This window comes from Yersinia sp. Marseille-Q3913 (genome assembly GCF_963892745.1).
GTDB lineage: Bacteria > Pseudomonadota > Gammaproteobacteria > Enterobacterales > Enterobacteriaceae > Yersinia > Yersinia bercovieri.
On sequence record NZ_CAWQAF010000021.1, the window covers coordinates 1 to 52,961 of the forward strand.

Sequence of the window (52,961 nt, forward strand, 5' to 3'; positions counted from 1 at the left end):
TTATAGGGAGTTCCTGACAGGCTGCAACCCCTAATGTGAAAAAACTTTTCAACCGCTGTTTCTTTGGTCAAAACGCCGTTAAATTGGTAGTTTTTGCAGCGTTTGGAAGCCATAACCCTGCAACACGGGCAATAAAGCGTCAGTGTCCGTGTTCAGCGCCATGCAATACGCCATGTTCTCATCTTGAGAAGAAACCACATTTTCCTGAGAAGAGATAAGCCAGGCGGTTCGGCGAGCAATAGCAGCACCGGAATCGACCATGCGCGTACCTTCCGGCAATACTTGCGCTAACTCTTCAGCTAATAGAGGGAAATGCGTGCAACCTAATACAATGGTGTCTGGTGGTTCGCGCATTGCCAGCCATGGATGAAGGATTTTCTTTAATGCTTCGACAGGAACGACGCCACCGTGCAGTTTGCTTTCTGCCAGCTCCACCAGCTCAGATGAACCCAATAGCTCAATTTTGCAATCAGTGGCAAAGCGCGCAATGAGATCCAGTGTATAGGAGGCATGAACTGTGCCACGGGTCGCCAGTAAGCCAACAACACCATTGCGGGTGAGCCGCACTGCAGGTTTGATAGCGGGAACCACACCCACGACGGGGAATGCGAAGCGCTCGCGTAGAGCAGGCAGGGAGACAGTGCTGGCGGTGTTGCACGCAATAACTACAATCGCCAGTGGGTGGCGCTGCTGTACGGCGGTGACAATTTCCAAGACGCGTTCAACAATGAATTCGCCGGATTTCTCCCCATAAGGGAAGGCAACATTGTCGAATGCATATATATAGTGGAGATCCGGCAACAGCTGCCGAATCTCTTGATAGACAGATAGCCCGCCAACACCTGAGTCAAAAATCAGCGCTGTCGGGCGAGGAGCAGTATCAGCCTTAGAAGTTATAGCTTCCTGTGAGGTAATACTCTCGTCCAGCGGTTTTATAGCCATAAGCCGTTTCGTAATCTTTATCAAACAGGTTAGCAATTCTACCACGAACTGTTAGATGAGAAGTAACGGGATAAGCAATCGAAGCGTCTACAGTGCTGTAACTCGGTAATTCGCGCTGAGTCGCACTATAAAGAGAGGTGTTATTGTCATAGCGCTTGCCGTAATACTGGTAAGACACATCCATATCAAAATTGAACATTGCCCAATCCAATTGATACTTGGCCTGATGTTTAGAGCGGCGGGCTAGGACTTCGTTATTGAGATCATTACGCGGGTCAATATATTGCAATGTCACCTGGTGGGTGAAGATGCCAGTATCAAAGTTTCCGGTCCACTCCACACCTTTTATCGTCGCGGAGTTAACGTTGTAATATTGCCCAATATAGGTCACTGGATCTGAGTCGTAGTCGATCAGGTTTTCAATTTTGTTGTGATAAGCAGACAAACGCCAGTCAAGCGGCCCGGTCACCCCTTCTAGCCCGGCCTCCAATTGGTGGGACTCCTCCGGCTTAAGGTTAGGGTTTGACTCAATCCGAGGACTGAAGCGCTGTGCGCCGTACTGTTGGCCCAACGACGGAGCCAGGAAGCCCGTACCGTAAGATAAAGTCACGCGGTAGTCAGGAACGAATTCCCAGCCCGCGGCAGTTTGCCATGTCTCATGCCAGCCAAATTGCTCATCTTTATCGGCACGGCCCGAAGCTTCTAATGTCACGCTGTCGAATTTCTGCTGCCCACTCAGATATAAACCGGTGTTATCCCGCTTATAACTATCAGAAATCGTGGTATTGGATGAGGTCAAACGCTGCTGCTGCCAGTCAAGCCCTGCGCTTAGCGTCGCACTTTCGAAGCTATAAGTGTTGCCCCATTGCAGATTTCGCTGTTCCATATCGTCCAGCGTGGTCGCCACCCCATAGCGGCCATATTGGCTGCTGTAGTTATAATCTTTATATTTCTGGTAGCTGGCAATTAATTGGGAAGAGTAAGCGCCCGCAGCATAACGCAGACCGGTATCATAAGTGTGGTTATATAGCCGCTCTTTATCGCCACTGTATTCAGGGAGGTAAGGTGGGCTACCGACATCGTAATCCGTGCTATTGGTATACCCATAACCTCGGACAAAACCGGAAAACGCCTGGTTGAACTGATGATCTAGCCCTGCCCAGAAGTTTTTATTGCGAAAGCCGTCTCGATCGCTATCTACCGAGTAACTTGAGCCAGGTTTGATATTGAAGCCGTTAGTGGTTTGATACCCTCCCGCTACCGTCGCCAAGGTGTCACCAAAGCGCTGACGGACACTGCCATCATATTGCTGGTAGCCTTTAGAACCGACGCCAGCATTAATCTGTGCGCCTTCTTTATCTGATTGCGTAATCACGTTAATGACACCGCCAATCGCACCTGAGCCATACACCGCCGAGCGCGGTCCACGGATATATTCAACTCGCTGCACTAAGGAGATCGGTATTTGATTGAAGTCGACACTGTTGACGATACCGGTGCGCGCAAGGGGAATACCATCAACCAGTATCAGTACATGCCGGGCTTCGGTGCCACGGATATACATAGAAGAGCCTTGCCCTAAACCACCAAATTGCGAGATATCCACACCCGGCAACCGGCGCATCACTTCATTGAGGCTTTTGGCCTGCCAACGATCGATATCATCCCGAGTCACGACATCAGTGGGGGCCAATACGGTGGAAACTGGCTGTTTAAAACGGCTGGCAGTCACCACCATTTCGTCATTATTACCGGTGGTGTTGCCCTGCGCCCAGCCAGAAAATGCCGTCACAGAGAGTGCTGTGAGCAGCGTATATTTTTTAATTGTCATAAAGCATCCAAACTCAATTGGCGGATGCCGCAGTGCCATGGCCGGTAGTACGCGACGACCACGAATATTGCGACGTAATACCGGCAGGTCTTCGGGCTTGGGATCTCTGAGAACAGAGCTGGCGATGACTTCCCATCCTTGCGGACAGTGTCTGGTTGAAACCTATCGCCGTAACTTCCCCTTACCGCTGCGCGTCAGCTCCGGATTTACACCGGATTCCCTTTTAACTCGTAGGTGTTTAAGTACCGCATGAGGCCGGACCGCAATGTTACGATTAAGTAAAATAGATGTCTAGACTTCCATTCTTGTAACGAGGAATAAACACGACAAAACTGGACATCAGGGCCACTTTCCCTACAATCCGCAGGAATAACCCTCTTTTTATGTCCAAACGAGAAGAAACATGACTCCCAACATCCTGCCGACTGACGGCTATGATCACCAATTGGCGGAAAAATCTGCCCGTCTTCAGGAAATGATGTTGCCGTTTCAGGCCCCCGCTCCAGAGATATTCCGTTCTCCCGCCGAGCATTACCGTATGCGGGCGGAGTTCCGCGTTTGGCACGATGATGACGACCTCTACCACATCATGTTTGACCAACAGACCAAGCAGCGCATTCGGGTCGAGCAGTTCCCGGTCGCCAGTCTGTTAATCAATCGTCTGATGAGCGCCCTGATGACCGCCATTCGGGCCGAGCCCATCTTGCGCCGTAAGCTATTTCAGATTGATTACTTATCGACTCTGAGCGGTAAGCTGATCGCCTCTTTACTGTATCACCGCCAATTAGATGAAGAGTGGCAGCAAAAGGCGCTGGAGTTGCGGGATCAACTGCGCGAGCAGGGTTTTGATCTGCAACTAATTGGGCGGGCTGCAAAAACCAAAATCATGTTGGATCACGACTATATTGATGAAGTGTTGCCAGTCGCCGGCCGTGAGATGATTTATCGCCAGGTTGAGAATAGCTTCACCCAGCCGAATGCTGCGGTGAATATTCATATGTTGGAGTGGGCAATCGATGTCACTCAACATGCGGGTGGGGATTTACTGGAGTTGTACTGCGGTAATGGCAACTTCTCGTTGGCGTTGGCACGTAATTTTGACCGGGTGCTGGCGACTGAAATCGCCAAACCCTCAGTGGCGGCGGCGCAATATAATATTGCAGCGAATAATATCGATAATGTGCAGATCATTCGTATGTCAGCGGAAGAGTTCACTCAGGCCATGCAAGGTGCCCGTGAGTTTAATCGCCTGAAAGGTATTGATTTGAAGAGCTATAATTGCGAGACAATTTTTGTCGATCCACCACGTAGCGGGCTGGATGATGAAACCGTCAAATTGGTGCAAGCTTATCCGCGCATCCTCTATATCTCCTGTAACCCAGAGACGCTGTGCGCCAATCTGGAACAGTTGCAGCACACCCATAAAATCAGCCGGTTAGCACTCTTTGATCAATTCCCTTATACCCATCATATGGAGTGTGGGGTCTGGTTGGAAAAGCGGGAGTAACGAGTCACTTGGAGGCTCGAGCCGCGCCGTCCTGGCGCGGACGCTTTACTCTTCCGTCTGTCCTCACCGCTCCAGATCGAGTCATCGCCGCTAGAAAGCTACTGCGGCTGCTGGCTATCGCTATTATCCGACTCAAGTTCCGTGTTCGCCTGCGCCGATTTACGCGCTTTTAGCTTAAACAAGATCCAGAACACCAGCGCCACACTGAGAATAGAGGGGACGAAGTTGGAGCCAATCGCCGGATGCTCGACCCGCACAATGGCGCTGTACACTAAAATGCCCAGCAAGAAGCAGGCCGCAGCCAGCACTGGCAACCCCTGTGGCATGGCAAAATTGAGGTAGCGCTGATGCAAGCAATAAACCGCCAATATTAACGTCAGCAGCGGAAAGATTGAAAACGGGACAAGCGCGCTAAATAGCGTATTAAATGAACCATTTATAGCCAAACCAGTGATCAACGCCAGCAGCAGAGTGCCAGTTTCACGGCGAGGCTGTTTCTCATGGTGAGATTGCTTTTCAAGGTAAGATTGTTTCTCTGAGTTAGATTGTTCCATCATTTTCCTTTCCTTATTAAGTGCGGGATACGGCGAGCTTCTCCTGCTCGCGGCGATACCAATAATAAGCGCCTTTGGAGATCATCCGCAGTTGTAGCACCAAGCGTTCTTCTAACTGTCGCCGTTGTTCACTGTCCACGTCCAGCGCTTCTGCACCCGCACTGAAGACAATTGTGACCATGGCCTCAGCTTGAGCTTCGGTGAAGCTGCGCGGCATGTGATTTTCCAGTTCGAGATAATCGGCCAACTCGGCAATAAAATGCTGAATTTCACGGGCAACGGCGGCACGGAAAGCAGCAGATGTGCCGGAACGCTCCCGCAGCAATAAGCGGAAAGCATTGGGGTTATTGCCGATAAATTCCATAAATGTAGAAACTGACGTGCGGATAACACTGCCACCCTTGGCAATCCGCTGACGTGCCTGACGCATCAGTTGGCGTAACATCAGGCCGCTTTCATCGACCATTGTCAGGCCAAGCTCGTCGACATCACGGAAATGCCGGTAAAAAGAAGTCGGTGCGATGCCAGCTTCGCGGGAGACTTCCCGCAAACTCAGGCTAGCAAAACTCCGCTCAGCACTCAGTTGGCTGAACGCCGCTTCGATAAGGGAACGACGAGTCCGCTCTTTTTGTTGTGCTCTGACGCCCATAATCGTGCCCAAGGGATATCCAAATTCTCAATCTAAGACATATAGTCAGCAATATACCAAACTTTATAGTAACAACCGTTATACAAACGTATCATCCCAATACGGAATTGCCGCTTTACAGCAGCCTATCACGGTGATTTACCCATTGCTGATTGGGTTATGCATGGGATGATGTTAATATATCGTTGTAATTTTGTATAATAATAGGTCTCTCCTACATGCAACAGCACTTCCATTTTGATGCCATTGTTATTGGCTCGGGTCCTGGCGGTGAAGGTGCCGCTATGGGGTTGGTCAAGCAAGGCGCACGCGTTGCCGTGATTGAACGGTACAATAATGTGGGCGGCGGATGTACCCATTGGGGCACTATCCCATCCAAAGCTTTACGCCACGCCGTTAGCCGTATTATTGAATTCAACCAAAACCCACTCTACAGCGACAATGCCCGAACCATCAGCTCCTCTTTCGCTGATATTTTAAGCCATGCGGATCGCGTGATTAACCAGCAAACCCGCATGCGTCAAGGCTTTTACGATCGCAACCACTGCCAGATGTTCTCCGGCGATGCTAGCTTCATCGATGGCAATACCATCAATGTACGTTATGCCGACGGCACCAACGATACACTGCGCGCCGATAACATCGTCATTGCGACCGGTTCACGCCCTTATCGCCCAGCAAACGTTGATTTTACCCACGAACGCATTTACGACAGTGATACCATTTTGCAGCTCAGCCATGAGCCACAACACGTCATTATCTATGGCGCGGGGGTGATTGGCTGCGAATATGCGTCGATCTTCCGTGGTTTGAGTGTCAAAGTGGATTTGATTAATACCCGCGACCGCCTGCTGGCCTTCCTTGATCAGGAGATGTCAGATGCCCTCTCCTACCACTTCTGGAATAACGGCGTGGTTATCCGCCACAACGAAGAGTTTGAACAGATTGAAGGGACGGTTGATGGGGTTATCGTTCATTTGAAATCAGGCAAAAAAGTGAAGGCGGACTGCTTGTTGTACGCCAATGGCCGCACCGGGAATACCAGTGGGTTAGGGCTGGAAAAGATTGGTTTGGAAGCAGACAGCCGTGGCCTGCTGAAGGTCAACAGCATGTATCAGACCGCGCTATCCCATGTGTACGCCGTCGGTGATGTGATTGGTTATCCGAGTCTGGCCTCTGCGGCTTATGATCAAGGGCGGATTGCGGCACAAGCGATGATCAAAGGTGAAGCCAATGTTCACTTGATCGAAGATATCCCAACCGGCATTTACACCATTCCAGAGATCAGTTCTGTGGGTAAAACCGAGCAAGATTTGACCGCGATGAAAGTACCTTACGAGGTCGGTCGCGCGCAGTTTAAGCACCTGGCGCGCGCCCAGATTGTCGGGATGAATACCGGCAGCTTGAAAATCCTGTTCCATCGGGAAACCAAGCAGATCCTCGGCATTCATTGCTTTGGTGAACGCGCGGCTGAGATTATCCACATCGGGCAGGCGATCATGGAGCAAAAAGGCGAAGGTAATACTATCGAATATTTCGTTAATACTACCTTCAACTACCCAACGATGGCCGAAGCTTATCGTGTGGCAGCGCTCAATGGGTTAAACCGCCTGTTCTAACTTTTCGCTTATCACTTCTGGGCTCATGCGCGGTTGCATGTGCTCACGAATCGCCTCGGCAAGTTGCTCATAGCGGCCACGCAATGGGGAGCCGGGGCGGTAGACCAAAGCAATGGTGCGCTTAGGTACTGGCTTGTAGCACTCCAGATAGCATACACCGTCGCGCTCTCTTTCATTCGGCACCGCCAGTGAAGGCAATAGCGTGATGCCGCTGCCTGCGGCGACCATATTGCGCAAGGTTTCTAAACTGGTGGCACGGAAATGGGTGTCCTCTTCAGCTCCCGCCTGGAAGCAAAAACCCATCGCCTGATCACGTAAGCAGTGACCATCTTCCAGCATTAGCAACTTCTCACCAGCCAGTTCATGCATCTGCACCCGATCACGCCCTGCCCACGGATGATCGGCGTAAATCGCCAGTTGCATCGGTTCGTCAAACAGCGGAACCTCAATAAACGCCTCGGTCTCTTTGACCAGCGCCAAGATAGCACAATCGAGCTTGCCACTGTCTAACTGAGCCAGCAGGTTTTGGGTCTGCGCTTCATGCAGATACATTTCCAGTTTTGGGAATGTTTGATGCAGCGTAGGAATGATTTGCGGCAGCAGATAAGGCCCGACTGTAGGGATCAGCCCAATATGCAGCGGGCCAGACATACTCTCCCCCTGCAAACTGGCCATCTCTTTCAGGACTTTTACTTCCCGTAGCACCGTTCGGGCCTGCTCCACCAGCAACAATCCGGCCTGCGTAAACAGGACTTTACGGCTGGTGCGCTCTAACAGCATAACGCCTAGCTCATCTTCCAGTTTACGGATCTGGCCGCTTAACGTGGGTTGGCTGACATGACAAGAGTCGGCAGCACGCCGAAAATGCCTGAATTCAGCCAGCGCCACCAGGTATTCTAGATCTCGAATATTCATCGATGCTCCTCTTTATGATAGTCATTGACGATAGATAAGATAGCAATCAGTGATTAGAACTATCAAGTGATAAAATGAATAATGTGTTCCAACGAAAAAAGAGCTAGAAAAATTCAAATCTTTTATTTTCCAATTAAGGAGTTACCGATGTTCGCTAGCCAAGAAGGTAAAAAAATCCCACAGGTGACTTTCCATACCCGTCAGGGCGACCAGTGGATTGATGTCACCACCGACGAGTTATTCAACAACAAAACCGTTATCGTATTTTCACTGCCGGGCGCGTTTACCCCGACCTGCTCTTCCAGCCATCTGCCACGTTATAACGAGCTGGCCGGTGTGTTTAAACAGCATGGTGTTGATAGCATTCTCTGTGTGTCTGTCAATGACACTTTCGTGATGAATGCCTGGAAAGCGGATCAGAGCGCTGAAAACATTACCTTTATTCCAGATGGCAACGGTGAATTCACCAAAGGCATGAATATGCTGGTTGAGAAAGCCGATCTGGGCTTCGGACCACGTTCATGGCGCTACTCCATGCTGGTACGTAACGGCGTAGTTGAGAAAATGTTTGTTGAGCCAAACAAGCCGGGCGACCCGTTTGAAGTCTCTGATGCCGACACCATGCTGAAATATCTGGCCCCTGATTTTAAAGTGCAGGAGTCTGTTTCTGTCTTTACCAAACCGGGCTGCCCGTTTTGCGCCAAAGCAAAACAGATGCTGCAAGAGCGTGGCATTCAATACGAAGAGATCGTGCTGGGCAAAGACGCCACCACTGTTAGTCTGCGAGCCGTCACGGGCCGTGGGACTGTGCCGCAAGTCTTTATTGGCGGGCGTCACATCGGTGGCAGTGATGATTTAGAGAATTATCTGTCTGCCTAATGACATCAATAAAAATGAAGATAAAGTGAAGTAATTTGGTAGGCTCCGGCCTACCCTTTTTTTCTGTTCTTGCTGTTCTTCCTGCTAGGAGTAGACATGAAAACCTTAAACGTTGATGTCGCCGTGATCGGCGGCGGCACTGCCGGGCTTGGCGCTTATCGCGCTGCCAAACTATCGACCCCAAGTGTGGTGATGATTGAAGGTGGCGAGTATGGCACCACCTGTGCACGCGTCGGTTGCATGCCATCCAAACTACTGATTGCGGCGGCTGACGCCGTGCATCACATTGAACAAGCCCCCGGATTCGGGATTCATCCGCAAGGCGAAACCCTGATTAATGGTCGTGAAGTGATGGATCGCGTTAAACGTGAGCGCGACCGTTTTGTTGGCTTCGTTCTGGAAGGTGTCGATAACATTCCGGCGGCGGATAAAATTCAGGGCTATGCTCGCTTTATTGATGATAATACTCTGCAAGTTGATGATCACACACGTATTGTCGCGCAACGTATCGTGATTGCCACTGGCTCACGCCCTACCTGGCCTGCGGCCTGGAATGCATTAGGTGATCGGCTGATCGTCAATGATGACGTGTTTAACTGGGATGATTTACCAAAATCAGTTGCCGTTTTCGGCCCCGGCGTTATCGGGCTGGAGTTGGGTCAGGCGCTGCACCGATTGGGTGTTCAGGTAAAAGTGTTCGGCGTTGGCGGTGGTGTTGGCCCGCTGACTGACAGCATTGTGCGCAATTACGCCGCGAAAACGCTGGGTGAAGAGTTCTATCTCGATCCGGATGTGAAAGTTGAAGTGATGCAGCGAGAAGGGGATAAAGTCTTTATCCGCTATTTGGATAAAACCGATAAGCCCCAAGAGATGATGGTGGATTATGTGTTAGCCGCTACGGGTCGCCGTCCTAATGTCGATAAGCTGGGTCTGGAAAACACCTCGCTACTGTTTGATGATCGCGGCGTGCCACTTGCGGACAAGCTGACGATGCAGACCAGTGTGCCACATATCTTTATCGCCGGTGATGCCAGTAACCAATTGCCACTGCTGCATGAAGCGAGCGATCAGGCTCGTATTGCTGGCGTGAATGCCGGTGGCTTCCCAGAAGTGGTGCCCGGTTTACGTCGTAGCCCAATTTCGGTGGTGTTCTCTGATCCACAAATTGCGATGGTAGGCTCGACCTTCCGCGAACTGACGCAAAAATTCAGCGCATGTGGTTGTTTTGAAATCGGTGAAGTCTCTTTTGAAAATCAGGGTCGTTCGCGGGTGATGCTGAAAAACAAAGGTATTTTGCGGGTTTATGGCGAACAAGGCACTGGTCGTTTCTTGGGTGCCGAGATGATGGGGCCAAGCGCCGAGCATATTGCTCACTTGTTGGCCTGGGCGCACCAACAGCAAATGACCATTGATCAAATGCTGGATATGCCGTTTTATCATCCAGTGATTGAGGAGGGTTTGCGTACTGCGCTGCGTGATTTGCAGTCCAAGCTCAGACTGGGTGCCGATGAGGCCGAACGCTGTCTGCGCTGCCCTGGCGAATAATATTGCCAGAGTGCTTTCACGGGAGATGGGGTGATATTGATCACCCCATGAATTTACTTTCTCCGCGACAATTACCACCGTTTTTTGTTTTTTAGATCAAAACCAATAGGTAGCTCCAATGTTATCTGCCCATGTGATAGCACCCCGGCAGGGGGTTTGGGTAAGGGTTGGGCACGTTTGATCAGTGCCAGAGCTTCGCTATCTAAAATGGCGACCCCACTACTGTTGATCAACTGAGACGAGAGAACATACCCCTCTCTATTAACCACAAAACGGATAGTCGCGATGCCTTGCTGACGCTGCTTTTTGGCGATCGGGGGATAACGTTTAAACCCCATCAGATGCCCTTGCAAGCGGCTTCTCCAATCCATTTTAATCTGCTGCACATGCAAAGAATCACTGTTCGTCGCGGCCGCAATTTGCTTGCTATCACCAGACAACGTGGTGCTGGTTGTCGGGGCGGAGGGCGATGGTTTGCTGCGGTTTACCGCTATCTCTTCAATAGCCGGTTTACGTGGTTTGATCGCGTCTGGTTGTGGCCGCTTTGCTTTAATCGGCTCTTTTTTAACCATTTCTCGCTCTTTTTCGATGATCAAAGCTGCATTGGGCTGTTCGGGGGCGGTTAGCAACTCGCTCACTTGTTCTGGCTGACTTTCCGAGGGTTCAGATATTGGTTCGCTAAAATTCTGAGTCATACCCACTACTGGATCCTGCTCAACATTGGGGGTGAACTCTGGCTCGGCTGACAACCCAAGCATCACCGCCACCGGATACTGGTATGGAGGCGTTACCGCTACAGCTGGCGTATTCAGCCACCAAAGCAGATATAGATGAACACAACTCACAAATAAGGCACTTCCCAACCAAAGTAGAATACGGTTGTTATTCTGTTGTATTTTCATCAATTAAATCACTATATTCCTTTATTTTTAATGAGTTATATAAAATAACTTATCGCGACTATTACTCTTCGGCAAACGCGACATGCAAGCGATCAGTTAGCGGCTTAAACAGATAATTGAGCAACGACCGCTCTCCGGTACGGATAAAAACATCAACCGACATACCCGGCCGGATTTTCAGCGGGATTTGGTTGATATCAATCGCTATAGTTAAGGGGTAATAAGGCTCTAAAGTCTGTGGGTGCTGCATACGATCAGCCCCAATGCGTAATACCGAACCGTATAATCGTGGCGTTGTGCTTTGATTAAATGCAGAAAAATTAAGGTCGACCGGTAAACCCACCATGACTTTATCAATCAACGCCACTGGTAGTTGGGCTTCAACGAGTAAGGGTTGCCCGCTGGGAACCAACTCCATCAATGTTTGCCCGGTACTGACAACCCCACCCACGGTGTGTTGTGCGAGCGCGATAATCGAACCGCTAACAGGCGCGGTAACACGGGTATTTTCCAACTCAAACTCTGCAACATTCAAACGCTGCGCCAGCTCCTGGGTACTTTGTTGCGCTTTGGCTAATTGTTCGCGATTCTCACTTTGATACTGCTCACGCCGCTGTGAAATATGCTGCTCAGTTTCATCAATAAGCTTATAAGCCTCCGCGATGTCGCTGGAGTCTTGCTCGACTCGCGTGCGCAGTGAAATGGCCTGACGCTCCATTTCTAGCAATTGATTTTTGGCAACGTGGCCACTCTTTGCCAGCGACTGCACGCCATGTAATTGTTGTTGGAATAGATCGAGCTGGTGCTGGTTATTATTCCGCAGCGCTCGTAATCCGCTCAGCCGACTCTGATGGCGCGTAAGTTGTGCCGATAAACGTGCGATTTCACTCCGTTGGGCCTGGCGCCGATGCTGAAAAAGCTGCTGCTGCAAAGCAACGATGCGCTCAACCAAATGTTGCGCGGAGTCCTGAAGCAGCACCTCAGGGAAATCAATCTCAGGCCAATCATGCTGCTCAGCAATTAAGCGGGACTCCTGAGCCAGCGCACTAAGATACTGATGCTGTAGATTATCCCGATGGCTACGTATCGCAGTATCATCCAGCGTGATGAGTAATTGCCCTTGCTCGACTTCATCTCCTTCAACGACATGTAATTGCTGAATACGTCCACCTTGTAACGGCTGGATCACTTTACGGTTTTCGGCGACGACAATCTGCCCCATAACAGCAATCCCTTTATCCAATGGTGCCAACCCGGCCCAAAGCAAAAAAACAATGAAGCCGCCTAAAACCAATCCTCCTCCCAGACTAAGATACTTCCCGCTATTGATTTGCAGTGGTGGCAGATTTTGCTGACAGCTGCCCACTGCCATCGACAGGTCACGACCTGTTTTAGGTAACATCAGTTATCTCCCATCCGTGGTCTATCTCATTAACGTCATGATTTTTGTGATGCCGTGTGGGCGGGTGCGACACCATATGACATGCCGCTGCCCCAACTCTTTTTGCTGTTGAATGCTTTTACATCAGCATTAGCCGCAGGCTTATCCTTCGCACTCTGTAAAACCGCCTGAGTACGATCAAACAGCTCCATCCGACCACTATTAAGGAACAGCAAATAGTCACTACCGGTCAATAACTCTGGCTTATGGGTGATCATCACGATGGTGCTACCCTGCTGTTTTAACTGGGTAATGCTATTTAGTAAGGCTTTTTCGCCCTCTTTATCCAGGCTAGCGTTGGGTTCATCCAGCACAATAAGCCGTGGCATACCGTACATGGCGCGCGCCAAAGCAATACGTTGGCGCTGGCCGCCGGATAGCCCTTCGCCATCATCTCCAAGTTGAGTGTCATAGCCTTGCGGCAGATGCAGGATGAGATCGTGTACATCGGCGAGCTGGGCAGCCGCGATCACTTTTTCGGTATCAACTTGACCAAAACGCGAGATATTTTCAGCAATCGATCCACGAAACAGCTGAATATCTTGCGGCAAGTAACCAATGAATGCCCCTAAGTGGGTTTTATCCCATTGAGCAAGATTGACGCTGCCTAAACGAACCGAGCCGCTAAAGGCGGGCTTACATGCTACCAACAACTTTGCCAGGGTGGACTTGCCACTGCCTGATGGCCCTAAAACGCCAAGTACATCACCGGGTTGTAACTCAAAATTGATGGCCTGTAACACAGGTGTATGGGTGCCGGGTTTACAAACAGTCAGTTGCGTCACACTGAGCTTTCCGGTTGGGGGAGGGAGCAGCATGCCTGTTTGTGCGGGGGGATATTGAGCTAACAGATCTGTGAGGCGCAGGTAGGAGAGCCGCGCCTGGCTCCACTGTTTCCAGACGGCAATAAGTTGATCGATGGGGCTTAATACGCGCCCGATTAAAATTGATCCCGCAATCATGACGCCTGCGGTAATTGCACTATCAATAACCAGCAATGCGCCTAGCCCTAGCATCATTGATTGCAGCGCCTGACGGCTAGATTTGGATAGGGCGGTGACCCAACTACTCTTATCACTGGCAATATTTTGCTGATAAAGGAAATGTGAATGCTGCTTTAGCCAGCGCCCACGCAAGGCCTCTAACATCCCCATGGCTTCGATAGAGTCTGCATTACGCAAATTCGCATTTGCTTGCTGGGTAGCTTGTGACGTGATGGTGGATGCTGCTTTCAGTGCCTTTTTACACACTTTCTGGTTTAACCAGGCGAGAAATATCAGTACACAAGCTCCCGCAGTGGCTAATACGCCGAGCCAGGGGTGGAGCAGAAATATCACCAGTAAGTAAAGTGGAAACCAAGGGGCATCAAAAAAAGCAAAGAGTGCATTGCCGGTAGCAAATTGGCGTAAAGCAGTCAGATCATTTAATGCCTGGGCCGCCGGTATTTTATGGCCTGTAAGTTGCGAAGCAAAGGCGGCATTAAACACCCGTTGATTCAGTTGCATATCAATACGTGTTCCCAGACGGATAACAACTGCACTGCGGATCCATTCTAATAAGCCAATAAACACAAATATGCCGAGCACCAAAATAGTGAGCATTAATAATGTCATGGTATTGCTTGAGGCAAGAACGCGATCATAAACTTGCAGCATATAAATTGCCGGTGCCAACATCAGTAAATTTATTACTGCAGTAAATAGTCCGATACCCCAAAGGCTTTTTTTGTGAGCTGCTAGAATAGAGAGAATAACTGGGGAAGCCGACGAAAGGTCGGAGGTCTTGCAAGATTCCATGACGTCCATTTCCATAATGAAAGCAGTGTTGTCATCAAAAAAGCACCAATGACAGATTTGCATTTATCTATCTTATCCAACCACAATACAAGCCACCGCTAATATCTGTATGGAAAATATGGCGGCGAAATTACTTGTCTTACCCTAGGATTATTTTCTAACCACCATCTCAAGCGGCTAGTAATACGTCGCTATCTTCAGCCACACCCACAGTATCAACAATGAGTGTATTGACGGTGATTTCACTGATAGTTTCAAACTGGCTGGCGATAGCCATATCTTTCAGTGGTATATTTATATCAATACCTTTTGCTTGAAGTATTTCCAGTAAAGGATCGGGATTGCCTTGTACCAAGCTGTCAATAATTTTATGAACCTCCCCCTGCTGATTCTCAGCTATTGTTTTGGAAGCATCAAATTCACTGGTAATACTTAATCCACTCAATTTTAATTGTAGCTCATTAAGCTGTTGGCCTATGCCATCAGGGTGGGGGATCAAACCTTCCCCCAGAGCCAAACTATCTAGTTTGCCGTAAAAAATATGTTGCGGCGTATTGGAGTACATTAACTCTCCGCTGAAAATCATCTCAGGGTAATTTTCATCGCTACGGCCTGTATCAACACCAATAAATTCGTAGTCAACCGTATCATTAATATAACAACCACACATTTTGGCTAATTCCTGTGCTTGTTTTGTCTCTGCGGTATCTGCATTTTCAATTATGGTTGTCTCACTTACATCGCCAACTTTCAGTGTTTGGCTATAAGTTGCGAGGGTAGCACTGCCTAATGGAGCATTAAATTGAATAGATATTGTCATAATAATGTCCTTCTTAAGTTGAAAAAACTCATTATTAATGATGAACTATAAGCAGTCAAAATAACTTAATTATGCATTGAGATAAAACATTAACCACCGCCGTAGTTAATATAGTAGAGTACGACGGTGGTATTATTTTACTTAAGCATAGCGTTATTTTATGATTGCGGACTCATTAGGCAGCCATTAACACTTCAGCGCTATCATATGCACCTACAGTTTCAATGATTGGGGCATCAGCCGCCACTTCAGTGTCAGCATACTGGGTGGCAATAGCCATATCCTTAAAGGCGGTATCCACATCAATACCTTTGGCTTTGAGGATTTCCAGCATTGGTTCGGCATCGCCTCTCATTAAGCCATATACCGATTTATGCATTTCACCATCACGATTCTCAGTGGCTGTCTTGGTATTATCAAATTCACCGGAAATATCCACATCGTTAAAGGCCACTTGCAGATCTTCAAGGTGTTTACCTACAGCACCATCAGTGTTAGAGATTAAATTCTTACCAAATTGCATGTTGGTTATCTGACCATGGAAAGTATGTGCCATAAAAGCATAGTTTAAATTACCTTCAACAATCATCCCAATATCAGTGTCGTGCGAACTTCCAATTGAGTATTGAGTACCACTAAAGACAGTGTCACCACCTGCAAACTGACCTCGATCTTTTGTCTCCGCCTGATTCATATCACCAAAAGTCTCGGCCCAGTTGCTAAGATAAGAAGATACGGTATAGTCGGCAAACTCACTGTTATATTGAATTGTTACACTCATAATAATATCCTTTTAATTAATGATTGTTACTCCGAAATAATGGCTTATTAAGCCATTCACTCAATAGGTAAACAATATTATTCACCTAAAGAATTCAAAATCTATATTCAAAGCCACCCTGAATAGTCCGCCCCCGATTCGGGGCAAAAGAGAGTGTGTCTCCATAACTAATCAAATAAGCTCGGTTGGTTATATTTTCTATTGAAGTGCGCAACACTAAATTATTAGTTGCCTGATAGCTGGCATACAAATCAAATATAGTATACTTAGGCCAGTCTGCCACAAAAGCAACATTTGGATACCCATGACTACCAAGCACTGATTTATCTTGATGACCTTTGTTATAACGGATAATAGTGCCAAAATCCAGCTTTTGATCAAATATTCTTCCACCTAAAGTTAAACTCCCTCGGTCACCTGGCAAATAAGCCGAGGAACCAAATAATCCACTTGCCTTATAGCATTCAATAATATTATTAGCTCTATTGTCATCAACAAAATAACGGTGTTTCTGCTTGGTTCTTTGTGATTTCTCTACCCCGCCTAACCAAGCTGTTTTTGAACAAACACTATTTTTACCAATCATTCTGGTATAATTTAAATTAGTATAAAAAAAACCAGCGTCATAGCTTAATTGATATTCCAGCCCGCGAAATTGCGTTTTCAATAAATTATTAATATAGGTTGCATGAGAGAAATCACCACCACCAAATTTTGGCTTCATCTTGGATAATTCCATGCTGGAATAATTGCTTACTTTAGTATTAAAATATGCCACCTTGGCAGCAAAGCGATCTTCATTAATAAACAGGCCTGTTTGTTGAATATTAACCCCCAGCTCCCAGGCTTTAGAGTGCTCTGACGCCAACAACGGATTGGGTAATATCCGGCCATGACCATGCGCGCTGCCCGTGGCCAACATTTCAGTCATTGCTGGTGGCCGCCAGGATTTACCATAAGTACCAAAAAACTCCAACCATGGCGCGCCGGGCTTGATACCGATAGCTGCCGTAGGTGACAGTTGCTGTTCACGGCGATCCACATCCCAACTCATTATTGTCGCTACAGTTGATGAGCATCTTGTAAGCGGTCTTTCAGATTGCTCATCCCGTTTTGGGTCACAAGGTTTCTCAAGGGTATAGTGGTGACGAAAACCTCGGGTATACATCCAGGTATTGCCCTGTAAACGGAATTGATCGTAACGCAGCCCCCCTTCCAGCCGAAACCAATCATCATAATCGTAATTAATTTGGGCAAAGGTACTGGTAATCGCGCGCTTGCCGGGTGGGGTAATCCGATTCACGAGGACCTGATCCGTTCGATTACGCTCTCGTTGGTAGTCATTGGTTGTGTTACCTCTGGAGCGATCACTAAACCACTCCAGGCCATATTTGATGCGCAATTGATGTTGATCGGCGAGGGTAAATAGGCTGGTATTTTGCAGTTGTAAACCCTGGGTGGTTAAACGGGTTTGCGTCCAATAGGCTTTGCGGAAAATAGCATCTGCATTGTGGGTATCGGTTTTATCATCAGTATCGACATAATAGATTTTTGCCGTTGCATCCAGCCAGCCGATATGTTCCGGCTTTAAGCTATAATCTAGCCCAATATTCTTGTTCATCACATCCGATACGCTGCCGCTTAACCAGCCATATTTAAAAGCAGGAGCTGATGTTAGTGACTGGCTCAAATCGATCTGGGTAAGCATACCTGCATTGGGGCTTTCTACTTGTGTTTGCAGGTAGCTGAATACCAGGCGCTGATCAGCGGATAAATTCCACCCTATTTTGGCCAACCGTGAATACATTTTATAGTGAGTAAAATCGACCTTATTACTTTTAATGTCATTGCCTAATTTGCCTTCTTTCTTTCCTCCCATGTGAAGTTCACCGATTACCCCTTTATTCCCCGGCCAGTAATCTTTTAAGTTGCGTTCACTGGCGGCAATTAACAGGTCGCCATATTCATTACCCACCGCCAGCACCGCACTGCCAATAAATTGGGTACCATTATCACCGGTTATCGCGCGAATTTTACCGCCAATCTCTTTTCCCGGTTCGATAAAGTCACTGGCATTAATTGTATTAAAAGTGGCAATTCCCCCAATGGCCCCCGCACCGCCAATACCAGTGCTGGCTCCTTTTTCTATTGTTACATTATTAAGAATTTCTGGATCAATATACATGACACCATTGCGCTGCCCATGGCTGCTTTTCATAAAGTTCTGGCGCATACCATCAATATTCATATTGACGCGACCATAATCTTGCATACCACGGATATTCACTGACAGCCCTGGGTCTTGCTGGCTAAGACTGGAGTAGACCCCCGGTGTTTGCTCTAAGATATCTGCTGTGTGACGTGCTGGGCGGTTATCCATTTGTTCGCGGGATATTTCGCTGACCGAGCGGGTTTCATCATAGACCCAGTCGCCCTCATGAGCATTACTCACTTCTTCTACTTTGAGCTTATCCAGCACCATCTCACTCTGACCAGACGATACCCCTGCGGCTGCCGCCTGGGTGGTTTCAGCCTTAATAGTTTCAGATTTAGCGCTATCTGAATAACCTTGCGCCGTTAGTGCTAAAAATGTACCTAGTGATATTTTACTCATTGAGCTTATTTTTGTTTTTCTCTGTAAAACTATATTATCCATTTATGAGTTTTCATCCTTATTAATACAAATAAAATACACATGCTAATTATTAGCTTAATGACACACACGATAATATTGACAATAGATATTCGCGCCGAATAATAGAAATTATCGGATAATTAGTATGTTGTGGTTTTCTATAAAACCAATAAGTTATTTAATCCACCACAAATGCAGATTAAATTAACTAAAGTAAATAGACTTATTTTATTAGTGGATAAGGTAATATATCTGAGTTATCTCTTCAGTTATTAAAACTGATCTGAACCCTCTAATTCCTTAATGCTAGTATAGGTTTTCCTATAGCGCCACCATTTGATAATGATTATCATAATCATTTGAGGGTATAAACTCAATGGTATTCAAAAATAAAAAAATATGTGCCTGAGAATATTGGTTTTATAGAAAGTTTAAGTAATCTATAAATAAGCGTTGCTGTAACCTTTATTAATTTTTTTCTGAATATAGAGGGTCAAGGAGGGAAAAGAGATAATTAAGGAGCTACAATAAAAAATGGGCCACTGTAAAAGTGACCCATTTTCGATATTAATACCCGGCGAACTAAAACAGCCGTGTTTTGGCCTCAGTAATAGCAGAAGCCACTTGCTGTGGTGAAACCCCACCTTTGGCGACGCGCTTATCCAGGCACGATTGCAGGGCCAGAATCGGATAGACGTCATCGCCAATCACCGCACTGAATTTCTGCAAGTCACTCAGCGGCAAGGCTTCTAATGCTTTGCCCTGACGAATTGCCTCAACCACAGCTTCACCAACAATATGGTGCGCTTCACGGAAAGGTACACCCTTGGCGACCAAATAATCTGCTAATTCAGTGGCATTGGCATAGCCCTGTTCAGCGGCTTCTTTGCAACGCGGGCGTTTTACCTGAATGCCATCCAAGACCAGCGCGGCCATATGCAGGCAGTCGAGCCAGGTATCCAGCGCATCAAACAGCCCTTCTTTGTCTTCCTGCATATCTTTGTTATAAGCCAGAGGCAAACCTTTGAGCGTCATCATCATCCCGGTCAATGCGCCTTGGACTCGGCCACACTTACCACGGATTAATTCTAATGCATCCGGATTTTTCTTTTGCGGCATCAGGGAGGAGCCGGAGGTCACGCGATCAGATAAGTCGACAAACGCCGCTTCGCCACTGTTGAAGAAGATGAGATCTTCTGCAAAACGCGACAGATGCACCATGCCAATGCTGGCATCGGAGAGTAGTTCCAGCACATGGTCACGGTCAGACACACTATCGAGACTGTTGCGGGTCGCAGAGGCAAAACCTAACCAGCCCGCCAGTTGTTCGCGGTCGATGGCATACGCCGTACCTGCCAATGCGCCACTGCCTAATGGGCTGACATCCAGGCGATTTAGGGTATCTTGCAGGCGACTTTCATCACGAGCCAGCATTTCAACGTAGGCCAGACACCAGTGTGCGAAGGTCACCGGTTGGGCGCGTTGCAAGTGGGTATAACCCGGCATCACCGCATCCTGGTTGGCTTCAGCGGTGATAACCAGTGCTTGCTGTAGCTGCTGAACCGCAGTTTTTAATTCAGTTATCTGGAATTTGCACCACAATTTTAGATCAGTCGCGACCTGATCGTTACGGCTACGTCCAGTGTGCAATTTTTTGCCTAAATCGCCCACTTTATCAATCAGTTTGGTTTCTACCCAGCTGTGGATATCTTCCGCATCACTGGTTAAAATGGCCTGTGGATCGGCCTGCACCTCTTCCAGTAAAACAGAGAGCGCCTGCTCAAGTTGCTGCTGCTCGGCCGCTGTTAATATCCCAACCGTGACCAGTGCTTTCGACCAGGCAACAGAACCTATAATATCCTGCTCTGCCAGTCGGTAATCAAACCGCAGGGAATCATTGAACTGCTTAAAACGCTGATCTGCTGCCTGACTAAACCGTCCGCCCCACAATGCCATAATCTTGCTTCCCTAAGTTCTGAATAAAATCGTTTTGATATAGAAATTTATAATAGCCTGTTACGCCAGAATACGTGTACCAATTGGTACGCCGTTAAACAGTGCTGGCAGTTGATCAGCATGACGCCAGCTGGCGATATCCACCGGGCGGCCCAATGAACGTGCCGCATCCAGCGCAGCATTTACTTTGACAATCATGCCATCAGTAATAATGCCTTGAGCAATTAATTGCTCAGCTTTCTGTGCCGTCATTTCAGCAATTCGCTGGCCTTTGCCATCCAGAATGCCGCTCACATCAGACAGCAAAATCAGATCCGCCCCCAGTGTTGCCGCCAGTGCGGTTGCAGCCTGATCGGCATTCACATTCATCAGTTTGCCGTCTACGGTAATACCAATTGAGCTGATGATTGGCATGTAATCTGCTGCCAACAAGGTTTGCACCAAAGCCGGTGAGCCAGGTTGCGCTTTACCCACATGCCCCAATTCGGCATCCAGCGGTGTGACCGAAACCGTATTGCCATCACCCAGACACAGGCCAACAGCATTTATCTGGTGTTTTACCGCCCAGGAGAGCAGCGTTTTGTTGGCGGTGCCTGCCAATGCGCCAGTGATAATATCAATCTGGTCAGCCGGAGTAACACGCAGGCCGTTTTTCTTCACCACCGGCAGTGCGAGTTTTTTCATCAGGTCATCAACCAAACAGCCACCACCGTGCATAATCACAAGCGGGCGCTCATGCTTCTCACGATAGGTCACTAATGCAGTAAACAGGCGTTCCAGCGCTTCTTCGCTGTCCAGCAACACGCCACCTAATTTAATGACCAACGGGTTCATCATGTTTCGCCTCAATATAATTGGATAAAGTATCTGTTTCTGCCCATTTTGGCTCGGTTACCACCCCTTGGTGACTCACAATAGGGACTGGGTTTCCGTAAAGCCAAAACGGATATTCATGCATTGAACCGCCTGCGCCGCCGCGCCTTTCAGCAGGTTATCTTCTGTCGCGACAATGATTAAATGCTCGCCCTGTACAGAGAAACCAATATCACAGAAAGGCAGGCCGACCACGGCTTTTAGTGCCGGCACGCCTTGCTGATATAACCGCACCAGCGGCTTATCTTGATACGCGTTGTGGTACGCCTCGGCGATATCTTCTGCCGTGATACCAACTTTCAGGCGGCAAGTGATGGTCGCCAAAATGCCGCGCGCGAAATTCCCCAAGTGCGGGGTGAAAATCACCGGTGTACCGAGGTGGGCGACAATCTCAGGCTGATGACGATGGTTAAACAAGCCGTACGGCTGCAAACTCACTTCGCAAAAACTGTTGCCCATGCTGGCTTTACGCCCTGCACCGCTGACGCCACTGACGGCGTTAATCACCGGCCACTGTGCTTCATTCAACAAACCGCCATCGACCAACGGCTTCAGCGCCAGTTGTGAGGCGGTTGGATAGCAGCCTGGGACGGCAATCAATTGCGCCTGTTTGATCTCTTCGGCCTGCCATTCAGCCAGCCCATATACCGCTTTGTCCAGCCAATCAGCGTGCTGATGTTCAAAACCGTAATATTGAGTGTAAAACGCGGCATCCTGAACCCGGTATGCACCAGAGAGATCAAACACCACACAGCCCGCAGCTAAAAATTGCGGTGCCAAATCATGGCTGACTTCATGGGCGGTGGCGAGGAACACCACATCAACACCTTTTGCCGCCTGAGCCACATCCACCAAGGGTTGCAGCGGAAGATTAATGATGCCTTTCAGTTGCGGATGCAGCTCAGAAAGTAATTTTCCTGCATCTGCACTTTGCGCTGAAACCGCTAAAGCGGTTATGTTCATATGTGGATGACGATTGAGGTAAGCCGTAAGCTCCGCTCCGGCATAGCCGCTGGCACCAACAATTAGCGTATTTAGCATGGGTTCAGTTCACCTTGCCCTTCTGACTTGAAGTGGCTGCGGGACTCGCTCGTTTGCCCGCAAGCTGCCACATCAAGTACTTTGGGTATAAAATTTAATCGGGTATAAAGACATAAGTAGTCAAAACCGGCATTTAGGTGATCAGCAAGGTTTTACTGTTCCCTAGGTGATTGAGCATTGACATTTTCGTAAATTTAAGGGTCTTTTTAGGTTCCCTTACGCTTAAGCTTAATGTATTTTTATTCATAATTATTGCATGAATATTGATACTATCCTAACCAAAGGCTGTCAACAGTGAAGATGAAATTACCTCCATTTATTGAGCTGTATCGGGCGTTAATCGCCACGCCATCGATCAGCGCGACCGATAGCGCCCTCGATCAAAGCAATGAGGCGTTAATCAACTTACTGGCCGGATGGTTTGCTGATTTGGGTTTTCGTATAGAAATCCAACCAGTACCCGATACACGCCACAAATTTAACCTGCTCGCCTCTATTGGTGAAAAAAGTAGCGGCGAAGGCAGTGGCGGATTACTGCTCGCCGGTCATACCGATACTGTACCTTACGATGAGGGGCGTTGGACCCGTGATCCCTTCACGCTGACCGAACACGACAACAAGTTATATGGTTTGGGCACTGCCGATATGAAAGGCTTTTTTGCCTTTATTCTGGATGCAGTACGCGATATCGATGCCAGCCAACTGAGTAAACCGCTCTATATCCTGGCGACCGCCGATGAAGAGACCACCATGGCAGGCGCGCGCTACTTTGCCGCCTCTACCCAGTTGCGCCCTGATTTTGCCATTATTGGCGAACCCACCTCATTGCAACCGGTGCGGGCGCACAAAGGGCATATTTCCAGCGCCATCCGCATTACCGGCCAGTCCGGTCATTCCAGTGATCCGGCGCGTGGCGTCAATGCCATTGATTTGATGCATGAATCCATTACCGAGCTAATGAAGCTGCGCACCACACTGCAAGAGCGTTATCACAATCCGGCATTCACCATCCCTTATCCGACGATGAATTTCGGTCATATCAATGGCGGTGATGCAGCAAACCGTATCTGTGCTTGCTGTGAATTACATATGGATATTCGCCCGTTGCCGGGTCTGACATTAAGTGATCTGGATGAATTGATGACCGAAGCGCTAGCGCCGGTAAGCCAACGCTGGCCGGGCCGCCTAAGCATTGATGAGCTGCATCCGCCAATCCCTGGCTATGAATGCCCAACAGATCACCATATGGTGGGAGTTATCGAAAAATTGTTGGGTGAGCGCACAGCGGTGGTGAACTACTGCACCGAAGCGCCATTTATCCAGCAAGTTTGCCCAACATTAGTATTGGGACCAGGTTCGATCAATCAAGCCCACCAGCCGGATGAGTTTATTGATATGGCCTTTATCGAGCCAACTCGCGAGCTGATTGGTCAGTTAGTTGACCATTTCTGCCAGCAGAAATAACCACTATGGGGTAGGCGGATCAATATTGTCCATAAGCCAGACTGATAACCTAGCTTTGGTAATTAAATTTCAGAAATATCCCTAAAATTGATGTTTTTTTGCTGAAAATAGTGTCAATTGGGGTATGGAATTGAACGTGGCGAGTGGGTTTGTCCATCTCTGCCTTTTGGATGAAACTAATTTACAAAAAGCAATCGTATACCCTATAGATTTCAGGATGCAGGAAGGCGGCAAACGAGAGAGTCCCGATGAGCTTACATCGGTAAGTGATTCGGGTGAGCAAGAGCAGCCAACACACCTGCAGTTTGAAAGATGACGGGTATACAGGTCAGGGGTCATATGAACGAACAATATTCCGCAATGCGAAGTAACGTCAGTATGCTCGGCAAACTACTCGGGGAAACTATCAAGGAAGCGCTCGGCGAGCATATTCTTGATCGGGTAGAAACCATTCGTAAGTTATCTAAATCTTCGCGTGCTGGTAATGAGGCGAGCCGTCAGGAACTGCTGACGACGCTGCAAAATCTGTCCAACGACGAGTTACTGCCGGTAGCCCGTGCTTTTAGCCAATTCCTCAATTTGACCAATACGGCGGAGCAATACCACAGTATTTCGCCACACGGTGAAGCGGCAAGTAACCCGGAAGCCCTGGCCCAACTGTTCACCCGCTTAAAAGACAAAAAGCTGAGCGAGCAAGATATGCGCAGCGCGGTTGATGATTTATCCATCGAACTGGTGCTGACCGCTCACCCAACCGAAATTACCCGCCGTACTTTGATCCATAAACTGGTGGAAGTGAATACCTGCCTGAGCCAGCTGGATCACAATGATTTAGCCGATTACGAACGCAATAAGATCATGCGTCGTTTGCGGCAGTTGGTTGCACAATCATGGCATACCGACGAAATTCGTAAAATTCGCCCCTCCCCAGTGGATGAAGCCAAATGGGGCTTTGCGGTGGTTGAAAACAGCCTATGGGAAGGTGTTCCCGCTTTCTTGCGCGAATTTAACGAGCAGTTGCAAAACTCCCTCGATTACCGCTTGCCGGTTGAAGCCGTGCCGATCCGCTTTACTTCATGGATGGGCGGCGACCGCGACGGTAACCCGAATGTGACCGCTGAAATCACCCGCCATGTGCTGCTGCTGAGCCGCTGGAAGGCCACCGATCTGTTCCTGCGTGATATTCAGGTGCTGGTGTCAGAGCTGTCAATGTCGGAGTGCACCCCGGAACTGCGTGAGCTGGCCGGTGGCGACGAAGTGCCGGAACCTTATCGCGAGCTGATGAAGCGCGTCCGTACTCAGTTGACCAATACCCAAGCCTATCTGGAAAAACGCCTGAAAGGCGAGCGTGTCTTGCCGCCGACTGATTTGCTGGTCAGTAATGATCAACTGTGGGACCCACTCTACGCCTGCTACCAATCGCTGAAAGCCTGCGGCATGGAGATTATCGCTAACGGCCAGTTGCTCGATACCCTGCGCCGTGTCCGCTGCTTTGGCGTGCCATTGGTGCGCATCGATGTGCGCCAGGAAAGTACCCGCCACACCGATGCCATTGCGGAGTTAACCCGCTATCTGGGCCTCGGCGATTATGAGAGCTGGTCTGAAGCTGACAAACAGGCCTTCCTGATCCGCGAATTGAACTCTAAGCGCCCACTGGTCCCGCTGAAATGGGAGCCGAGCGCCGACACCCAGGAAGTGCTGGAGACCTGTCGGGTGATTGCTGAGGCACCAGAAGGCTCCATCGCTGCCTATGTTATCTCCATGGCGAAAGTGCCATCGGATGTGCTGGCGGTGCATTTGCTGCTGAAAGAAGCGGGTTGTCCGTTCACCCTGCCGGTGGCTCCACTATTCGAAACCCTTGATGACCTGAACAACGCTGACGACGTGATGACACAGCTGTTGAACATCGACTGGTATCGCGGCCTGATCCAAGGCAAGCAGATGGTGATGATTGGCTATTCTGATTCGGCGAAAGATGCCGGTGTGATGGCGGCGTCTTGGGCGCAATATCGTGCTCAGGATTCATTGATCAAAACCTGCGAGAAAGCGGGGATCTCACTGACGCTATTCCATGGCCGTGGCGGCTCTATCGGCCGCGGTGGTGCTCCCGCTCACGCCGCGCTGCTCTCTCAGCCTCCGGGTAGCCTGAAAGGCGGCTTACGTGTGACTGAGCAAGGCGAGATGATCCGCTTTAAGTTTGGTCTGCCAGAAGTCACCATCAGCAGTCTGGCACTGTACGCAGGTGCAATTCTGGAAGCCAATCTGCTGCCACCGCCGGAACCGAAGAGAGAGTGGATTGAGGTGATGGATATTTTGTCGAACGCATCCTGCGATATGTATCGCGGCTATGTGCGCGAAAATCCAGAGTTCGTCCCTTACTTCCGCTCGGCCACGCCAGAGCTGGAATTAGGCAAACTGCCATTGGGTTCACGCCCGGCCAAACGTCGCCCGAATGGCGGTGTAGAGAGCTTACGTGCAATTCCATGGATCTTCGCCTGGACACAAAACCGTCTGATGCTGCCCGCCTGGCTGGGTGCGGGTGCCGGTTTGCAGAAAGCGATTGATGCCGGTAAGCGCGATGCGCTCGCCACCATGTGCCGTGACTGGCCGTTCTTCTCAACCCGCATAGGTATGCTGGAGATGGTGTTCGCCAAAGCCGATTTGTGGTTGGCAGAGTATTACGATCAGCGCCTGGTGGATAAATCCTTGTGGCCGCTGGGTCAGCAACTACGCGATCAGTTGGAAGCGGACATTAAAGTGGTGTTGGCAATTGCCAACGATGATCACTTGATGGCTGATTTGCCGTGGATTGCGGAGTCTATCGCGTTACGTAACGTCTACACCGACCCGCTGAACGTTCTGCAAGCGGAGCTGTTGCATCGGTCGCGCCAGCAAGAGCACCCTGATGCCCGTGTTGAGCAGGCATTGATGGTCACCATCGCGGGTGTCGCGGCGGGGATGCGCAATACCGGCTAGTTTTAGCGGCCAGCTTTCATCAGTGAGTTCGATAATTAGGTCAGTGGGCATGTCATTTGTGCCCACCGACCGCCAATACCTAGATCATCAACACTTACCAGTACTGCTCGCTGGTCATATGCCCTGGTTTGCGGCGCAAGTGTTTACGCATCTCACGTTGTTCCTTCAGCAATTGCTGGGTGTCTCGCACCATTTGCGGGTTACCGCACAGCATCACATGACTATCCTTCGCATCAATGTTTAAGCCAACCGCCGCTTCCAGTGAGCCATTTTCAATCAATGCTGGCACCCTGCCGGTCAACGAACCGGGAGATCGCTCGCGACTCACCACAGTCTGGATACGCAGCTTGCCGTTATAGCGCTGCTCCAGCTGTTGCATCAGTGGCAAGTAGCTGAGATCACGGGTAAAACGTGCCGCATGAACTAACACCACATGCTTGAAACGCTCCAGATCACGCCCCTCCTGCAAGATAGAGAGATAGGGACCAATGGCGGTGCCGGTTGCCAGCATCCATAAGGTGTCGCAATCCGGTATCTCTTCCAGCACGAAGAAGCCCGCCGCCTGCTTGGTCACCATCACTTCGCCGCCCACCACCAATTGGTCTAGCCGTGGGCTGAGCTTTCCTTCCGGCACAGTGACCAGATAGAACTCCAGATTGTCATCGCTCGGTGCATTGACGTAAGAGTAGGCCCGTTGTACCCGCTCGCCATTAATATCTAATGCCAGCTTGGCAAATTGACCGGCGGTAAAGGGATCGACGGGCGCATTGACCCGAATACTGAACAGCGCGTCTGTCCAGTGCTCGACGTGAGTAATCTTGCCACTAACCCATTCAGCCATCGTTATAATTCCCATTAGAAGTAATGCCAAAAGCGCAGGGGATATTTTAGGGGATCTGGCTAAAAAGTATTATCGATTAAATGTTATCGCGCTGTTTTACTTAGCAGATCCACGCCACCACGGTGAATTTGGACACTTTAGTTTACGTGAGTGGTGGATTTATCTGCCAGTCGTCCATTTGGCAATATGTCGTGCTGACTCGCTAAAAAATTCAAATTTGTTAGCTTATGCGCCGATAGTGAGGTGTGCCGCCACAAACGGCACGTATTACGGCTAATTAACGCATTAAGATAATGAAAAAAATAGAGAATTTTCACCTGTTAGTCATGTTGATCCTGCTGGTTGCCGTGGGTCAGATGGCGCAAACGATCTATGTGCCGGTTATCGCGGATATCGCCCGTGATTTATCCGTGCGTACCGGTGTGGTACAGCGTGTCATGGCGGCCTATTTGCTGACCTATGGCTTCTCACAGCTGATTTATGGCCCCCTCTCCGACCGGATTGGCCGTCGCCCCGTGATTCTGGTGGGCATGATGATTTTTATGTTAGGCGCATTGGGGGCGTGGTTGGCCGGTAGTCTGACCATGCTAGTGGCGGCTAGCGCTTTGCAAGGCATGGGGACCGGTGTCGCAGGTGTGATGGCGCGAACCATGCCGCGCGACCTCTATTCCGGCACCGCCTTACGTTACGCCAACAGCATGTTAAACATGGGGATTTTGGTCAGCCCGCTGATGGCTCCGGTGATTGGTGGGGTGCTGGCGAGTCTGTTTGGCTGGCGCGCCTGCTACGCATTTCTGCTGTTTTTATGCGGCGGAGTCGCATTTTGTATGTTCCGTTGGCTGCCGGAAACCCGCCCGCAGCAAACCGAAAAACGGCGAATGTTAGCCAGCTTCCGTCTGTTGCTCTCTGACAGCGCTTTTAGCTGTTATCTGGTGATGCTGATTGGTGCATTGGCGGGGATCGCCGTCTTTGAGGCTAGCGCTGGCGTGTTGATGGGCGGCGTGCTTGGGCTGAGCGGCGTGACCGTCAGTATTCTGTTTATTCTGCCGATCCCAGCGGCATTTTTTGGCGCATGGTATGCCGGTCGCGACGGCAAAACCTTCCACAGTCTGATGTGGCATTCAGTTATCAGCTGCCTGCTGGCAGGGCTGATGATGTGGATCCCAGGCTGGTTTGGCGTAATGAATATCTGGACTCTAGTGATACCGGCGGCGCTATTCTTCTTTGGGGCGGGGATGTTATTCCCACTGGCCACCACCGGCGCGATGGAGCCGTTCCCTTACCTGGCGGGAGCTGCGGGGGCCTTGGTCGGCGGGCTACAGAATGTGGGGTCAGGGCTGGCGACGTGGTTGTCAGCCATGCTACCGCAAACGGGGCAGTTCAGTTTGGGGTTGCTGATGTTCGCCATGGCTATCCTGATTTTGCTCTGTTGGTGGCCGCTATCCCATCGGATGCAACCACAAGAGCATCGCGCTTAACTGATTGAGAATACTGAGACAAAAACGGATGCTGAATGCAGCATCCGTTTTTTACTGAAAATTTATGAGTCGGATTACAGTAAGAATTCGTGCAATGACGGGTCTTTGCGATCCAGGAAATGGGTTGAGCGGATACGGCGAATAGTGCGGGATTTGCCACGGATCAGCAGTGTTTCAGTGGTCGCCATATTCCCTTTGCGATAAATCCCCTCCAACAGGTCACCTTTGGTAATCCCGGTGGCGGAGAAAATGACATTGTCATTGCGCGCCATATCCCCCAGTAACAGAACCTTACCCGCTTCGATCCCCATAGATTTACAGCGTACCAACTCTTGCTCACCAAGGCGGCGGTTATCTTCGCTATCCCCCTTCACTTGATGACGCGGCAACAAACGGCCTTGCATATCACCATCCAATGCACGGATCACCGCAGCAGAAATCACCCCTTCAGGTGCACCGCCGATGCAGTACATCACATCCACTTCGCTTTCTGGCATACAGGTCAAAATCGAGGCTGCCACGTCGCCATCAGGAATGGCGAATACTTTGACGCCGAGTTGCTGCATTTCAGCGATGATGCCGTCATGACGCGGTTTGGCTAGCGTGATCACGGTTAAATCGACCAATGGCTTATTCAGCTTATTGGCCACATTGCGCAGGTTTTGTTCCAGTGACAGGTTAAGGTCGATAGCGCCTTTCGCGGCAGGGCCAACCACCAGCTTTTCCATATACATATCCGGCGCATGTAAAAATGTGCCTTTATCGCCGACGGCCAGCACCGCCAATGCATTGGCCTGCCCCATGGCGGTCATGCGCGTGCCCTCAATGGGGTCAACCGCGATATCAACAGCATCCCCTTGACCCGTACCGACGTGTTCACCGATAAACAGCATCGGTGCTTCATCGATTTCGCCTTCACCGATAACAATCTGCCCATCAATATTGACCTGATTGAGCATAATGCGCATGGCCCGTACAGCAGCGCCGTCGGCAGCATTTTTATCGCCCCGACCCAGCCACTTATAACCTGCCAGCGCGGCAGCTTCGGTAACACGGGAGAACTCGATGGCTAATTCACGTTTCATGGTTAGACCTGTTGATTGCGAAATGGAGGAGTTGTGTATGGGCGGGAATTCTATCACCCTTCGTCCTTGAAGTCGTAGAGCGGTTAGTGGTGCGGCTGTGAGCGCATAAAAAAACGCGCTATCGGGGGGCGATAGCGCGTTGATGACAAAAACACGTTTAGCGTAAAACAGGTGGATCGTTACTCTTCGTGATCTTCCCATGCCTGAGCGCGGGCCACCGCTTTCTTCCAGCCTTTGTAGCGGAAATCACGCTCAGTGGTTTCAATCCCTGGGCGGAATTCGCGCTCAATCGTTGCCTTGCTCTTCACTTCGTCCAGATCATTCCAGAAGCCTGTTGCCAGACCCGCCAGGAATGCCGCACCCAGCGCAGTACTTTCGCGCACGGCCGGGCGCTCAACACGCGTGCCCAGAATATCGGCCTGGAACTGCATCAGGAAGTTGTTCGCCACTGCGCCACCATCTACACGCAGTGACTTCAGGCGTGCGCCGGAATCCGCTTGCATCGCATCCAGTACATCGCGAGTTTGGTAAGCGATAGACTCAAGTGTTGCGCGGATAATGTGGTTACTGTTAACGCCACGGGTCAGACCGAAAATCGCACCACGGGCATACGGGTCCCAATAAGGAGCACCTAAGCCAGTGAAGGCAGGCACTACGTACACGCCGTTGCTGTCTTTCACTTTAGTCGCGAAGTATTCGGAGTCGGTGGCATCACTGATCAGTTTCAGCTCATCACGCAGCCATTGAATAGATGCGCCACCAATAAACACCGCACCTTCCAGTGCATAGTTAACTTCACCACGTGGGCCACAGGCGATAGTGGTTAACAACCCATGATTAGACTGAACCGCTTCTTCACCGGTGTTCATCAGCAGGAAGCAGCCAGTGCCGTAAGTGTTTTTCGCCATGCCTGGTTGCACACAAAGCTGGCCAAACAGAGCCGCTTGTTGATCACCGGCGATCCCAGCGATTGGAATACGCGTCCCGCCTTTACCGCCAATGTTGGTTTGGCCGTAAATTTCTGAGGAGGGGCGAACTTCAGGCAGCATAGCGCGTGGAATGTTCAGCGCCGCCAGCATACGTTCATCCCACTCTTTGGTGCGGATATTAAACATCATGGTACGTGATGCGTTGGTGTAATCCGTAACGTGTACGCGGCCCTGTGTCATGTTCCACACCAGCCAGGTATCCACCGTACCAAACAGCAGCTCGCCACGCTCAGCACGGTCACGCGCGCCCTCCACGTTATCGAGGATCCATTTCACTTTCGTGCCGGAGAAGTAAGGGTCAACCACCAAGCCGGTGTTGTGGCGGATGTACTCTTCCAGCCCCTCTTTTTTCAATTTTTCGCAGATATCGGCAGTGCGGCGACATTGCCAGACAATAGCGTTATACACCGGTTTACCGGTCGCTTTATCCCAAACAATGGTGGTTTCACGTTGGTTGGTGATGCCGATACCGGCTATCTCATCAGAACTGATACCAGCTTTCGCCAGCACTTCAACCAGCGTGGAACTCTGGGTTGCCCAGATCTCCATTGGGTCATGCTCAACCCAACCCGCTTTCGGGTAAATTTGGGTGAATTCGCGCTGAGACACACTCACGATATTAGCATCATGATCCAGTACCACCGCTCTGGAGCTGGTGGTCCCCTGATCAAGCGCAACAATATATTTTTTTTGAGTCGTATTTTCAGTTGTCATAATAAGCTCACATTTTAAGTTGCCGTTTATAGCAGTATCTATTATTTATGCTTTACGTTCTGTGGCGGTGACCGTAGTTTCTTCTTCATCGACTGCACACACATCACATGGCAAGTGGCGGCCAATCAGTGCGCGATAACCAAATGCGCCAAGCAATGCACCTACGATTGGCCCGAAGATTGGCACCAGGAAGTAAGGAATATCACGCCCGCCAGTGAAGGCAATTTCTCCCCAACCTGCCAGATAAGCGAAAACTTTTGGACCAAAGTCACGTGCTGGGTTTAATGCGAAACCTGTCAATGGCCCCATTGATGCACCGATAACGGCGATCAGTATACCAATCAGCAGAGGAGCCAGTGGGCCACGTGGAATACCGTTACCATCGTCAGTCAGCGCCAAAATCAGGCACATCAGAATGGCGGTAATCACGGTTTCAACCAAGAAAGCCTGGAAAACAGAAATGTGTGGGTTTGGATAGGTAGAGAAGATACCCGCCAGATTCAGGCTCTCGGCACTACCGCGAACCATTTGATGGGTTTGTTCAAAATCGACGAACAGGTTGTAGTACAGGCCGTACACTAATGCGGCAGCGCAAAATGCGCCGGCAACCTGCGCCACAATGTAAGGGATAACTTTACGGCGATCAAAGCAGGCGAATAACCACAGTGCGATGGTTACTGCCGGATTAAGGTGTGCACCTGAGATTGCTGCTGTTAAATAGATGGCCATGGCAACACCCAGGCCCCAAATGATACTAATTTCCCATTGCCCGAAACTGGCGCCGGCCAACTTCAACGCAGCAACACAACCTACACCAAAAAAGATTAGCAGACCGGTACCGAGGAACTCTGCGATACACTGGCCCTTCAAGGTCGAACTAGCGGTTTGGCTCATAGTAGATGTCCTACAGACAGAGATTTATAGGGTATTTCTTATTTTTGCCCTTCGGACCGCGAAGGGAGTGATGTAAATTTATCGTTAACGAGCACAAACGAGAAATAGCGAAATCAAAATGTGTGTGGTGCGTCATAAAAATGAGCGATTTCGCGTTATTCATGGCTGTTAAGGGACTTTAAAAGTGTGATCAGACCAGTGGTTTTCTCCCTGCTTGTTAAGAGAATGTAGAGTTTTACAGGATAGCTCACCGCCGTCTTTCAGTTTTTACTGATTTATACTTATACGAAATTGCTACAGAGTGTGGTTTGTGCCCGTATGGCGCTAGACAGGGGGAGACTGGCTACATACAATCGGTTTATCAAGAGCATCGTTTTTATCAAGCTGCGTTGCCTTTATGAAGGAACGCGTTAGAACATAGCGCTTGTTACACTCGTTCGATGAATATATAGCGCGATAAGTATTCACAGCAGTTTCATCTACCGAGGGTTGCTTTAGTCGATACGGGTTATGTCGTGCATAGGGTAACTTCGGTGAAGAATGATGACTGCGACTAAAAGTTGTACGCCTTGCTACCAGAAGGGGACCGAAGAATGTCATTTGAAGTATTTGAGAAATTGGAAGTTAAAGTTCAGCAGGCGATTGATACCATCACTTTATTGCAGATGGAAATTGAAGAGCTGAAAGAGAAAAATAACACCCTGTCCCAAGAAGTTCAGGATGTAGCGGGTGGTCGTGAAGCCTTAGTGCGTGAAAATGAGCAACTAAAGCAAGAGCAGCACGTCTGGCAGGATCGTCTGCGGGCACTGCTGGAAAAGATGGAAGAAGTCTAAGTACTGACTGGCTTGCACAAACTCTTCCTGCTTGAAGTGGCAGGAAAGCAAAAGGGCGATATCAATATCGCCCTTTTTTATGTTTTGCGCTGAGAGATACGTGGAGTGTTATTCAATATCCAAGGGTTCTTCTGACAGAATAATACCGGTGTTGTCAGCGTACAAATGGTCACCGGAGAAGAAGGTTACACCGCCAAAGTTAACGCGGATATCACTCTCGCCAATACCTTCATCGGCAGCACCGACAGGGATAGCGGCCATTGCCTGAATACCGATATCCAACTCAGCCAGTTCATCAACCTGACGGACGGCACCGTAAACGACAATCCCTTCCCACTCGTTTTTCAACGCTAAATCAGCAAGTTCAGCATTGACTAATGCACGGCGCACCGAGCCACCGCCATCAACGACCAGGACACGGCCAAGACCATTCTCTTCAAGCAGGTCAAACAACAAGCCGTTATCTTCGAAACATTTTACAGTAGTAATCTTGCCACCAAATGAAGTACGTCCGCCAAAATTGGAGAACAGTGGTTCTACCACATTTACCTCTTCGTGATAGATATCGCAGAGATCGGAAGTATCATATTTCATAGGATTAACGTCTGGTTGCGGCTGGGATGCTAAGTATATCCCTTTCTGGCTACTGTTGGCAAAATCATCAATTGTTAAATTTGTCCGAGCCGACCTTCGCGCCAGCCCGCCCGGACAAAGAGAGACGCGGGATTAACTGAATACTAAGCCGACAGCAAACAGGATATTGGTCAGTAGTGCAGCTTTTACCATATGTTCGAGCATTGGCCTCATGCCCGCCGCCGTTGGCTCGCGCAGGACAAACAGAGCATGTTTAACCAGCAATGGAACGGCCAGAATAAAGATCCATCCCGCCCAGCTATGCAAATTCAGAGTGCTAAACAGCGCCAGGCAGAAGATAGCGGCGGCGATCAATAGAGCATGATAATAACGTGCGACAACTGGCCCTAATCGCACTGCCAGTGTGTTTTTGCCATTCGCTCTGTCATTTTCGATATCGCGTAAATTATTGATATTGAGTACGGCGGTCGCCAGTAAACCACAGGCGGTGGCTGGCAGCATGACAATGCTGTCAAAGTGCCCGGCCTGAAGGTAGTAAGTCCCGGCGACACTCAGCCAGCCGAAGAACACTAATACTGAAATATCGCCCAGCCCCATATAACCATAGGGTTTAGTACCCACGGTGTAGGTAATGGCAGCCACAATAGCCATCAGCCCGAGCAATAAGAAACCTAAAACGTCACTGGGCTTTTCACAAGCGATGGCGATGAGTGAGATACCGGAAATGACCGTCAGGGTCACGGTGATAATCAGTGCGGCCTTCATCTGGTGGCGGGTAATCATCCCTTTCTGCATACCGCGCAACGGCCCGATACGCTCCTCGGTATCACTGCCTTTAATCGCATCGCCGTAATCATTGGCCAGATTGGACAGAATTTGCAGCAGGCCAGCAGTTAACAAGGCGAGTAAAGCGACGGCGGGTTTAAAACTATCGAGCCAGACAGCCAGTGCTGAGCCAGTGACGATAGAGGCAAAAGCCAGTGGTAGAGTTCGTGGCCGTAGGCTTTCCAGCCAAGCCTGAGTTTGGCTGCTATTGGTTGATAGGCTCATTTTTCGCTTCATTTTATAGGAGTCTGGTCCGCCCATATTGGCGCGTTAAAAAGATTCATGTCTGCCAAGAGTAATATCGTCAGAAATCATGTCATCAAAAACAAGAGTGGGAGGCGATGCCTCCCACTCGATATCTATCGGCGGACCATTTTATCCAGCATAGGGCTATAAAGCGAATTATAGGATAAAACGACTTAGATCTTCATCTGCGACCAGTTCATCCAGATGCTTACCGACATATGCAGCATCAATGGTGATGGATTGACCATGACTTTCGCTAGCGTCATAGGAGATATCCTCCATCAAACGCTCCAACACGGTATGCAAACGACGTGCGCCGATATTCTCGGTGCGTTCGTTAACCTGCCATGCCGCTTCAGCGATTTTGCGGATACCTTCGCGGGTAAACTCAACGGTCACTCCTTCGGTCGCCATTAATGCTTTGTACTGCTCGGTTAACGAGGCACTCGGCTCAGTCAGAATACGCTCGAAATCATCTGTGGTCAGCGCCTGCAACTCTACGCGGATTGGCAAGCGGCCCTGCAATTCCGGGATAAGATCCGACGGGCTGGAGACCTGAAACGCACCGGAGGCAATAAACAGAATATGGTCAGTTTTTACCATGCCGTGCTTGGTTGAAACAGTACAACCTTCCACCAGTGGCAGCAAGTCCCGCTGCACCCCTTCGCGGGACACATCAGGGCCTGACGTCTGGCCGCGCTTACAGATTTTATCGATTTCATCAATGAACACGATCCCGTGTTGCTCCACCGCATCAATCGCCTGCTGCTTCAGCTCTTCCGGGTTAACCAGCTTCGCGCCCTCTTCTTCAATCAGCAGTTTGAATGCATCTTTGATTTTGATTTTGCGCGGTTTTTGTTTCTGACCAGCGATGTTTTGGAACATCGATTGCAGCTGATTGGTCATCTCTTCCATGCCCGGAGGGGCCATAATTTCAACCCCCATCGGCGAGGCCGCCAGATCAATTTCAATCTCTTTGTCATCCAACTGACCTTCACGCAATTTCTTGCGGAAAGCCTGGCGGGTGGCGGATGGCTCTTGAGTTTCATCCGGCTGGCCCCAGTTATTTTTGGCCGGTGGAATGAGCACATCCAGAATGCGCTCTTCGGCTAACTCTTCCGCCCGATAGCGCATTTTCTCAATAGATTGATGACGGACCATTTTTACCGCCGCATCAGTCAGATCGCGGATAATCGAGTCCACTTCCTTACCAACATAGCCAACTTCGGTGAATTTGGTGGCTTCAACTTTGATGAACGGCGCATTAGCCAGTTTTGCCAGACGGCGGGCAATTTCAGTTTTACCGACACCGGTTGGGCCGATCATCAGAATATTTTTAGGGGTAACTTCGTGGCGCAGCTCTTCGTTGAGCTGCATACGACGCCAGCGGTTACGCAGGGCAATCGCCACTGCACGTTTGGCTTTATCTTGGCCGATAATGTAGCTATCAAGTTCGCTGACAATCTCACGTGGGGTCATTTCAGACATGTCACTCTATCCTTACGCTTTGTTCGTTAATAACGCCTGGTACGAATTACTCTGTAGGTTACAAATACCTAGTACGTTAATTCTTCAATGGTTTGGAAGCGGTTGGTATAGATACAAATATCCCCCGCAATGCTCAGTGATTTCTCAACAATATCCCGCGCCCCTAATTCGGTATTTTCTAGCAGCGCACGTGCCGCAGACTGGGCATAAGGCCCGCCGGAACCGATAGCAATCAGATCATCTTCAGGCTGAACAACATCACCATTACCGGTAATGATGAGTGAGGCGGTTTCATCAGCAACAGCCAGCAGTGCCTCGAGCTTGCGTAGCATACGGTCTGTGCGCCAGTCTTTGGCTAACTCAACCGCCGCTTTCGTCAGATGGCCCTGGTGCATCTCCAGTTTACGCTCAAACAATTCAAACAGCGTAAAGGCATCAGCGGTCCCCCCCGCAAAACCCGCAATGACTTTATTGTTATAAAGACGGCGGACTTTTTTAGCATTACCTTTCATTACGGTATTGCCCAGAGTGACCTGGCCATCACCACCGATAACAACATGACCATTACGGCGAACACTTACAATTGTTGTCACGAGCGAACCCTCGTTGCAGACTGAATGGACCCCCATACTGTCATTCAGAAAAACAGTATGGGGTATATTGAGATTATAAATGGGGGAGGATTACTACTTTTCAACCCCCTACAGCGAGGGGAATGCATCCTGATTGACCAGCATCTTTCAAACGCTGCAAGGTTTTATCTGCCGCTGCTTTAGTGCTGTACGGGCCCAACACAACACGATTCCAGCCACCGCCAGCGGTAATACGGCTTTCGATACCACCAAATGCCAATTGGGCGCGAATAGATTCGGCCTGATCGACAGCTTTGAATGATCCACATTGCACCATCCAACGTTGCGCTTTTTCTTTCTCTTTTTCCGGTTTCGGCGGTGTAACTGCCGGTGTCACCGGAGCGACAGACTGGGTACGCGGCGGTGTAGACACCTGTGGCGGTACTTGCGTCTGCGGTTGTACGCGACTCTGCGACTGTGTTGGCGCTTGCGATTGCACCGGCGTGGTCACTTGTCGCGGCGGTGTTAGCGGCTGCTGCATATTGGCCGGCGGTGGTGTGATAGTCACCGCAGAACGTGGCACCGATATCCCTTGGTTATAAGGCACCTCGGACAACTGTGTCGGCTGCTGGCGCATATCCGCCTGCATCTGCTCAAGCAATTGCCGCTGCTCATTCGTCAGCTGAGTCTGGGAATTAACTTCGCCACCCGCAGAAGGCTCGGTGGGTGTCGGTACGCCAATCTGGCGATTTTCCAGCTCTTTAATGTAGCGCCAGCGCTCTTCCGGCTTCGGTGGTAACCCATTACCCGTGCGAGGGTCATGACTGGGCAGCAGCGGAAGCTCACCCGGCTTGTTGTGGGTGATAAAATAGAGGCCACCAACAAATACCACTAACAGCGCGACAGCCAGCGCCACCACGGTTTTAGATATTGCTGGAGCACTGCGTTTCTTCCGGCTGGGGCTTTTGCGCCGCGCTCCTGAGCGCCCTCGGCTTACATAATCTCTCTGTGCCACTATCGTTTCGCTGCGTCGTAATGATGGAATAAGCCCGTCATGTTACTGAACCCCTGAATATTTGCCTAGCTTTTAGGCGCAGCAGTACTTTCCCTGATGATTAATTCGGTGTCTAACAAGCGGGAGCCACTTTGTACTGAATGCCCTTGTAACTGTTCGAGTAATAGTAACATGGCTTGCTGACCAATTTGATAACGAGGTTGCGCCACCGTGGTTAAAGGTGGGTAGCAATACTGTGACAGCTTCAGATTGTCAAACCCGACCAACGAGACATCCTGCGGTATATTTAGCCCCATTCTCTTCGCCTGCCACATGGCCCCTATCGCCATCACATCATTGTGACAAAATATTGCTGTGGGTGGGTTGGGCAACGCCATCAGAGTGGCAAAGGTTTCAGCGCCCGCTTCATAGCTGAAGTCACCACGCAGAATATAGTCACTATCAACTGCGATCCCATTGCGGCGCAGCGCTTGAATATAGCCCTGTAGCCGATAATGGCTCAGCGGCAACGTCTCTGGCCCCGCCACACAGGCAATGCGCTGGTGCCCTAATTCATGCAGATAGTTCACTGCTTCATAGGCAGCGGTCAGATTATCGATATGTACTGTTGGCAGCTCCAGCTCAGGTGAGAACTCGTTTGCCATCACCATTGGCGGCAGATTGCGCTGCTCTTCTTTGCTGGCATCAAACGGCAGATTAGAACCTAACAGCAACATGCCATCGATCTGCTTGGTGATAATCAAGTTAACGAAGGTGCGCTCTTGCTGAGTTTGTTGTGCGCAATCGCCAATTAAGATCAGATAGTCTTGTTGGGCTGCCGCATGTTCAATGCCTTGAATGATGTCGGCAAAAAACGGATCGCTGATATCCGGTACGATAACCAGGATCGTGCGCGATTCGTTACGTTTAATGTTGCGAGATAAAGCGTGAGGAGAGTAACCCACAGCCAAGACAGCTTGCTCCACCTTTTGTCGGGTCACTGCTGAAACCTTTTCTGGATTCATCAATGCGCGTGACACCGTCGCAGTTGAAACGCCCGCCATTCCAGCAACGTCTTTCATGGTGGCTACCGTGAATTCTTTCTTCTCTTCCAACGCCTTTCTCCTTGCTCTGGCTCCATGCCAGCACTAATTGCTTTGAGATATCCCGAGGCCAATGGCTCAGGATATTAACGAGTTGTCACACGTCAACCGTGGTTATCGGTTAGCCGCGCTCATATCCTTTCATGGCAGTGTGGTTTCGGTTAAATACAGACTTTGGAACATTCTATACAGATAGTGGGGGCAATTTGTTACCTAATTTGCATTAAAAGTGTGACATAAGTGGGGTTTTTCGAACTGGCTCGCAGAAAGCAGGGTAAACGATTGCTTCGAGTGACAAATCAAACACCCAATCACCCATTTACACCCCAAATAAGATAAAGAGTTTTTATTACCCAAAGTCAGTGATTCGGGTAAGTGAATGCCGCTAACAACACTGCGGCGTCAAGGAAGAAAGACATTACCCAAAGTCATTGGCGTTGCAGCCAGGCAGCAAAGGAGTGAATCCCGATGAGCTTACATGAGTAAGTGATTCGGGTGAACGAGAGCAGCTAACACAGCTGCGGCGTCAAGGACGAAGGGTAATTAATTAGCTATCGATGGGATCGACGTCCAACGTCCACTTAACTTTTCGTGCTTGCGGCAATGTATTGATTAGTGGTTGAGAGGTTTTAATCAGCCGTTGCAGCAATTGCCTTGAGGGGTGCTGTAGCAAGAGTTGCCATCGGAAGCGCCCACCTCGTTTGGCTTGCAAGGCGGGTACTGGCCCCATGATCCAGAGGGCATCATCTTTGAGCGGACTGGCTTCCAATAAATTGCGCAATTGTTGCAGGAAAAGTGCTGACTGCTGATTATCGTGATCTTCGCTGCGCACGATGATATGGCTGGTATAGGGCGGTAAAAATACACTTTTACGCTCTGCCAGTGCTTGTTTGGCAAAGGCATCGTAGCCCTGTTGCAGCAGGATTTGCAGCAGTGGGTGTTCAGGGTGATGGGTTTGTAAAATGACTTCACCCTGCTTACCGGCGCGACCCGCACGGCCTGATACCTGGGTATAAAGCTGGGCAAAGCGCTCTGCTGAGCGAAAATCCGCCGAGAATAGCGCACCATCGACATCCAACAATGCCACCAACGTGACATCGGGGAAGTGATGCCCTTTCGCCAACATTTGCGTGCCAATCAAAATACGTGCACCGCCCTGATGGACATCCGCCAGATGCTGCTCCAGCGAGCCTTTGCGACTGGTGGTATCACGGTCAATTCGAGTGATTGGCGTGTCGGGGAACAGCGGGGCCAGCTCATTTTCCAGCTGTTCAGTGCCGACCCCCACCGAAACCAGATGCGTGGTCCCGCATTTCGGGCATTGCTGAGGCACTGGCCGCTGACTGTCACAATGGTGGCAACGCAACTGGCGGTGATTCTGATGCAGGGTGTAATAGTGGTCGCAGCGCTGACACTCGGCAATCCAGCCACACTCATGGCACAGTAACGCGGGCGCATATCCTCGGCGATTTAGAAACAAAATCACCTGATTATCTGCTGCCAAATGGGCCTTCATCCGTTTCAGCAGAGGCTGAGAAAGCCCCACTTTTAGCGGCAACCCTTTGAGATCAAGCAAGTGCTGCGCGGCGGGTTTGGCATTACCGGCTCGTTTACTCAGTGTTAGCTGGCGATATTTGCCCATCTGCACATTATGTAAGGTTTCCAGCGCGGGGGTGGCGGTGCCCATAACGATGGGAATGCCCTCTTCACGGGCGCGGAATACCGCTAAATCTCGCGCGTGATAGCGCCAACCCTCCTGCTGCTTGTAGGAGCTGTCGTGCTCCTCATCAATAATGATGACCCCCAGGCGGGAGAATGGCGTAAACAGCGCAGAGCGCGTACCAATCACAATCGCGGCTTCACCATTACGCGCCCGCAACCAGACCGACAGACGTTCACTGTCGTTTAAGCCAGAGTGTAACACCTCAACCGGTGCGTTAAACCGCTCACGGAAACGGGCGATGGTCTGCGGGGTCAGGCCAATCTCAGGCACCAACACCAGCGCCTGACGGCCCTGCGCCAAAATATTTTCCAGCACACTCAGATAAACTTCCGTTTTACCGGAACCCGTCACCCCCGCCAGCAACCAAGCCGCAAACTGGGTATCTTCGCTGCGGATCGCGCCAACGGCGGTGGCCTGCTCGGTATTTAGCCGTAGGCGCTCACCCAGCACGGCAAAACCCTGACGCCAATCGGTAGTCGCCACTTCTTGCGAGCGCAGATCAATCAACCCCTTGCTGCGCAAAGCTTGCAACGCGCTTTCGGTTAATGCCATTTCATTTACTTGATGGCGATAGACCGGTTTTTGCAATAATGCGGCAAGCGCCTGTTGCTGCTTGGGCGCACGTTTTAAGCTGTCCGGCGGGGTCGCGCGGCCCTGCTCGGTGGCAAACCATTGCCACAAAGGAGCTGCTTGTGCCGGTTTCCCTTGCCGCAACAGAATAGGCAGGGCATGAAACAGCACTTCGCCGATGGGATAGTGGTAGTAGTCGGTTGCCCAGCAGAGAATGCGCCACAAGCTGGGCGGGAATAAGCTGCGATCATCCAAAATGGTATCAATAGCTTTCAGTTGCTCAAGAGGGAATGCGCTGGTATCACTGATACCCACCACAATCCCGATGGCTTTGCGTTTACCAAACGGCACGCTGACGCGAGCACCCACCACCGGGCAGGCCATGGCGCTGTCTAATCGGTAATCAAAGGTACGGGCCAGCGGTACGGGTAAAGCCACTTGAACAACGGACATGTGTTGTCATCCTGAATAAAAAACTGACCTGAATAAAAAATGATTGAACAGTTTACACCGCATGCTTCACAATGTGCGGATTCGATTGCGCGGCTTTGGCAAATTCTGTATGATTCGCCGCCTTTGATATAATTCGATATCAAATTCTGTTAACAACCGTTGGTTACTTTATCAGCGATTGTTAGTTATCAATCGTGTGGTGTCTGGCGGAACAGGGCTGGATAGCGACACGGCCTAAATATAGAGGTTTCCATGAAACAAGGTATCCACCCTAAATACGATTTAGTTACTGCTTCTTGCTCTTGCGGTAACGTTATCAAGATCAACTCTACCGTTGGTCATGACCTGAATCTGGACGTGTGCGGCGAATGCCACCCGTTCTACACTGGCAAGCAGCGTGATGTTGCGACCGGTGGCCGTGTTGACCGCTTCAACAAGCGTTTCAGCGTGCCAGGTGCAGCTAAGAAGTAATCTCTGCCCGTCAGACGAAAAAGGCGCCTTAGGCGCCTTTTTTCATTTCTACTCCCCCATTCACATTCATTGATGAACAGGGTCGTTGTTGGAAATCAATATTCCCAAGTATCGGGATCAACACCCAATTCACGCATTAAAATCTTCGCGGCTTCCGGGATTTCATCACTGCGCTCTTTACGCAGATCTTCGTCATTCGGCAGCGGCTGGCCAGTAAATGCATGCAAAAAAGCCTCACACAACAATTCACTGTTGGTGGCGTGGCGCAGGTTATTCACCTGACGGCGGGTCCGTTCATCGGTGAGGATTTTTAACACCTTCAGCGGAATGGATACCGTAATTTTTTTGACCTGTTCGCTTTTCTTGCCGTGTTCAGCGTAAGGGCTGACATACTCGCCGTTCCACTCAGCCATGGGACACCTTAAATTTATCGGAAAAATACTAAATTCTGAAAACGGGCCAATTATGCCCGATCTTCGCTGTTCTCACTAAATAAATGTCAGTTTTACTAGACTAACGTCACTCATTTAATCATTTTCGCCATTTATTAATAGCCGATACCTTTCTCTGCCATCTTTACGGTTAAACAAAACCTCACCGAAACCTGACTGACATCATTAAGATATCTAAAACCTCTATAATTTTAGCGGTTATTATTCCATTGCTCAATCTATACGCAAAGAAGTTTAGATGTCCAGATGTATTGACGTCCGTAATTTGTGCGTCTACTCTGGCGTAACATTTTCTCGATCCCGGCTGGTGGAAATCCATATGACGCGTAAACAGGCAACAATAGCAGTCCGTAGTGGGTTGAACGATGACGAGCAATACGGCTGCGTTGTCCCCCCGATTCACCTCTCCAGTACTTACAACTTTATCGATTTCAATCAGCCACGCGCACATGACTATTCACGTCGCGGTAATCCAACGCGCGATGTGGTGCAGCGGGCCTTGGCTGAACTGGAAGGGGGCGCTGGTGCTGTGATGACCAGCAGCGGGATGTCGGCGATTCATTTGGTTTGCACCACATTTCTAAAGCCGGGCGATCTGCTGGTCGCGCCGCACGACTGTTATGGCGGCAGCTACCGTTTATTCGATAGCCTGAGCAAACGCGGGGCTTACCGCGTGCTGTTTGTTGATCAGGGTGATGAAGAGGCCCTGAGCCGCGCCTTGGCTGAAAAACCTAAGCTGGTATTGATTGAAACACCAAGCAACCCGCTACTGCGGGTGGTGGATATTGCCGCCATCTGCAAAGCCGCCCATGCCGTCGGCGCACTAACGGTTTGCGACAATACCTTCCTCAGCCCCGCCTTACAGCAGCCGCTCGCTTTAGGCGCGGATCTGGTAGTTCACTCCTGTACCAAATATCTGAATGGTCACTCGGATGTGGTGGCCGGTGCGGTGATTGCCAAAGATCCTGAGCTGGCGGTCGAGCTGGCCTGGTGGGCAAATAATATCGGCGTCACTGGTGCGGCGTTTGATAGCTATTTGTTATTACGCGGTTTGCGTACCTTGTCACCACGTATGGCCCAACAGCAACGTAATGCCGATGACATTGTTCGCTATTTACAGCAGCAGCCTTTGGTGAAAAAGCTGTATCATCCCTCTCTGCCACAACATCCCGGCCACGAAATTGCTTGCCGTCAGCAGTCAGGTTTTGGTGCGATGCTCAGTTTTGAGTTCGATGGTGATGAACAGGTGTTGCGCCGTTTTCTCTCTGCCCTTGAGCTGTTTACCTTGGCAGAGTCTTTGGGCGGCGTGGAGAGCCTTATCTCCCATGCAGCGACCATGACCCATGCCGGTATGGCGGCAGAAGCGCGCATTGCCGCCGGTATTACTGATAGCTTGTTGCGTATTTCCGTGGGTATTGAAGACAGCGAAGATTTGATTGCCGATTTGGAAAATGCCTTCCAGTTGGCGGGAACGAGGTAAGCATGAATGCAACAGCGGTAGCAGCGGCGGTCACTGGTCGTCAGCTGCATAAGTTTGGTGGTAGTAGCCTTGCGGACGTGAAGTGTTACCTGCGGGTGGCCAATATTATGGCCAACTACAGTCACCCCGGCGATCTGATGGTGGTGTCTGCGGCAGGGAGTACCACAAACCAACTGATCAGCTGGTTGAAACTCAGCCAAAGCGATCGCCTTTCTGCCCATCAGGTGCAGCAAAACTTGCGGCGTTATCAGCACGACCTGATCAGCGGGTTATTATCGCCAGAAATGGCTGAGCCACTGATTAGCGAGTTTATCCATGATTTGGAGCGGCTGGCCGGTTTGCTGGATAACAAAATCGACGATGCAACTTATGCCGAAGTAGTTGGCCATGGTGAGATTTGGTCCGCCCGCCTAATGGCTGCGGTGCTAAACAAGCTGGATATGAAGGCCAGCTGGCTGGATGCACGCAGTTTCCTACGTGCTGAGCGGGCGGCACAACCTCAGATCGATGAAGGCCGCTCTTATCCGTTGTTGCAACAATTGATCGCGCAGCACCCACATCAACGGTTAGTGGTGACCGGCTTTATCTCGCGCAATAACGCCGGTGAAACCGTGCTGTTAGGGCGTAACGGCAGTGACTATTCCGCGACACAAGTTGGTGCGCTGGCAGGTGTCGAACGAGTCACCATCTGGAGTGACGTTGCCGGGGTCTACAGTGCTGACCCGCGCAAAGTGAAAGATGCCTGTCTGCTGCCCCTGCTGCGGTTGGATGAAGCCAGTGAACTGGCCCGTTTGGCGGCACCGGTGTTGCACACCCGCACATTACAGCCAGTTTCAGGCAGTGATATCGATTTACAACTGCGCTGTAGCTACCAGCCGGAACAAGGTTCCACCCGCATTGAGCGGGTATTGGCCTCTGGCTCGGGTGCCAAAATTGTCACCAGCCACGATGATGTCTGCCTGATTGAATTGCAGATTGCGGGCCATCATGACTTCTCACTGGCGCAGAAAGAGATAGACCTGCTGCTTAAACGCGCGCAAATCAAGCCGCTGGCGACAGGTATTCATCCGGATCGCAACTTGCTGCAACTTTGCTATACCTCAGAAGTGGTGAACAGTGCGCTCCGCGTGCTGGAAGATGCCACCTTGCCGGGGAGACTATCCCTGCGCGAAGGGCTGGCACTGGTGGCACTGGTCGGCGCGGGGGTGAGTAAGAATCCACTGCACAGCCATCGATTCTACCAACAGCTGAAAGATCAACCGGTTGAGTTTATCTGGCAAGCGGAAGATGGTATCAGCCTGGTGGCCGTTCTGCGCCTTGGGCCGACAGAGCACCTGATTCAGGGTCTGCATCAGTCGTTATTCCGGGCGGAAAAACGTATCGGTTTAGTGCTGTTCGGCAAAGGCAATATCGGCGCGCGCTGGCTGGAGCTGTTTGCTCGCGAGCAAAAGAATATTTCAGCCCGCAGTGGTTTTGAATTCGTGCTGGCTGGGGTGGTGGATAGCCGCCGCAGCTTACTGAGCTATGACGGGCTAGACGCCAGCCGGACATTGGCATTTTACGATGACGAAGCCATAGAGCAGGATGAAGAGTCGCTGTTCTTGTGGATGCGAGCGCACCCGTTTGACGATCTGGTGGTGTTGGATGTGACTGCCAGCGAGTCACTGGCAGAGCAATATTTGGATTTCGCCAGCTACGGTTTCCACGTTATCAGCGCCAACAAACTGGCTGGGGCCTCCAGCAGCAATAACTATCGCCAAATCCGCGATGCCTTCGCCAAAACAGGTCGTCACTGGCTGTATAACGCCACGGTCGGCGCGGGTTTGCCAGTTAACCACACCGTGCGTGACCTGCGTGATAGCGGCGACAGCATTCTGGCCATTAGCGGTATTTTCTCCGGCACACTCTCTTGGCTGTTCCTGCAATTTGACGGCAGTGTGCCCTTTACCGAGCTGGTGGATCAAGCCTGGCAACAAGGGCTGACCGAGCCGGACCCGCGAGTGGATCTCTCCGGTCAGGATGTGATGCGCAAGTTGGTGATCCTGGCCCGTGAAGCGGGTTACGACATTGAACCGAATCAGGTGCGGGTAGAGTCGCTGGTACCTGCCGGTGCCGATGTTGGCTCAGTGGATCAGTTCTTCGAAAACGGTGAAGCATTGAATCAGCAAATGGTTCAGCGCTTAGAAGCCGCGAATGAAATGGGTCTGGTGTTACGTTACGTGGCACGCTTTGATGCCAATGGTAAAGCACGGGTGGGGGTTGAAGCCGTGCGTGCTGACCATCCACTGGCCTCCCTGCTGCCATGCGATAACGTCTTCGCCATTGAGAGCCGTTGGTATCGCGATAATCCACTGGTGATCCGTGGCCCTGGCGCTGGCCGCGATGTCACTGCCGGTGCAATTCAATCTGATTTAAACCGCCTGTCTCAACTACTGTAACCTGCATTCACTCGCCTCTTCTACCCACCATAGAAGAGGCGAAATCCGCGCCCCACCGCTGTTTTACTCGCAACATGAATTTTCTGCGCAATCCGTGTGAATATTAATCATCGGCCTAAACTTATTTAAACGTTGACTCTTTAGCCAACTTCCGGCACCTTCTATTTAGCCATCTAAACGTATAGACGCTCACAAATGGGCGGTAACAAATAACATAAGTCGTTATAGCGACAATGGAGTGACAGGGTATGAGTTTTTTTCACGCAAACCAGCGGGAAGCGCTAAATCAAAGTCTGGCGGAGCTGCAAGGCCAAATTAATGTTTCTTTTGAGTTTTTCCCGCCGCGTACTAGCGAGATGGAAGAGACCCTGTGGAGCTCGATTGATCGCCTGAGCACCCTGAAACCAAAATTTGTTTCGGTGACTTATGGTGCCAACTCCGGCGAACGCGATCGTACCCATAGCATCATCAAAGGAATTAAAGAGCGTACCGGTCTTGAAGCCGCGCCACATCTGACCTGCGTGGATGCATCTCCGACTCAGTTACGTGATATTGCGGCTGATTACTGGAATAGCGGCATCCGCCATATCGTGGCCCTGCGCGGTGATTTACCCCCGGATAGCGGCAAACCAGAAATGTATGCCTCTGATTTGGTGACCTTGCTGAAAGACGTGGGTGACTTTGATATCTCGGTGGCGGCTTACCCGGAAGTTCATCCCGAAGCGAAGAGCGCACAAGCTGACCTGATTAACCTGAAGCGCAAGATTGATGCAGGCGCTAACCGTGCTATTACGCAGTTCTTTTTTGATGTCGAGAGCTACCTGCGCTTTCGCGACCGCTGCGTAGCCACCGGTATTGACGTCGAAATCGTACCGGGCATCTTACCGGTTTCCAACTTTAAGCAGCTTCAGCGCTTCGCCACCATGACCAATGTGCGGGTGCCTAATTGGATGACTACCATCTTTGAAGGGCTGGATAACGACCCTGAGACACGTAAAATGGTCGGTGCTTCGGTAGCGATGGACATGGTAAAAATCTTAAGCCGCGAAGGCGTGAAGGATTTCCACTTCTATACCCTGAACCGCGCTGAGTTGAGTTATGCGATTTGCCATACCTTGGGGGTCAGACCTTAGACGTTATCAGGCCTTAGGCGCTAAATGTATTTAGCGAACAGATAACCGGCAAGGGGGGTTTAGCATCTAACCCCTCCTTTGCCTCTCCCCAACACATCTACCTATGCTTTGTCTGCCAGAAACTTCACCGGCACAGCGGGCGGACCAAAACGGTTATCACCGTCAGTTCCCAGAAATGCGCCGCAGTCGATAAACATCATGACAATAATTAGCGTGGGAATGAAGCGCCCGACACCCCATTGCCAGATAGGGGCCAGCATCTGCCAGTTACCCGCCATCAGCATCCAGGCCAGCACCACCAGAAACGCCCACCAGCCGGCTTTATTGCGGTCATGCAGCCGCTTAACTACCACCGCCGCTGTTGGCCACAGTAAAAAAACGATCGCAAAAGCAGCGGTCTGAATAGGTAGCCAATCCTGCCCGGCTAGCGTAAAAATCACCAGCATCGCCATGAGCCACAGGCCGATCCAGATCCAAAAATCCCGCCGCCCGATACGGCCTTTAAATGAAAAACACCACTGCTGTATTGTCATCGATGAACTGATCCACTGACCTGATTTAATAGTGCCAGAGTGTAACTCAACCACACTGCCAACCGACAAACTTTGCTGTGAATTTTGACAATCACCCCCGATTACCGTTTTAATCCCCCCACACACTTCTAACGACGGCGTAAGTCATGAGAAAAGAAATTGCCGCAACACTAACCCTACTGCTGCTTATAGCAACGGTTAGCCGCGCTCATGCCGATCCCGCAGACGACAGTGGTCAGCCAACGGAAGAGGCACAACCGACTGCACCTTATCTGCTTTCTGGCGCACCAACCTTTGATTTAACTATAGTTAAATTTCGTGAAAATTATAACCACGCCAACCCGACACTGCCCATTAGTGAGTTTCACGCCATCACCGTCAAAGGCGATGCGCCACCACTGACTCGGGCGGCCAGCAAGATCAATGAAAATCTCTATGCTTCAACCGCGCTGGAGAGAGGCACCGGTAAGATTAAAACCTTACAAATTACCTACTTGCCAATTAAAGGGAGCGAGGAGAAAGCAGCCCGACTGGTGGCGGTCAATTACATGGCGGCCCTGATGCGACAGTTTGAACCGACACTCACACTACAGCAGAGTATTGAGAACGTGCAGCAGCTGTTGACTAAAGGTAAAGGCTCGACTTTCTACACTCATCCTGTCGGCGCAATTCGCTATGTTGTAGCAGATAACGGCGAAAAGGGGCTTACCTTCGCTGTTGAACCGATTAAGCTGTCACTATCAGAAGCATAACTCGCCGCAATTAATGACGAAAAGCAAAGCCATTGTCACTAATCATCTCTATACTGTTGGACAGGTAAACTGCCTGTCGGGCAGTCATTATTATTGACCCTCGTGTCCCTTTGTTGGAGGAAGAAACATGCGTCATCCATTAGTTATGGGTAACTGGAAACTGAACGGTAGCACTCACATGGTTAACGAGCTTATCGCTGGCCTGCGTAAAGAATTGAGCACCGTTGACGGTTGTGGTGTTGCCATTGCGCCACCGGCTATCTATCTGAATCAAGCTAAACATGAGCTGTCAGGTAGCCGTATCACTCTGGGTGCACAGAACGTTGATGTGAATCTGTCCGGCGCATTCACTGGCGAAACCTCGGCTGAAATGCTGAAAGACGTGGGTGCCCAATATATCATCATCGGTCACTCTGAGCGCCGCACTTATCACAAAGAAAGTGATGAATTGATCGCCAAGAAATTCGGCGTATTGAAAGAGACTGGCCTAATCCCAGTACTGTGCATCGGTGAATCCGAAGCAGAAAACGAAGCGGGTCAAACTGAAGCTGTTTGCGCTAAGCAGCTGGATGCCGTGCTGAACACCTTGGGCGTGAAAGCGTTCGAAGGCGCAGTGATCGCTTACGAGCCTATCTGGGCGATCGGTACTGGCAAATCAGCCACCCCAGCACAGGCTCAAGCGGTTCACAAATTCATCCGTGACCATATTGCCAAGCTTGATGCTGCGGTTGCAGAACAAGTGATCATTCAGTACGGCGGTTCTGTTAACGACAAAAACGCAGCAGAACTGTTCACCCAGCCTGATATCGATGGCGCACTGGTTGGCGGTGCTTCACTGAAAGCAGATGCCTTCGCGGTTATCGTGAAAGCAGCAGCAAAAGCTAAAAAAGCCTGATTCAGGTTTAAGTCGCTACTGATTAAGCCGGAGCAGTTGCTTCGGCTTTTTTATAGCGCTACTTCTTAAACTCTTTCTGATATAAATCAATACCATCTTCCCCGACCCGTCCTAAGAAGTGACTGATTTCTGCGCTCATCTTTGCAAGCTCAGTAATTTCACAGCTTAAATAGGTTTTCTTCTGTGTATCAAAAAAATGAATAGTATCGCTATCTTTAAATTTAATCACATTACAGGCGTGTCCTTTCGTCGTACCCGGCAACCTAGTTCGCCAGGCTGGCCGATGAATCACCAGAACCCCATATAACTCACTATCAGGTTTATATTGTTTTAGTTGAGTTATTAGTTCCGTAACCGATCCCCCCTCACTACCAGAAACAGGCAGCCCCATATTACCTTTGACATCCGCACCTCTTAACGTCGGCAACGAACAATATAACTTATTGTTTTCTAAAGTATCAATCACTGCCGTCGCGCAAGATGCACAGTTGGTTTGCCCAAAACCCTGAATCCCAAAGAGTGCGAGCAAAGCAGCCAAAGGCCGAAATAACAAAGGCGGTTTACCGTCGCGATTTACCTCTTTTAATAAGACATCGAAATATTCTTTAGGATTTTTAGCGTAATCCGGCAGTTTTATATCTGAGTCTTCCCTATTTTTTATTGCCGCTGGTGGTATGTAGGTTTGTGAGCCTATAAGGAGTGTTGATTCCAAATATTCAAATGAACCATCACCTAGATCGCTGGTACTTTGTAGTGATACACTAGAGTCTTTTCTTTCTAATGGCTTACACGGTGCTATTGATGCTGAAACTGACGGAGTGATTGTCTGGCTAGAAATATTCATAATTCCCCCCAATAAGCTGTGCAGCCTTAATGGCTGATACAACTCAATAACGTATTCGGTCGTGGTTAGCGAATTGGGGAGTTGGTATCTATAAGAAAGATAATATTTATGAAAATAAGCAGGGAATTGATCCGATTAATATCACAAAACGCCCGCAAGCATTAACTTATGGGCGTTTTTATTCGCGACAACAATCAGCGCACTATCTTAGCGTTTACTGATCTCATCAAACACACCGCCAGTGGCGAAATGTGTCTGCTGCGCTTTGGTCCAGCCACCGAAAACTTCATCAATAGTAAACAGCTTTAGTTGCGGGAACTCACTGGCAAATTTGGCCGCTACAGCCGGATCACGTGGGCGGTAGTAATTCTTAGCCGCGATAGTCTGGCCTTCTGGTGAATAGAGGTATTTCAAATAGGCATCAGCAACCTCGCGGGTGCCGCGCTTATCGACCACTTTATCCACCACCGACACCGTCGGCTCCGCCAGAATCGACACACTTGGCGTGATGATATCAAACTTATCTTTGCCCACTTCATTCACCGCCAGCAGAGCTTCGTTTTCCCAGGCAATCAGCACATCACCAATGCCACGTTCAACGAAGGTATTGGTGGCACCACGCGCGCCAGAGTCCAGCACTTCCACATTCTTATACAGGGTTTTGACAAACTCCTGCGCCTTGGCCTGATCGTTATTGTTATGCTCTAACGCATAACCCCAGGCTGCCAGATAGTTCCAACGCGCACCACCGGAGGTTTTTGGATTCGGGGTGATCACTGAGATGCCCGGTTTTACCAGATCTGACCAATCATGAATCTGCTTAGGATTCCCTTTACGCACCAAAAACACGATGGTTGAGGTGTAAGGTGCAGAGTTATCCGGCAGTCGCTTGATCCAATTTTTATCAATGCGACCACGCTCAGCAATAGCATCGACATCATAAGCCAGTGCCAGTGTCACCACATCGGCCTCAATACCATTAATCACCGAGGTCGCCTGCTTACCAGAGCCGCCGTGGGATTGACGCACTGTCACTTTGTCGCCGGTTTGTTGTTCCCAATGTTTACTGAATGCCTGGTTATATTCCTGATAAAACTCGCGTGTCGGATCATAAGACACATTCAGTAATTGAATATCTTTTGCCATGGCACCTGATGCCAACAGCAGTAACGACAAACCCACACCCCATTTACGCATTGACCCGCTCCCCAGAATGATTGTTATTAATCTAAATAATTGCTATCAACCTAAATGGTTTTAACTTAAATGCTAATCAACCCAATTGGTTGGCTTGATACAGAGCGTGCCAGAAACTATTCATCCAATTAAAGAATAAAAAACTTCTGATTATATCAATACGAAATATACAGTCCCTGAAATCGGGATAGGGGCTGATCTCACAACCAGCCTCCTCCCACACCACCGTACATACGGG

The 52,961-nt window shown here is 50.0% G+C and carries 43 protein-coding genes and 1 riboswitch; of the genes, 14 read left to right on the forward strand and 29 right to left on the reverse strand.

Annotation, left to right across the window (positions count from 1 at the left end):
* Positions 1-78: 78 nt before the first annotated feature.
* Positions 79-942, reverse strand: coding sequence for a glutamate racemase (gene murI / locus AACW11_RS10025; RefSeq protein WP_212586674.1), 864 nt, complete (start codon positions 940-942; stop codon positions 79-81).
* Positions 887-2,773, reverse strand: a complete 1,887-nt coding sequence (gene btuB / locus AACW11_RS10030) for a TonB-dependent vitamin B12 receptor BtuB (RefSeq protein WP_212586675.1) — start codon at positions 2,771-2,773, stop codon at positions 887-889. Before btuB ends, murI begins: the two co-directional genes overlap by 56 nt.
* Positions 2,774-2,838: 65 nt before the next feature.
* Positions 2,839-3,048, reverse strand: a riboswitch (cobalamin riboswitch).
* A 128-nt stretch (positions 3,049-3,176) separates the two neighbouring features.
* Between btuB and trmA the strand changes: the two genes are divergently transcribed.
* Positions 3,177-4,280: a tRNA (uridine(54)-C5)-methyltransferase TrmA gene (gene trmA / locus AACW11_RS10035; protein WP_212586676.1), complete on the forward strand. Its 1,104-nt coding sequence runs from the start codon at positions 3,177-3,179 to the stop codon at positions 4,278-4,280.
* Positions 4,281-4,378: 98 nt separating this feature from the next.
* Here the strand turns inward: trmA and AACW11_RS10040 are convergent, their stop codons facing one another.
* A complete protein-coding gene (locus AACW11_RS10040; protein WP_212586677.1) occupies positions 4,379-4,837 on the reverse strand; it encodes a YijD family membrane protein in 459 nt (152 codons plus the stop codon).
* 13 nt (positions 4,838-4,850) lie between these two features.
* Positions 4,851-5,483 (reverse strand): HTH-type transcriptional repressor FabR, encoded by a 633-nt coding sequence (gene fabR / locus AACW11_RS10045; protein ID WP_005278214.1) that lies wholly within the window; start codon positions 5,481-5,483, stop codon positions 4,851-4,853.
* A gap of 218 nt (positions 5,484-5,701) precedes the next feature.
* On the opposite strand from fabR, the gene sthA reads away from it, so the two are divergent.
* Entirely contained in the window at positions 5,702-7,102 is a 1,401-nt protein-coding gene (gene sthA / locus AACW11_RS10050) for a Si-specific NAD(P)(+) transhydrogenase (RefSeq protein ID WP_212586678.1), read from the forward strand.
* Here the strand turns inward: sthA and oxyR are convergent.
* Entirely contained in the window at positions 7,085-8,017 is a 933-nt protein-coding gene (gene oxyR, locus AACW11_RS10055; RefSeq protein WP_212586679.1) for a DNA-binding transcriptional regulator OxyR, read from the reverse strand. The two genes, sthA and oxyR, sit on opposite strands and share 18 nt — an antisense overlap.
* Positions 8,018-8,164: 147 nt before the next feature.
* Between oxyR and AACW11_RS10060 the strand changes: the two genes are divergently transcribed.
* A complete protein-coding gene (locus tag AACW11_RS10060; RefSeq protein ID WP_005278219.1) occupies positions 8,165-8,896 on the forward strand; it encodes a glutathione peroxidase in 732 nt (243 codons plus the stop codon).
* Between the two features lie 96 nt (positions 8,897-8,992).
* Complete coding sequence (locus AACW11_RS10065) at positions 8,993-10,441, forward strand: dihydrolipoyl dehydrogenase (protein WP_212586680.1); 1,449 nt, start codon at positions 8,993-8,995, stop codon at positions 10,439-10,441.
* A gap of 71 nt (positions 10,442-10,512) precedes the next feature.
* On the opposite strand, the gene AACW11_RS10070 is transcribed toward AACW11_RS10065, so the two are convergent.
* The 9 genes from AACW11_RS10070 to argC all read right to left on the reverse strand — a co-directional run bounded on the left by AACW11_RS10070 (position 10,513) and on the right by argC (position 22,686).
* The gene (locus tag AACW11_RS10070) at positions 10,513-11,346 is read right to left on the reverse strand and encodes an energy transducer TonB (RefSeq protein WP_212586681.1); all 834 of its coding nucleotides are present in this window, start codon (positions 11,344-11,346) and stop codon (positions 10,513-10,515) included.
* A 58-nt stretch (positions 11,347-11,404) separates the two neighbouring features.
* Positions 11,405-12,745, reverse strand: a complete 1,341-nt coding sequence (locus AACW11_RS10075) for an HlyD family type I secretion periplasmic adaptor subunit (RefSeq protein ID WP_212586682.1) — start codon at positions 12,743-12,745, stop codon at positions 11,405-11,407.
* Positions 12,746-12,780: 35 nt separating this feature from the next.
* Positions 12,781-14,595: a type I secretion system permease/ATPase gene (locus AACW11_RS10080; RefSeq protein ID WP_212586683.1), complete on the reverse strand. Its 1,815-nt coding sequence runs from the start codon at positions 14,593-14,595 to the stop codon at positions 12,781-12,783.
* 154 nt (positions 14,596-14,749) lie between these two features.
* On the reverse strand, positions 14,750-15,400 hold the full coding sequence (locus tag AACW11_RS10085; RefSeq protein WP_212586684.1) for a heme acquisition protein HasA: 651 nt from the start codon (positions 15,398-15,400) through the stop codon (positions 14,750-14,752).
* Between the two features lie 175 nt (positions 15,401-15,575).
* Positions 15,576-16,181 carry a heme acquisition protein HasA gene (locus AACW11_RS10090; RefSeq protein WP_212586685.1) on the reverse strand — a complete coding sequence of 202 codons (606 nt, stop codon included), beginning with the start codon at positions 16,179-16,181 and terminating at the stop codon, positions 15,576-15,578.
* A 94-nt stretch (positions 16,182-16,275) separates the two neighbouring features.
* The gene (locus AACW11_RS10095; protein ID WP_212586686.1) at positions 16,276-18,837 is read right to left on the reverse strand and encodes a TonB-dependent hemoglobin/transferrin/lactoferrin family receptor; all 2,562 of its coding nucleotides are present in this window, start codon (positions 18,835-18,837) and stop codon (positions 16,276-16,278) included.
* A 561-nt stretch (positions 18,838-19,398) separates the two neighbouring features.
* Positions 19,399-20,772, reverse strand: coding sequence for an argininosuccinate lyase (argH, locus tag AACW11_RS10100; RefSeq protein WP_212586687.1), 1,374 nt, complete (start codon positions 20,770-20,772; stop codon positions 19,399-19,401).
* A gap of 60 nt (positions 20,773-20,832) precedes the next feature.
* Positions 20,833-21,606, reverse strand: coding sequence for an acetylglutamate kinase (argB, locus tag AACW11_RS10105; RefSeq protein WP_339379054.1), 774 nt, complete (start codon positions 21,604-21,606; stop codon positions 20,833-20,835).
* A 75-nt stretch (positions 21,607-21,681) separates the two neighbouring features.
* Positions 21,682-22,686 carry an N-acetyl-gamma-glutamyl-phosphate reductase gene (argC, locus tag AACW11_RS10110; protein WP_212586689.1) on the reverse strand — a complete coding sequence of 335 codons (1,005 nt, stop codon included), beginning with the start codon at positions 22,684-22,686 and terminating at the stop codon, positions 21,682-21,684.
* 300 nt (positions 22,687-22,986) lie between these two features.
* Here argC and argE point away from each other — a divergent pair, with 300 nt between their 5' ends.
* Both argE and ppc read left to right on the forward strand, forming a co-directional pair.
* Positions 22,987-24,150 carry an acetylornithine deacetylase gene (gene argE, locus AACW11_RS10115; RefSeq protein WP_212586705.1) on the forward strand — a complete coding sequence of 388 codons (1,164 nt, stop codon included), beginning with the start codon at positions 22,987-22,989 and terminating at the stop codon, positions 24,148-24,150.
* A gap of 339 nt (positions 24,151-24,489) precedes the next feature.
* A complete protein-coding gene (gene ppc, locus AACW11_RS10120) occupies positions 24,490-27,126 on the forward strand; it encodes a phosphoenolpyruvate carboxylase (protein ID WP_212586690.1) in 2,637 nt (878 codons plus the stop codon).
* A 94-nt stretch (positions 27,127-27,220) separates the two neighbouring features.
* On the opposite strand, the gene fpr is transcribed toward ppc, so the two are convergent.
* A complete protein-coding gene (gene fpr / locus AACW11_RS10125) occupies positions 27,221-27,967 on the reverse strand; it encodes a ferredoxin--NADP(+) reductase (RefSeq protein ID WP_212586691.1) in 747 nt (248 codons plus the stop codon).
* Positions 27,968-28,260: 293 nt separating this feature from the next.
* Between fpr and emrD the strand changes: the two genes are divergently transcribed.
* On the forward strand, positions 28,261-29,445 hold the full coding sequence (emrD, locus tag AACW11_RS10130) for a multidrug efflux MFS transporter EmrD (RefSeq protein WP_212586692.1): 1,185 nt from the start codon (positions 28,261-28,263) through the stop codon (positions 29,443-29,445).
* A 74-nt stretch (positions 29,446-29,519) separates the two neighbouring features.
* Here the strand turns inward: emrD and glpX are convergent, their stop codons facing one another.
* From glpX to AACW11_RS10145, 3 genes are all read right to left on the reverse strand, one after another.
* A complete protein-coding gene (glpX, locus tag AACW11_RS10135) occupies positions 29,520-30,530 on the reverse strand; it encodes a class II fructose-bisphosphatase (protein ID WP_212586693.1) in 1,011 nt (336 codons plus the stop codon).
* 179 nt (positions 30,531-30,709) lie between these two features.
* A complete protein-coding gene (gene glpK, locus AACW11_RS10140; RefSeq protein ID WP_212586694.1) occupies positions 30,710-32,233 on the reverse strand; it encodes a glycerol kinase GlpK in 1,524 nt (507 codons plus the stop codon).
* A 45-nt stretch (positions 32,234-32,278) separates the two neighbouring features.
* Positions 32,279-33,127 (reverse strand): MIP/aquaporin family protein, encoded by an 849-nt coding sequence (locus AACW11_RS10145; protein WP_212586695.1) that lies wholly within the window; start codon positions 33,125-33,127, stop codon positions 32,279-32,281.
* A 593-nt stretch (positions 33,128-33,720) separates the two neighbouring features.
* On the opposite strand from AACW11_RS10145, the gene zapB reads away from it, so the two are divergent.
* Positions 33,721-33,960, forward strand: coding sequence for a cell division protein ZapB (gene zapB / locus AACW11_RS10150; RefSeq protein ID WP_212586696.1), 240 nt, complete (start codon positions 33,721-33,723; stop codon positions 33,958-33,960).
* 108 nt (positions 33,961-34,068) lie between these two features.
* Here zapB and rraA read toward each other — a convergent pair whose 3' ends face one another.
* From rraA to priA, 7 genes are all read right to left on the reverse strand, one after another.
* Positions 34,069-34,554, reverse strand: coding sequence for a ribonuclease E activity regulator RraA (rraA, locus tag AACW11_RS10155; RefSeq protein WP_025379983.1), 486 nt, complete (start codon positions 34,552-34,554; stop codon positions 34,069-34,071).
* Positions 34,555-34,686: 132 nt separating this feature from the next.
* The gene (locus AACW11_RS10160) at positions 34,687-35,604 is read right to left on the reverse strand and encodes a 1,4-dihydroxy-2-naphthoate polyprenyltransferase (protein ID WP_005279168.1); all 918 of its coding nucleotides are present in this window, start codon (positions 35,602-35,604) and stop codon (positions 34,687-34,689) included.
* A gap of 177 nt (positions 35,605-35,781) precedes the next feature.
* Complete coding sequence (gene hslU, locus AACW11_RS10165) at positions 35,782-37,113, reverse strand: HslU--HslV peptidase ATPase subunit (protein WP_004876122.1); 1,332 nt, start codon at positions 37,111-37,113, stop codon at positions 35,782-35,784.
* 68 nt (positions 37,114-37,181) lie between these two features.
* Complete coding sequence (hslV, locus tag AACW11_RS10170) at positions 37,182-37,706, reverse strand: ATP-dependent protease subunit HslV (RefSeq protein WP_004714422.1); 525 nt, start codon at positions 37,704-37,706, stop codon at positions 37,182-37,184.
* Between the two features lie 100 nt (positions 37,707-37,806).
* Positions 37,807-38,700, reverse strand: a complete 894-nt coding sequence (ftsN, locus tag AACW11_RS10175) for a cell division protein FtsN (RefSeq protein ID WP_212586697.1) — start codon at positions 38,698-38,700, stop codon at positions 37,807-37,809.
* Between the two features lie 65 nt (positions 38,701-38,765).
* The gene (gene cytR / locus AACW11_RS10180; RefSeq protein ID WP_212586698.1) at positions 38,766-39,794 is read right to left on the reverse strand and encodes a DNA-binding transcriptional regulator CytR; all 1,029 of its coding nucleotides are present in this window, start codon (positions 39,792-39,794) and stop codon (positions 38,766-38,768) included.
* A gap of 535 nt (positions 39,795-40,329) precedes the next feature.
* Positions 40,330-42,528, reverse strand: coding sequence for a primosomal protein N' (gene priA, locus AACW11_RS10185; RefSeq protein WP_212586699.1), 2,199 nt, complete (start codon positions 42,526-42,528; stop codon positions 40,330-40,332).
* A 252-nt stretch (positions 42,529-42,780) separates the two neighbouring features.
* On the opposite strand from priA, the gene rpmE reads away from it, so the two are divergent.
* Entirely contained in the window at positions 42,781-42,999 is a 219-nt protein-coding gene (gene rpmE, locus AACW11_RS10190; RefSeq protein ID WP_004876115.1) for a 50S ribosomal protein L31, read from the forward strand.
* Between the two features lie 95 nt (positions 43,000-43,094).
* On the opposite strand, the gene metJ is transcribed toward rpmE, so the two are convergent.
* Entirely contained in the window at positions 43,095-43,412 is a 318-nt protein-coding gene (metJ, locus tag AACW11_RS10195) for a met regulon transcriptional regulator MetJ (RefSeq protein ID WP_004392248.1), read from the reverse strand.
* Positions 43,413-43,770: 358 nt separating this feature from the next.
* Here metJ and metB point away from each other — a divergent pair, with 358 nt between their 5' ends.
* The 3 genes from metB (at position 43,771) to metF (ending at position 48,502) form a co-directional block, all read left to right on the forward strand.
* Positions 43,771-44,931 (forward strand): cystathionine gamma-synthase, encoded by a 1,161-nt coding sequence (metB, locus tag AACW11_RS10200; protein ID WP_212586700.1) that lies wholly within the window; start codon positions 43,771-43,773, stop codon positions 44,929-44,931.
* Between the two features lie 2 nt (positions 44,932-44,933).
* A complete protein-coding gene (locus AACW11_RS10205) occupies positions 44,934-47,369 on the forward strand; it encodes a bifunctional aspartate kinase/homoserine dehydrogenase II (protein ID WP_212586701.1) in 2,436 nt (811 codons plus the stop codon).
* Between the two features lie 248 nt (positions 47,370-47,617).
* Positions 47,618-48,502 carry a methylenetetrahydrofolate reductase gene (gene metF, locus AACW11_RS10210; protein ID WP_049612705.1) on the forward strand — a complete coding sequence of 295 codons (885 nt, stop codon included), beginning with the start codon at positions 47,618-47,620 and terminating at the stop codon, positions 48,500-48,502.
* A 101-nt stretch (positions 48,503-48,603) separates the two neighbouring features.
* On the opposite strand, the gene AACW11_RS10215 is transcribed toward metF, so the two are convergent.
* On the reverse strand, positions 48,604-49,035 hold the full coding sequence (locus AACW11_RS10215; protein WP_032899073.1) for a DUF805 domain-containing protein: 432 nt from the start codon (positions 49,033-49,035) through the stop codon (positions 48,604-48,606).
* A 146-nt stretch (positions 49,036-49,181) separates the two neighbouring features.
* Here AACW11_RS10215 and AACW11_RS10220 point away from each other — a divergent pair, with 146 nt between their 5' ends.
* Together AACW11_RS10220 and tpiA are read left to right on the forward strand one after the other, a co-directional pair.
* Positions 49,182-49,787: a DUF1454 family protein gene (locus AACW11_RS10220; protein ID WP_212586702.1), complete on the forward strand. Its 606-nt coding sequence runs from the start codon at positions 49,182-49,184 to the stop codon at positions 49,785-49,787.
* Positions 49,788-49,914: 127 nt separating this feature from the next.
* Positions 49,915-50,682 carry a triose-phosphate isomerase gene (gene tpiA, locus AACW11_RS10225; RefSeq protein ID WP_145494344.1) on the forward strand — a complete coding sequence of 256 codons (768 nt, stop codon included), beginning with the start codon at positions 49,915-49,917 and terminating at the stop codon, positions 50,680-50,682.
* Between the two features lie 58 nt (positions 50,683-50,740).
* Here the strand turns inward: tpiA and AACW11_RS10230 are convergent, their stop codons facing one another.
* The gene (locus AACW11_RS10230) at positions 50,741-51,526 is read right to left on the reverse strand and encodes a toxin glutamine deamidase domain-containing protein (protein ID WP_212586703.1); all 786 of its coding nucleotides are present in this window, start codon (positions 51,524-51,526) and stop codon (positions 50,741-50,743) included.
* Positions 51,527-51,733: 207 nt separating this feature from the next.
* The gene (locus AACW11_RS10235; RefSeq protein ID WP_212586704.1) at positions 51,734-52,723 is read right to left on the reverse strand and encodes a sulfate ABC transporter substrate-binding protein; all 990 of its coding nucleotides are present in this window, start codon (positions 52,721-52,723) and stop codon (positions 51,734-51,736) included.
* Between the last annotated feature and the right edge of the window lie 238 nt (positions 52,724-52,961).

Bases quoted from the DNA above. Each gene is read 5' to 3' on its own strand.
- murI (WP_212586674.1), bottom strand. From the start codon at position 942: ATGGCTATAAAACCGCTGGACGAGAGTATTACCTCACAGGAAGCTATA.
- btuB (WP_212586675.1), bottom strand. From the start codon at position 2,773: ATGACAATTAAAAAATATACGCTGCTCACAGCACTCTCTGTGACGGCA.
- trmA (WP_212586676.1), top strand. From the start codon at position 3,177: ATGACTCCCAACATCCTGCCGACTGACGGCTATGATCACCAATTGGCG.
- AACW11_RS10040 (WP_212586677.1), bottom strand. From the start codon at position 4,837: ATGATGGAACAATCTAACTCAGAGAAACAATCTTACCTTGAAAAGCAA.
- fabR (WP_005278214.1), bottom strand. From the start codon at position 5,483: ATGGGCGTCAGAGCACAACAAAAAGAGCGGACTCGTCGTTCCCTTATC.
- sthA (WP_212586678.1), top strand. From the start codon at position 5,702: ATGCAACAGCACTTCCATTTTGATGCCATTGTTATTGGCTCGGGTCCT.
- oxyR (WP_212586679.1), bottom strand. From the start codon at position 8,017: ATGAATATTCGAGATCTAGAATACCTGGTGGCGCTGGCTGAATTCAGG.
- AACW11_RS10060 (WP_005278219.1), top strand. From the start codon at position 8,165: ATGTTCGCTAGCCAAGAAGGTAAAAAAATCCCACAGGTGACTTTCCAT.
- AACW11_RS10065 (WP_212586680.1), top strand. From the start codon at position 8,993: ATGAAAACCTTAAACGTTGATGTCGCCGTGATCGGCGGCGGCACTGCC.
- AACW11_RS10075 (WP_212586682.1), bottom strand. From the start codon at position 12,745: ATGTTACCTAAAACAGGTCGTGACCTGTCGATGGCAGTGGGCAGCTGT.
- AACW11_RS10080 (WP_212586683.1), bottom strand. From the start codon at position 14,595: ATGGAAATGGACGTCATGGAATCTTGCAAGACCTCCGACCTTTCGTCG.
- AACW11_RS10085 (WP_212586684.1), bottom strand. From the start codon at position 15,400: ATGACAATATCTATTCAATTTAATGCTCCATTAGGCAGTGCTACCCTC.
- AACW11_RS10090 (WP_212586685.1), bottom strand. From the start codon at position 16,181: ATGAGTGTAACAATTCAATATAACAGTGAGTTTGCCGACTATACCGTA.
- AACW11_RS10095 (WP_212586686.1), bottom strand. From the start codon at position 18,837: ATGGATAATATAGTTTTACAGAGAAAAACAAAAATAAGCTCAATGAGT.
- argH (WP_212586687.1), bottom strand. From the start codon at position 20,772: ATGGCATTGTGGGGCGGACGGTTTAGTCAGGCAGCAGATCAGCGTTTT.
- argB (WP_339379054.1), bottom strand. From the start codon at position 21,606: ATGAACCCGTTGGTCATTAAATTAGGTGGCGTGTTGCTGGACAGCGAA.
- argC (WP_212586689.1), bottom strand. From the start codon at position 22,686: ATGCTAAATACGCTAATTGTTGGTGCCAGCGGCTATGCCGGAGCGGAG.
- argE (WP_212586705.1), top strand. From the start codon at position 22,987: ATGAAATTACCTCCATTTATTGAGCTGTATCGGGCGTTAATCGCCACG.
- ppc (WP_212586690.1), top strand. From the start codon at position 24,490: ATGAACGAACAATATTCCGCAATGCGAAGTAACGTCAGTATGCTCGGC.
- fpr (WP_212586691.1), bottom strand. From the start codon at position 27,967: ATGGCTGAATGGGTTAGTGGCAAGATTACTCACGTCGAGCACTGGACA.
- emrD (WP_212586692.1), top strand. From the start codon at position 28,261: ATGAAAAAAATAGAGAATTTTCACCTGTTAGTCATGTTGATCCTGCTG.
- glpX (WP_212586693.1), bottom strand. From the start codon at position 30,530: ATGAAACGTGAATTAGCCATCGAGTTCTCCCGTGTTACCGAAGCTGCC.
- glpK (WP_212586694.1), bottom strand. From the start codon at position 32,233: ATGACAACTGAAAATACGACTCAAAAAAAATATATTGTTGCGCTTGAT.
- AACW11_RS10145 (WP_212586695.1), bottom strand. From the start codon at position 33,127: ATGAGCCAAACCGCTAGTTCGACCTTGAAGGGCCAGTGTATCGCAGAG.
- zapB (WP_212586696.1), top strand. From the start codon at position 33,721: ATGTCATTTGAAGTATTTGAGAAATTGGAAGTTAAAGTTCAGCAGGCG.
- rraA (WP_025379983.1), bottom strand. From the start codon at position 34,554: ATGAAATATGATACTTCCGATCTCTGCGATATCTATCACGAAGAGGTA.
- AACW11_RS10160 (WP_005279168.1), bottom strand. From the start codon at position 35,604: ATGAGCCTATCAACCAATAGCAGCCAAACTCAGGCTTGGCTGGAAAGC.
- hslU (WP_004876122.1), bottom strand. From the start codon at position 37,113: ATGTCTGAAATGACCCCACGTGAGATTGTCAGCGAACTTGATAGCTAC.
- priA (WP_212586699.1), bottom strand. From the start codon at position 42,528: ATGTCCGTTGTTCAAGTGGCTTTACCCGTACCGCTGGCCCGTACCTTT.
- rpmE (WP_004876115.1), top strand. From the start codon at position 42,781: ATGAAACAAGGTATCCACCCTAAATACGATTTAGTTACTGCTTCTTGC.
- metJ (WP_004392248.1), bottom strand. From the start codon at position 43,412: ATGGCTGAGTGGAACGGCGAGTATGTCAGCCCTTACGCTGAACACGGC.
- metB (WP_212586700.1), top strand. From the start codon at position 43,771: ATGACGCGTAAACAGGCAACAATAGCAGTCCGTAGTGGGTTGAACGAT.
- AACW11_RS10205 (WP_212586701.1), top strand. From the start codon at position 44,934: ATGAATGCAACAGCGGTAGCAGCGGCGGTCACTGGTCGTCAGCTGCAT.
- metF (WP_049612705.1), top strand. From the start codon at position 47,618: ATGAGTTTTTTTCACGCAAACCAGCGGGAAGCGCTAAATCAAAGTCTG.
- AACW11_RS10215 (WP_032899073.1), bottom strand. From the start codon at position 49,035: ATGACAATACAGCAGTGGTGTTTTTCATTTAAAGGCCGTATCGGGCGG.
- AACW11_RS10220 (WP_212586702.1), top strand. From the start codon at position 49,182: ATGAGAAAAGAAATTGCCGCAACACTAACCCTACTGCTGCTTATAGCA.
- tpiA (WP_145494344.1), top strand. From the start codon at position 49,915: ATGCGTCATCCATTAGTTATGGGTAACTGGAAACTGAACGGTAGCACT.
- AACW11_RS10230 (WP_212586703.1), bottom strand. From the start codon at position 51,526: ATGAATATTTCTAGCCAGACAATCACTCCGTCAGTTTCAGCATCAATA.
- AACW11_RS10235 (WP_212586704.1), bottom strand. From the start codon at position 52,723: ATGCGTAAATGGGGTGTGGGTTTGTCGTTACTGCTGTTGGCATCAGGT.